Here is a 57,102-nt window from a genome sequence, read left to right as displayed (position 1 = left end):
GCGACTGGCACAGCAGGCCGCGAATACGGCAGAACACGAGGTGTTCGTCGGCGGCTCGGTCGCTCCTGCGGTCAGCGCCACCCAGCGACCGACGGTACAGCGCACACATCGGATCGAGGCAGTACAGGAGCAAGTGGCGGCACTGGTCGCCGGCGGTGTGGACCTGATCGTCCTCGAAACCTTCGGCTACCTGGATGAGCTGGTCGAGGCGGTCGAGGTCGTCGCCGAACTGACCGATCTGCCGATCCTCGCGCAAGCGACCTTCACGACGGACGGATCTACACCTGGTGGTCAGACACCGAGTGAGGTCGCCAGTGTGCTCGACGGGTTGCCCATTGCCGCGCTGGGTGCGAACTGCACCGTAGGTCCGCAACGAATGTTGCGTATTGTCGAGGACTTTCGGCGGCACACCAGGTTGCCGATCAGTGCCCAGCCGAATGCGGGATTGCCGCGGCGGGTGCTCGGCCGGCACTTCGAATACAGCCTCGATCACGAGTACTTCGCCCGGTACACCCGCCGTTGTGTGGAAGCGGGCGCGTCGATCCTCGGCGGCTGCTGTGGCACCACGCCCGCGCACGTGAATGCTGTTGCCGCAGTGGTCTCCAGCGGTATCGAGCGTCGTGTGAAACGACCGCCGCGTGCGCGGACCGCGCCCGTGGACGATCTCGCGCAGTTGTTGTCGAAAGCCGAACCGGTGGTCGGGGCGGAAATCCACGTGCCCGCCGGCGGCACGGTGGACCGACCCGGCGAGGTGGCCGCGGCGCTGCGGAGCCATGGCGCCGAACTCGTGCTGATATCCGCGGCGCCGGGCCCTCGGACGCAAGTCGGCTCCGCGGGGCTCGCTTTGCGGATTCGGCAACAGGCCGAGATCGAGACGATCGCGATCGTGACGACCTGGGACAAGACGATCATGTCGCTGCAGGCCGATCTGCTGGGCGCACACGCGTTCGGAATCCGGGCTGTGGTCTGCGAGACGGGGAGTCCGCCGCTGCGTGGAGACTATCCCAACGCGGACGGGGTGTGGGAGGTCGACTCCGTGGATTTGATCCGCCTCCTCACCGGTCTGAATGCGGGACGGGATTGCAATGGGTTGCCGCTGAACGCCACTACCTCTTTCCATATAGGCGCGCGCTGCAATCCAGGTGCCGAGGATCTGGCCGCCGAGATCTCGAGTACCAGGAAGAAGATCGAAGCGGGAGCTCAGTTTCTGATCACCCGGCCGTTGTATGAATTGGACGGGCTGCGCCGGATGCTCGATGAAATCGATACTACGAGTATCCCGGTATTGGCGACGATATCGGTGCTCGAATCCTTCGCTGAAGCGGAGTTCCTCGCATTCGAAGTACCCGATGTCACCATCCCCGCTGCAACACTGGCGGACTTGGAGGCGGCAGGCACATTGTCACGGGAGTCGGGGATACGACGGGCGTCCGAGCTCGTCAGGGAGGCTCGCGCGCTGGTGAGCGGGATCGTGGTCGTGGTGCGCGGTCACGAGACCACGGTCGCCGAACGACTATTCGCCGAACTGCGCAAATCCTGAAATAGGCAGACCCACTCTGGGGTCTGCCTGCTTGTCTGTGCAATGGAGTGTCTGTCAAGCGCGGGAGGATCACTCATTGTCAGGTTATCTGCACGATATCTGTGACGATACGAAGGTCATTTCAGTCGGCTTTTGGTCATAGTATCGGCGGCATGAGCTATTCCACGACCGGGTATGCGATTTGCACACGCGTAATCCTCGGGACGGTGAGTTTACGATGAATAATTCCTGGGATTCCGAACCGGTTGTCATCGTGGTGGCGCCGACCGGGGCCGAAGTAACCCGCGCCGAGCAACCCGCTCTGCCTCACACACCCGAAGAGATCGCGGAAGCCACCTTCGGTGCTGTCGAGGCCGGCGCGGCACTCGTGCACCTGCATGTCCGGGAGCCGGACGGCAAGCCGAGTGCACGGGTGGAACTGTGGCGGGAGACCGTGGACCGGATTCGTCAGGGCCCGCCCGTCATCACCATGGTGTCGACCGGGGGCTCGGTCGATCAGACGCTCGACGAGCGGTTGAACGGGCTCGCTGCCGCACCGGATCTGGCGGGCATAGAGACCGGCTCACTGAATTTCGGCGACGACCTGTTCCTCACCTCGCGCCCCGACAGTCTGCGGGTCGCCGCGGCCGCCGCGGCGGCGGATATCCCGCTCGAGGTCGAGGCGTTCGACCTCGGACACATCCACGCCGCGTTGCGTATGCACGCGAATGGCGAGCTACCCGGACCCCTGCGATTCAATCTCGTTTTCGGTGTTCCGGGCGGGGTCGACGCGACGCCCGCGTCGCTATACGCGATGACGAGCGCGCTGCCGGCGGGTGCCCGCTGGACGGTGACCGCGATCGGCCGTCATCAGCGTCGGATGGTCGCGCTCGGGGTGTTGCACGGCGCGACCGCGGTGCGAGTCGGATTCGAGGACAACGTGTTTCGTCGTCGCGGAGTGTTGGCGGCATCCAATGCCGAGCTCGTCGCCGACGTCGCCGATCTGATCACCACCCTTGGGCGTCGCCCCGCCACCTACCCGGAGGCCTGCGCATTGCTCGATGTGCGGCCTCGAAAGGAGATCACCACATGACCCACCTGCGCGTTGCTGTAGACATCGGCGGGACATTCACCGACATCTGCGTATTCGACGAGCGTTCGTCGGAACTACGGGTCGCCAAGACACCGTCCACCGCCAACCCGATCGAGGCTGTCCTGACCGGGATCAAGCTCGCTGACGTTGAACTCGACGATGTTTCGCTGTTCAGCCACGGCACGACGGTGGCCACCAACGCACTCATCACACGGCGGTTCAAGCCGAGCGCGATGGTGACCACCAAGGGCTTTCGCGATGTGATCGAGATCCGCCGCGGGACGAAACAGGACCTCTGGGACACCTACAAGGATGTTGCCCCGCCCTACATCCGCCGGCGTGACCGTCTCGAGGTTGTCGAGCGCATCGACCACTCGGGGCGAGTCGTCGCGGAACTGGACGAAGCGGAGGCGCGGAAGGTGGCCGCGGTTCTCGCCAAGCGCGGCGTCGAGGCCGTCGCGGTCTGTTTCATCAACAGCTACGCGAATCCGGCTCATGAGCGGCGTATGGCCGAGATTCTCCGGGAATCCCTTCCGGAGGCGCATATTTCGACCTCGAGCGACGTGCTGCCCGAGATTTTCGAGCACGAGCGGTTCTCGACCACTGTCGCGAATGCCGTAGTGGCGCCATTGGTTACGGGATATGTCAACAATCTCGCTGACGCGCTGAAGGAGCGTGGCTACCGCGGCGATCTGCTCCTGCTGCACTCGGGCGGCGGCGTGATGACTCCACGCGGTGTGCAGGAGCTGCCGGTCCGATTGGCGGCCTCCGGTCTCGCGGCCGGCGCCATCGCGTGCCGCCATCTGGCCGGGCTGGCGGGGTACCGCAATGCGATAGGTCTCGACATGGGTGGGACCAGCACGGATATCTCACTGGTCGTCGATGGTGAGTTGCGCACCTCGTCGGAATGGGCGGTGGAGTACGGGCAGCCGATCTGCCTGCCCAGCGTGGAGGTGCTCACCATCGGTGCGGGCGGCGGCTCGATCGCGAAGGTCGATGACGGCGGTAGCCTGCGGAACGGCCCTGAGTCGGCGGGGTCGTTGCCCGGTCCCGCCGCCTACGGACGCGGCGGCAAGCTCGCGACGAATACCGATGCCAACGTAGTCCTCGGCCGTCTCGGCACCACGCTCGCCGGTGGCGAAATGCGGCTCAGCGCCAAACTGTCGGCAGAGGTCATCGACACCGCCGTGAGCGAGCCGCTCGGGCTCCGCACCACCGATGCCGCCGCTGCGATCCTCACCGTCGCCAATGCCAACATGGCCGACGCCGTGCGCCTGGTCGGCATCCAACGTGGTTACGACCCACGTGATTTCGCACTCGTGGCATTCGGCGGCGCAGGTCCGTTGCACAGTGTCGACCTCGCTCGTGAATTGTCCATTCCGACCGTTGTCGTTCCACCGAATCCCGGCATCAGTTCAGCGCTCGGATGCCTTCTGATCGATATCCGTCATGACCTGTCGAAGATGGTGCTCGCGGACTTGGCGAGCACCACGGTCGAGGATCTCGAGCAGGCGTTCGTGGAGCTCGAGGCAGAGGCACGAGAACGGCTGGCGCACGAGGGCGTGGCCGAGAATCACATGACGCTGCAGCGCAGCGTGGACATGCGCTACCGCGGCCAATGGCGTTCATTGAAGGTGGACGTCACCGCGCCACTCGGCGACCTCGCCGGGCTCGCGGAGCGCTTCCACACCGAGCACGGAAATGCGCACTCGTTCCGTCGTGACGACGCACCCATCGAGGTCTACCGGGTGAGCATCACGGCGCTCGGCACCACGCCCAAACCGGAGCTTGCCTCGTCGGAGCCCCGTGCGGGCGACCCGAAGCCCGTGGACCGTCGTCCTGTCTATTTCGACGGTGCCTGGGTCAACGATTGCCCGGTCTACGACCGCGCGGAGTTCCACAGCGGAGATCGATTCGCTGGGCCCGCCATCGTCGACCAGCTCGACTCGACAACGGTAGTCCCCCCTGGCGCCACGGTCACCGTCGACCGTTGGCACAACATGATCATCGCGGTAGGAGAACAGTCGTGACACAGCCGGCGCAAAGACTCGATCCGGTCACCTTCGAGGTAATCAAGAACGGCCTGGCGAGCGCGGTCGACCAAATGGCCGAACAGATTCTGCGGACCTGCCATTCGTTCGTCATCTACTGCCACGACTTCAGCTCCGCGTTGTGTGACGCGCAGGGCAACACCGTCGCTCAAGGCAGCCAGGACATTTCGGTGCACGTCGGCACGCTGCACTTCACCGCGCGGGCCATCCTCGACGCGTTCTCCGGTGATATCAACCCGGGCGATGTCTTCGCGGTGAACGACCCCTACCTCGGCGGTACGCACTTCAGTGACGTGCGGATCCTGCGTCCGGTCTTCCACTCGAACGAGCTGCTGGCCTTCACGCAGTCCAACGGCCACTGGGCCGATATCGGCGGAAGCGTGCCCGGCTCGTTCGACATCACGGCCAAGGAGCATTTCGGGGAAGGCCTGCGCATCACGCCGCTGCGGCTCGTCGACCGCGGCGTCCTGCGCGAGGACGTGGTGCGGATGATCATCTCCAATACCCGTGCGCCCGAGGATTGCCGCGGTGATCTGGAGGCGCAGATCACCGCGACGGCGGTCGCGGAGGCGGAGGTACTGCGGCTGGTGGGCCGGTACGGCGTCGACACCGTCCGGCAAGCGTTCGGCGAGGTCCAGGACTATGTGGAGCGCCTGGCCCGCCAGCGCGTGGCGGCTTTGCCGGACGGTACATGGGAAGCCGTGGACTACATCGATTTCGACCCCAACGGCGAGGAGGGCTTGGTTCCGATCCGGGTCAAACTGACCATCGATGGAGATCAGCTGCGCTACGACCTGACCGGCTCCCATCCCGCGATCGGCACGTTCTTGAATTCCTCTGCGGGCGCGTCGTTTTCGGCAGTCGTCGCCGGTACGAAGACATTCTTCCCGGACATTCCCCTCAACTCCGGGTTCTATCGAGTGCTCGACGTGAACCTCGGTCCCGAGGGCAGCGTCGTCAATGCTGTCTGGCCGACTGCCGTCACCGGCTTCTGCGCCGGTCCGTTCGAGAAGATCATGAACGCGATCTTCCAGATCTGGTCGCAGATCATCCCCGAACGGGCGATCGCCTGTTCGTTCAACCTCGAATACCTGCTCGTCGGTGGATGGGATCATCGAGAGGACGAGCGCTCGTTCTTCATGTGGTACGACTGGATGGCCGGCGGTTGGGGCGGCCGCAATGAGCTCGACGGATCCAACGCCACCTCACCGGTTTTCGGGCCGGGTCTGGCGGTGCAGCCGCTCGAAGGACAGGAACGGCTCTGCCCGGTACTGACGACCGGTCATGAAATCCGTATCGACTCCGGTGGTCCGGGGCGTTGGCGCGGTGGTTGCGGGGTGGAGAAGGGCGGGGTGCTGACGGCAGCGCAGAACACCGTGATGTCCTACTCCTGTGACCGCGCTCGATCGGTCACCTGGGGCATCGGCGGTGGTTTGCCCTCGCTGCCGCACGGAACCTGGCTTACCCGCAAGGACGGCGAACCGGAGTTCCTCGGCGCGTCGTTCTCCAGTGTTTCGGTGGGTGAAGGCGATCTGTTCACCCGGCCCTCGGCTGGTGGCGGCGGCTTCGGAGATCCGCTGGAGCGGGATCCGCGGGATGTGTGCGAAGACGTTGCAGATGGCTATGTCTCGCTCGAACGTGCCACGCAGGACTACGGCGTGGTCGTGCGGGAGGTGGATGTGGATCTCGCGATGTACGAGGTGGATGTCGACGCGACCGCTCGTGAACGTGCCGCATTGCGCGCGATCCGTCGCAGCTGGCTGACCACCGATCCGGAAGACATCGCGGCTCGTTATCGGATCGGTGAGCTCGACGTCCTCGACGTCGTCCGGCGGTACGGCGTCATCCTCGATTGGGGCACCGGCGAACTGCTGGCTCGGACCACCGAGACCTATCGCGAAGCGGTGTCGGCCGAGGCGGCCCGGCAGTGGTCGGCATGACGATGGATGTCGACGTCCCGGTTCGCTGGCAGGACCTCGATGCGCTCGGCCACGTCGGTCACGCCGTCTATCTGACGTATTTCGAAGAGCAGCGGGATCGTTGGTTGCATCGGCGGGCCGGGTTGGGCGGGCGGGATTACGTGGTGGCGAGCGCGCAGGTCGACTACGACTCGCCGATTGCGCTCGAGGACGGCCCGGTCACCGTTTCCTCTCGTATCGAGCGGATGGGGGCCTCGAGCTTGATCTTGGTAGGCGAGCTGCGCTCGGCGCGGGGGCATGTCTGCGCCCGCAGCCGGACCGCGATCGTGATGTGGGATCCGGTTCGTCACCGCAGCCGCCCGCTGACCGCGCGAGAGCGCGCCGCGTTCGATGCGGACACCAGCATCCCCGTAGATGACATGAGTGGGAGCACGACATGACACGCACCTACACCACCCCGCGAGCAGGCGCCGCGCCGGACTTCCGACCGGCGGAGAACACCGGTCGACTGGTCGTCTCCTGTGTCGACGGTCCGGGCATCGTGTCCCGGATCAGCACCTTCCTGCATCATCGCGGCGGCAACATAATCCAGTCGGACCAGTACTCCACCGGCTCGGTCGGTGGCAGGTTCTTTCAGCGGGTCGAGTTCCATCTGCCGGATCTCGCGCGCCGGCTGCCACAACTGGAGCGGGACTTCGAGTTCGAGGTGGCGCGGAGGATCGGCGCGACCTTCCGGTTGCGCGATGCGTCGGCGACAACCCGGGTGGCGCTGTTCGTCTCTCGATACGACCATTGCCTGCTCGACCTGCTGTGGCGCACCCGGCGCGGCGAATTGCCGATCACGGTCACACAGGTGGTCTCGAATCATCCCGATCTCGCCGCTGACGTGGCCACCTTCGGCGTGCCCTTCGAGCACATTCCCGTCTCCAAGGCCACGAAACAGCAGGCCGAGCAGCAGCAGCTCGAATTGTTGCGTGGCCGTGTCGATCTGGTCGTGCTGGCGCGGTACATGCAGATCCTGTCGCGCGACTTCCTCGATCAGGTGGGCGTGCCGGTAATCAATATCCACCATTCCTTCTTGCCCGCCTTCGCCGGAGCCGGACCGTACGAGCGGGCGAAGGAACGAGGGGTGAAGCTGATCGGTGCCACCGCGCACTACGCCACCGAGGATCTCGACGAAGGTCCGATCATCGAGCAGGACGTGGTGCGGGTGACCCATCGCGCGACCGCGGCCATGCTGAGCGGGCGCGGCGCCGAGATCGAGCAGGCGGTTCTGGCCCGCGCGGTGCGCTGGCATTGCGAAGACCGGGTTCTGGTCGACGGCCGCACCGCGGTCGTGTTCTGAAAGGCGGAATTGATGACCGCGACACTTATCGACGGCAAGGCCATCGCGGCCAAGGTCCGCCGGGCTGTCGCCGAGGACGTGATGAGACTGCCCGATGCGCCGGGTTTGGCGACCGTGCTGGTCGGTGACGACCCGGCCTCGGCGATCTACGTGCGCAACAAGCGCAAGCAGTGTGTCGAAGCGGGCATGCGCGACCTGCACCGGCGTCTGCCCGGGGAGATCAGTCAGGCGGGCGCGCTCGCCGTGCTCGACGAGCTCGCGGCGAATCCGGACGTGACCGGCATCTTGCTGCAGCTGCCGCTGCCACCGCATCTCGATGCCGCCGAGCTGATCGACCGCATCCCGCCGGAAAAGGATGTGGACGGACTGACCACCGCCAGTGCGGGACTTCTCACCCTCGGCCGGCCGGGTCTGCGTCCGTGCACCCCGGCGGGTGTGCTCGAGCTCCTCGACGAGGTCGGCGCCGAACTGACCGGCGCGTCGGCGGTTGTCGTCGGCCGATCCGATCTCGTGGGCAAGCCGATGGCGCAATTGCTGTTGCAGCGCAACGCGACCGTCACGGTCTGTCACTCACGCACCCGCAATCTGGCAGCCGTATGCCGCGAGGCGGATGTGCTCGTCGCCGCGGCCGGGGTGCCCGAATTGATCGGCGCGGACGCGGTCAAACCGGGCGCGATAGTCATCGATGTCGGCATTCACCGGCGTGGAGGCGGCCTCTGCGGCGACGTCGACGCCGCTGCGGTGAGCGAAATAGCCGGCGCACTGACACCCGTGCCGGGCGGGGTCGGCCCGATGACCATCGCGATGCTGTTGCGCAATACCGTCATTGCCGCTCTGATGGCGACGGAGTGAGCATGGCCAGGATCTCGACATTGGCCGACGCGGTCGACGAGCTCGTGCACGATGGGGACACCATTGCGCTCGAAGGGTTTACCCATCTGATCCCGATGGCGGCCGGGCATGAGGTCATCCGACAGCGTCGGCGCGAGCTGACCTTGGTCCGGATGACCCCGGACATCATCTACGACCAGATCATCGGCGCGGGATGCGCACGGCGGCTGATCTTTTCGTGGGGCGGAAATCCGGGTGTCGGCTCGCTGCACCGGTTCCGTGACGCGATACAGAATTCTTGGCCGACCGGGCTGGAGATCGAGGAGCACAGTCACGCGGGCATGGCCAACCGATATGTAGCGGGTGCGTCAGGTCTGCCGTTCGCGGTTCTGCGCGGTTACGTGGGCACCGATCTGACGTCGGCGACCGAAACCATCAAGCCGATCACCTGTCCTTTCACCGGTGAGCAGCTCACAGCGGTGCCGGCGCTCAATCCGGACGTCGCGATAATCCACGCACAACGCGCGGATCGGCAAGGGAATGTCCAACTCTGGGGCCTGCTCGGCGTCCAGAAAGAAGCCGTGCTCGCCGCCCGGCGCAGCCTTGTCACCGTCGAGGAGATCGTGGACGAGCTGACCCCGGTGCCCGGCGCGATCGTCCTGCCGGGTTGGGCTGTCACCTTGGTCGCGCGGGTGACCGATGGTGCGCATCCGTCGTACGCGCAGGGGTATTCGGAGCGCGACAACGAGTACTACGCGAGTTGGGACGCGATCAGCCGTGATCGAGAGGTTTTCGAGCGGTGGCTCGTGGAGAACGTTCTCGACAGCGGCTCCACGGCAGGGAGCGAAGGATGAATGCGGTTCACATAGCCGACGTGACAGCGGATTCAGTCGAGCACTACACCAGCGATGAGATGATGACCGTCGCCGCGGCCCGTGCGCTGCGCGATGGTCAACGGTGCTTCGTCGGTATCGGATTGCCCTCGACGGCAGCCAATCTGGCGCGCGTCACCTTCGCGCCCGATCTGATCCTGATCTATGAGTCGGGGGTGCTAGGAGCGAAGCCGACACGGTTGCCCGCATCGATCGGGGACGGCATTCTCGCCGAGACGGCCGACGCCGTCATCAGTGTGCCGGAAGTCTTCAACTATTGGTTGCAGCCCGGGCGCATCGATGTCGGTTTCCTCGGTGCCGCACAGCTGGACAGGTACGCCAATATCAACACCACGGTGATCGGCGGAGACTACTCCCACCCGAAGGTCCGACTGCCGGGAGCCGGTGGCGCACCGGAGATCGCGGCATCCTGCGGTGAGGTCTTCGTGATCGTCCGACAGAGTGTGCGGTCCTTCGTGGACCGGGTCGACTTCATCACCTCGGTGGGACATGGGCGCGGTGCCGGTGAGCGCGCGCGGCTCGGCCTGCGTGGTGCGGGGCCGACCATGGTGATCACCGACCTCGGCGTCATGAGAACCGACGATCGTGGCGAATTGACCCTCACCGCACTGCATCCCGGTGTCACCGTCGATCAGGTGCGGGCGGCAACCGGCTGGGATCTGCAAGTTGCTGCGGATTTGGCGGCAACCGAAGCGCCGACGGGGACCGAACTTACGGCATTGCGCGCGCTGAAGGCAGCCAGATGACGGCCGCATTCGTCTACGACAATGTGCGAACTCCGTTCGGCCGCTATGCCGGTGGACTCAGCGGCGTGCGGCCGGACGATCTCGCCGCACATGTGTTGCGCGCCTTGGCGCATCGATCGGGACTCGATCCGGGCCGAGTCGACGAGGTCGTACTCGGTGCCGCCAACCAGGCCGGCGAGGACAACCGCAATGTCGCACGAATGGCGGCGCTACTCGCGGACTGGCCGACCTCGGTGCCCGCGAGCACCGTGAACCGTCTGTGCGGATCCGGGATGGATGCCGTCTTCCAGGCGTCGAGACTGATCGAAACCGGTGATGCGACCGTTGTTGTCGCCGGCGGTGTCGAGTCGATGAGCCGCGCGCCCTGGGTCCTGCCGAAGCCGACCAGGGCGTTCCCGGCGGGGAACGAGACGTTGTATTCGAGCACGCTCGGCTGGCGAATGATCAACCCCACCATGCCAACCCAGTGGACCATCTCGCTGGGGGAGAGCACCGAGTTGCTGGCCGCCAAGTATGGCATTACCCGCCTCGAACAGGACGAGTTCGCCGAGCGCAGCCACCAACTAGCCGCAAAGGCTTGGGACAGTGGATTTTTCGACGACCACGTCATTGCCGTTCCGGGTTCCACGGCGGCCCGTGACGAGTCGCTGCGCTCAGAGACGACTACTCGCAAGCTCGCGGCGCTGAAGCCCGCGTTCGACCCTGAAGGCACCGTCACCGCCGGTAATGCCTCACCGCTGAGCGACGGGGCCGCGGCACTGCTGATCGGGGACGAATCCGTCGCCGATCTCCTGCGGGAGCCGCCCCTCGCGCGGATCGCGGCACGGGGGAGCGCGGGTGTAGCCCCTGATCTATTCGGTGTCGGGCCCGTGCGTGCCGCGCAGATTGCCCTCGAGCGCGCAGGCATCGGCTGGGCAGACCTGGACGTGGTCGAACTCAATGAGGCCTTCGCCGCGCAATCGCTTGCCTGCCTTGCGAGTTGGCCCGAACTCGACAACGACATCGTCAACGTGAATGGCGGGGCCATCGCACTCGGCCATCCGCTCGGCGCTTCCGGAGCCCGCATCATTGGACAGCTTGCCCGCGAAATGCGTGCCTCCGGCGCCCGGTGGGGACTGGCGGCGTTGTGCATCGGGGTCGGCCAGGGCCTCGCCATTGTTCTGGAGGCGGCGTCATGACGTCTCGATATCCGACACCCGACCAGGGAAGGCTGACAATGACCGATCGAGGCGAACAGGGGATGAAAGTGCGGCGGGAAGTGCTCGGCGACGCGCACGTCGACCGAGCCGTCGCGAGAACGACCGACTTCACTCGCCCGTTTCAGGAATACATCACCGAGGCGGCTTGGGGCTCGGTATGGGCGCGAGAGGGATTGGACCGCAGGACACGCAGTTGCATCACCCTCGCGGTGCTCACCGCGCTCGGCTCCTACGAGGAAATCGCGATGCATGTGCGCGCCGCGATCACCAACGGGGTGACGCCAGCGGAAATCGCCGAGGTGCTGCTGCACACAGGCGTTTACGCCGGCGTACCCGCCGCGAACACCGCCTTCACCATCGGCCAGCACACACTTGGTCAGCTCGCGGACGAGGCCGCGGCGTCCCGCGGCTGACCGAACATGCTGTTCGCCTTGCTCGCCCGACATCGCGCGAGCAAGGCGAACACGGAGGGCACGGAATCGCTTCCTGGTGGCGGCGACCTTCGTGCCCAATCGCGGGAACACCGTCAGCCTTGGATCCCAGCGCCCTGGATCCCAGCACTGTCGCGGAGACGTCCAAAGAACTCGAGGCTGTGTGGGTCGGCGAGTGAATCGGGGCTCGCCACGGACTTCGGTGCTGCGCCCTGCAAGATCTTCTTGACCGGGATCTCGAGTTTCTTGCCGGTCAGCGTGCGGGGGATGACCGGCGCGCTGATGATCCGGTCTGGTACGTGGCGGGGGGAGAGTGCGCTGCGTACGGTGTCCCGAACGAGTTGGTGGAGATCCACCGTTGAATCGTCCGGGTCGGTGGGGACGATGAAGGTGACGAGCTCACCGTGCCCGGTGTCCGAGTCTTCCAGGTGTACCACCAGACTGTCGGCGATTTCCGGCAATTGCTCCAGGGTGGAATAGAACTCAGCGGTTCCGATGCGCACACCGCCGCGGTTCAGGGTCGCGTCGGAACGCCCGCTGATCACCGCGGAACCCCGGTCGGTGATCGTGATCCAGTCTCCCTGGCGCCAGATGCCGGGAAAGGTGTCGAACCAGGTGGCGCGGTATCGGCTGCCGTCGGTGTCGCCATAGAGGGCGACCGGCATGCCTGGAATCGGACCTGTGACCACCAGTTCGCCCTCGGCTTCGCGTACCGGTCGCCCGTCCGCGTCGAACGAATCGACCGGCACTCCCAAAGTGCGGCAGGAGATTTCGCCGGACCACACCGGACTCAACGGCGAACTGCCGACCAGCAGCGAACAGACGTCGGTGCCACCACTGACGGACCCGAGTTGAACGTGTGGGCCCAGCTGCTCGGAGACCCAGTCGTAGGCGGTCACCGGCAACGGCGACCCCGTGGACCCGATGAATCGCAGCGCGCTCAGATCCCCGGAGTCTCCTGGCTGAATGCCCGCCTTACGGCACGCCGTGAGATACGCCGCGCTTGCGCCGAAATGGGTGATTCGGTCGGATGCGACCAACCTCCAGAGGGCCGAAAGGTCAGGATGGCTCGGGTTGCCGTCGAACAATACGATTGTCGCGCCGGTCAACAGTGTGGAGACCACGGTGTTCCACATCATCCAGCCGGTCGTGGTGAACCAGAAGAATCGGTCGGTTGGTCGCACATTGAGCTGCAACGCACCGTCTTTGAGATGGGTCAGCAGCATCCCGCCGTGTCCGTGCACGATCGGCTTCGGCGATCCGGTGGTGCCAGATGAGAACAGCACATAGAGTGGGTGATCGAACGGCACACGGTCGAAGTTGAGCAGTCCGGGATGCGCGACGAATTCGGCCCACGACATCGTGTTCTCGAGGTCGGGTTCGTCGCCGAACAATGACGGCAGGCGGACCATGGTGGTGACCGACGGCAAACCGGCACGGATCGCGGCGAGTTCGTCGCGGCGATCGATCACGGCGCCGCCATAGACGTATCCGTCAACCGCGATCAGCACCTTGGGTTCGATCTGACTCAGTCGATCGAGTACAGCGCCCGTGCCGAATTCCGGTGCGCAAACCGACCACACTGCACCAAGTCCGGCGGTTGCGAGGAAGGCGATTACCGTCTCCGGCGTGTTCGAGAGATACCCGCCCACCCGATCGCCGCGGCCGACGCCCAAGCGGCGTAAGCCTTCCTGAGCGCGAGCGACCTGGTTCCGCAAGTCCCCGTAGGTGAGACGCCGGCTCGGGCCCCTCTGTCCGTGGGCGATGATCGCAAGCGTGGTATCAGGCTGGTCATGGGTCAGGGCGTGCTCGGCATAGTTGAGGCCGACATTGGGAAACCAGCGTGCGCCCGGCATCGTCGCGTCGGCCAACGCCGGTGCCGGCGTGCCGTCGGCTCGCACCCCGAAGAAGTGCCAAAGGTGGGTCCAGAATCGATTGGGGTCCGCAATCGACCATTCCCACAGTTGCTCGTAGTCGATCGAATCGGTCAACTCACCGTGTGAGCGCAGCCAGGTCATGAACCGGCCGATCTCGGTGATTCTGCTCGGATCCGGTTCCCACAGCATACGAGGAGCGTTACGGGACATATTGGTCACCGGCGCTCCTCTCGATCCTGCTGGGCGGCTTCCGGTGTCGCGGTGAAAGGCATAACTCGTACTCCAGAGGTGAAGGGGCTTCGCCACATTGAGTTCGCGGGCGTCGCGAGTGCGTGGCGGCATTCCCACTATCGGCTACCGAAGCCTCGAAGCCATCCGGCACTTTGTACGTCAGTTCCGTTCGTGAACCACACTGTGTCGGCACCGCCCCGGTTCGAGCGCTGGCGGTGCGGTCCGCGTCGATGGCCTTCGACCGAACATCTGTGGCGTGGAACGGCATAACTATCTGTCACATTGCCGCCTGCCGAGCCTGGGGGTCTGCACGTAGCGTCCGTAGGGCACCAAGTTGGACAGGGAGACTTTGCGATGAGTAAATACATTCGTCCGGTGGACTTCGGCCGTTTCGAGCACATCGGGTACGAATACCAGCATTTGTATGTCGGCGAAACTTGCCGCGTGATCGGGAGCAGTGTCGCCGCGGGTGGCGCCGCCCCGACACAACACACTCACGAGGTGGATCAGCTCTACTACGTCGTCGAGGGCGAGATTCATGTCGTGCTGGGCAGTGAAGAATTCGTTGCGGGACCCGATACGCTCGTCTACATCCCGGCCGGGACGCCCCATCACAATTGGAACGCTTCGGATGATGTGAACGAATTCCACTTCGAGGTGCTCGCTCCCGCGCCTTTCGCCGACGCACCGGCGTGGCAGCTGACGGACTCCACCGATGCGGGTGATCGGCCCTACTTCGTCAAGACATTCGGCGAACCCGACGGGGATGGCAAGGGCTGGGGCCGCACCATCCTCATCGACAAGACGGATCAGTGCGACTCGATGTTCCTCTACCGGGCCACCATTCCGCCGGGCGCGGCCGGGCCCGACCTCCACGTCCACCGGGACTACGACCAGTTCTACTTCATCCTCGAGGGGCAGCTCAACGTGCAGCTGGGCCTCGACGAGTTCGTCGCCGAGGCCGGCTCGCTCGTCGTCCTGCCCGCGGGCATGCCGCATCGGCAGTGGAACGCCAGCGACCGGCCGGAACGCCACCTGTCGCTGATCACTCCCGCGCCGGAACCCGGTGTGCCGGGCGACATTCCCGTTCACTTCGCGGAATTGGCCCGAGACCGGAACTGAGACGATGAGCCTACATGTCGCCATCATCGTCGGCAGTACGCGGCCGGGCCGCAAGTCCGAGTCGGTCGCCCGCTGGATCCATGAGAGCGCCCAGGGACGCGACGACGCGATCTTCGAAATCGTGGATCTCGACGACTGCGGACTTCCGCTGCTCGACGAGCCGCAAGCGGCCCGCAGCGGCGTCTACGCGAACGCGTACACCCGGGCATGGTCGGAGCGGATCGGAGCGTTCGATGCATTCATCTTCGTGACGCCGGAGTACAACGGATCGATCCCCGGGGTGCTCAAGAACGCCATCGATTTCCTGTACCACGAATGGTGCGGAAAAGTCGCGGCATTCGTCGGCTATGGATACCGCGGCGGTGCGCGCGCGATAGACCATCTTCGGCAGGTAATGAACGACCTGACCGTCATCGATGTGCCGACCGCGCTGGAGCTGTGCATCTTCGAGGACTTCAAGAATCACACGCTGTTCGTGCCGCGCGCCGAGCAGAGCGCGAACCTCGACGTGGTCTTGGATGAATTGATCGGACAGAGCGCGCTCGCGAAACCAGGACTGGCCGAATGATTATCGGAGTATTTGTGATATGAGCAACGGCCGGATCTTGACAACACATACCGGCAGCCTGCCCCGGCCTCCTGAACTGATCGGATTGTTCGGGAAGCAGGCCGGGGACACTGAACTACTGCCGTGTATTCGGAGCTCGGTGACCGATGTGGTCCGGCAGCAGGCGGCGAGCGGAATCGATATCGTCAACGACGGCGAGTTCGGCAAACCGGTACTCGGAGAGATCGACTACGCCGCCTTCACTCGATACCGCTACGAGCGGCTCAGCGGCTACACGATGGTCGAGATCGACGAACGAGAGCTTGCTGCCAGTGGCCGTGATCGGCGTGACTACGCGGATTTCTATGCTGCCGGCGAGGCGGCGATGAGCCCGAACGGCAAGCAGATCGTGGCACGGTGCGTCGGTCCGATCACCTACACCGGAGCCTCGAAGATCCAACGGGACATCTCGAATCTCGAGCAAGCTGTCCGGGATGCACGGGCACACGTGTCCGGCGCGTTCCTCTCGGCCATCGCGCCGCACGACCCGGATTCGCCCGGTGAGTACTACGCGACCGCCGAAGAGGAGGGCGATGCGCTCGCGGCAGCCTTACGCGAGGAGTACCGCGCGATCACCGGTGCCGGGATTTCGATCCAGATCGACGATGCCAGGCTGGCGGCCACGTTCGAAAGTAAATTCTCACTCGACTGGGATCTGAAGGGATTCCGGAAGTGGGCGGGCCGTCATATCGAGCTGATCAACTTCGCACTCGAAGGGATTCCGCCGGAACTGGTCCGGTATCACCTGTGCTGGGGCAGCTGGAAGGGGCCGCACAGCAGCGATATTCCCTTGGCCGAGGTAGTGGACCTGCTACTGCGGGTCAATGCGTCCCAGTATGTTGTCGAGGCCGCGAATCCACAGCATGAGCACGAGTGGGCGGTGTGGCGAGAGGTCACGCTTCCCGAGGGGAAGAAGCTCGTCCCCGGCGTGGTCACACACAAGACCAATGTCGTGGAGCACGTGGAGGTCGTGGCCCAACGCCTGACGCGGTACGCGGAGGCTGTCGGGCGCGACAACATCATCGCCGGTACCGATTGCGGTATGGGCGGCCGCATTCACCCGCAGTTGGCGTGGGGCAAGTTGCGGGCATTGTCCGAGGGGGCCCACCTGGCGAGTACGCGTCTCTGGTCCTGATCGGATACGCGATTCAGAGTTGGTGCCCAGCCGAGTAACAAGACCGTCGACGTCATCGAGGAATGGCTCCGGGATAGAAGGTGAGGTTGACCGTGGGTAAATCTTCAACAGGGCATGCCTGGCCCAAACCGAAAGACCCCGGAATCTCCGCGCGGTGGTCGTATCGGCTGCATTCGATATTGGTCCCGAACCGGCTGTACCGGTGGTTCGCGGAGCTGCTGGAGCGCAAGCCGCGAGCGTACCGGGCATTCACCGCGGTCGAGCGCGTCAGCAAGGAGAAGCTCTTCGGCTGCCAGATGTGCGGGCAGTGCGCGTTGCCGGTTACGGGGTATGCATGCCCGATGACCTGCCCGAAACAGCTGCGCAATGGGCCGTGCGGCGGTGTGTCCAGCGATGGCCGGTGCGAGGTGTACCCGGAGGTGCGCTGCGTCTGGGCACTCGGTTACGAACGAGCCGAGCGGGCAGGCCGCGCAACGGATTTCGATCTGCTGCAGTTGCCGGTCGACAACCGAGAGCGCGATCGCAGCTCGTGGGTGAATTACTGGCTCGGTCGCGACGACGATCTGGCAGTGACCGTCGAGCCGCGGCCGGCGCTCGTGTCGAAACCGGCACTGCGCCTGAGTATCGAGGTGATTTCTCGTTGACCGGCAAGGTCGAGAATTTCGGAGGTTTCCGGTGAGTTATGCGATCGAGGGTGGTGAGGCACCAAGTGCCCTGCGTTCTCTGCGGGAGATGATGTCGGGTCGAGATCACGCCTACGGCGGATGGTGCATGCTCCCCAGCGCGCTGGCGACCGAGATCGTCAGCGCCGCAGGGGCCGACTGGCTGTGCATCGATCTGCAGCACGGGCAGATCGACGAGGGCGAGATGCGGGCGATGGTTCAGGCCGCCGCGATACGCGGTACTCCTGCCGTCGTTCGAGTGCCATGGAATGAACCGTCCTCGATCATGCGGGCGCTCGACGCCGGTGCCGACGGGGTGATCATTCCGATGATCAACTCGGGGACCGATGCACAGGCCGCGGCGGAGGCCACGCGCTTTCCGCCGCGCGGCACGCGGAGCTGGGGGCCGTTGCGCCCAGCGATGACCTATCCCGGATACAGCCCGGAACTGGCAAACGAACTGGCAGTTTGTCTGGTGATGGTCGAAACCGTTGAGGCCGTAGCGAATATCGACGCGATTCTCGATGTCGCCGAGGTGGACGGGGTGTTCGTCGGGCCGAAGGATCTCGCCATCTCACGCACCGGCCACGTCGCGAATGCCATCGACTCGCCGGAGAGCCTGGAGATGTTCCGGAAGATCGCCGCAGCCTGCCGGGCCCGTGGGCTGGTCGCGGGCACTATTTGCGATACCGCCGAAGAGGTGCGGTTGTGCCGCGAGATGGGCTACTCGCTCATCGCATTGCGGCCGGATGCGGTGCTGCTCGGAGATTCCATGCGCCAACAACTTTCCGCCGTACGTGTAGATCGACCCGTGAAGGACGTGGTTTGACATGAGCAAGGTTGTCATCGGGATCGGCGCATCACATGCGACGATGGCCAACACCTACCTCGACAAGACCAAGGACCAGGTGCTCGCGCAGCGGTACATGTCGGGCATCCGAGAGGCGCATCGCCGGATCGGGGAGGCTCGGCCCGACGCGGTTATCGTGGTGGGGTCCAATCATTTTCAGGGCTTCTTCCTCGACCTGATGCCGGCGTTCACCATCTGTTTGGCCGAGGTCACCGGCAAAGGGGACGGCGGTACGCCGACCGGACCGTTCAATGTCGACTTCGAGCTGGGACGCAGTCTTGCGTGGGGGCTGCAGGAGCGAGACTTCGACATCGCGCTGTCGCTGCGTCAGGAAGTGGATCACGGGATCGCGCAGATGGTTCAGTTCTTCACCCCCGATCAACACGTCCCGATTGTGCCGCTGGTAGTCAATACGTTCACGCCTCCGTTGCCGGGGCTGCGCCGATGCTGGGCATTGGGTGCCGCAATCCGCGACATCGTCGAGAACGACGGTGCGGATCGGCGAATCGCGGTGATCGCCTCGGGCGGGTTGTCGCACACGTTGCCGTTCATCCCGAAGTGGTACGAGGAGCTCGGCGAGGACGAGCAGATGATCGTCGACGCACTGTATCGCGGTGCGCCACAAGAGGATTATCACAAGCAGCGCGTCGAGATCATGAAGAACGCGCAGCCGATCGTCAACGCGGAATGGGATGAGCAGTTTCTGCGCAGCATCGAGACCGGAGACTTCGAAGCGGTGCTCGCGCTGACGAATGAAGAACTGGAGGATCTCGCGGGTAATGGCGGACAGGAGATTCGCTCCTGGCTGGTCGCTGCCGCCGCGGCCGGTGGAGCGGGAAGCAAGATCTCGTATTCGCCTCTGACCGAATGGTTCACCGGCATGGGCGTGGCCGCGATGGGCGAGGCGGCGAGCCGATGAGCGGACTTAGGCTGACTCTCGCGTGCGATGCCTACGACCGCACACAGGCACTTCGCACAGGCGAGGTGAGAGCGGCTGGTATCGACCTGAACTACCTGTGCCTGCCGGTGGAGGAAACCTTTCATCGGATGATCAAGTACCGGGAGTTCGACGTCGCGGAACTCTCGCTGTCCAGCTACGTTCTCACACTCAACGACGACGAACCGCCGTTCATCGCGATTCCGGTCTTCCCGTCGCGCTCGTTCCGGCACAGCTGTGTCTACATCAATACCGCTGCGGGGATCGGTGAGCCGGAGGATCTGATCGGTCGGGTGGTGGGCGTGCCCGAGTACCAGTTGACCGCAGCGGTCTGGATCCGCGGCATTCTCGCCGACCACCATGGGGTCCCTTGGGATTCGGTGCAGTACCGGACGGGAGGGCTGCACGCCCCGGGACGGGCGGAGAAGATCGCTTTGAACCTGCCGGACTCGGTCGATATCGCGCCCATCCCCGAAGGTCGCACGCTGGCGGAGATGCTGGTGACCGGGGAGATCGACGCATTGCAGACGCCTCGTACGCCACAGCCGTTCAGGGACGGAAACCCAGAGGTGGCACGGCTTTTCGGAGACTGCCCGGCCGTGGAGGCCGACTACTTCGGCAAGACCGGAATCTTTCCCATCATGCATGTCGTGGTGATCCGACGGGAGGTATACGAGCAGAACCGATGGATCGCACGATCGTTGTACACCGCGTTCGAAGAGTCCAGGCGCCGGGTCATGGCACACCTCGACGACAACGCCGCGCTGCGCTGCATGCTGCCATGGCTCCCCGAGGAGGTCGCGCGGACGAGAGCCATTATGGGCCAGGACTATTGGTCGTACGGACTGGATCGCAGCGACCCCACACTCGCCCAGTTCCTGCGCTACTCCTACGAGCAGGGGCTGGCAGGACGACTGTGGGAGCCCGAGCAGCTCTTCGCCCCGGAAGCTGCGGAGCCGGTCATCGTCTGACCGAGCGTGCCGAGCGGTAATCGGCCTGGGCCCGGTGTGAAGTTTCCGCGGAAAGATCCGCGTGACTTTCGCACCGGGCCCTTCTTACGTAATGTCCACGCGTCATTCGGGAAGCGATGACATTGTGCGGTGGAAATTCCTGAGTCCGGCCGCTGTAATCTATTCCAGTCGCTGTAATGCATATCACAGAGCGACATCCTGAAATGAGGCGTCCGCATGACATCAATTGAAAAGTCCCGACAGTCGGTGAAGTTTGCCGTGATCGGGCTCGGTGGGCAGGGTACGGGTTTGGTTTCCCTCGCGCTCAACGAAGGGCATCAATTGCTCGGTGCTGTCGACATCGGCGATAAGGTCGGCAAGCAGATCGCCGAATTTGTCGATAATCCGCGGACGCCCGATGCGCTCGTCTATGAATCGATCGATGATCTGATCGATGACGTCGGTGCACCCGATGTCGTCCTGATCGCCGCCTCTATTCCGCTAGAGGAGGAGGTGAATATCTCGGAGCCTCTGCTGGCCGCGGGGATCAATGTCATCACCCTCGAAGCCGATCTTTTCGAGCCGCTCGGTGCGGCGGCCGAGCGGCTCGACGCCGCTGCGAAAGCCGGGGGTGCGACGATTCTGGCAACTGGCATCCAGGACATCTGGTGGTTGCATCTGCCGGCCTTGGGTGCGGCCGCCAACTCGCGTATCGAGCGAATCGAATTCCACGACATCGGTGACTTCACCGACCTGCCGCCCGAATCGGGTACCTACGAAGCCGGCATCGGTCTCGGTAAGGCGGATTTCGCGGTCTGGGCCAAGCCCCATCTGGAGAATCCGCCGGTGCAGGGCGCCCCACTGCGTGAACTGGCACGGATGCTCGGCTTCACGCCCGGTGAGACCACGCACAGGATCACTCCTATCGTGCGAGATACCCCGGTGCTGTGGCCCTCGGCCGAGCGCGAGTTGGCGCCCGGAACGGCGCTCGGCGCACTGTTCGAGGTCGAGTTCCCCACCGAGGAGGGGCCGGTGTTCTCGGGCACGCTGCGGTTCTCGATCCTCGATGAGGATGAACGGGACAACGGCAACGGATCGGTGAACTCGGTGCTCATTCGTGGTGACGTCGAGGTGAGGATGGTCTTTCCCAGCTTCGCGACTCTGCATCACGTCCAGTTCAGCCCGGTGCGGCGCATCCCCGACGTTCTCGCGGCGGCGCCGGGTCTGATCCGGGCCGCTGATCTACCGGCTCCGCGCTATTCCCACCCGGGCGACTGATGCCCGCATGTTGACGGGTGCATGCGCCTCCGAGGGGCACAAAGTGTCAGATCCTTTCGTTCTGATCACCTCGAATTCGGGCATTTCGTTGACTCGATGGAATCGCCCTGTTGCAATTGCAATGTCTGTCTGATGGCCACTGTTCGAAAAGACGACCTCTGCGGTTCGTATTCATGAAGGAGTTCTCGTGACCGTTTTGTATCTGGGATTCAAGGAAGGGCTGATGCGCGTCGATGTCGACGGCCGTCGCGCAAAAGCGAATTGGTGTTTCAGGAACGCCGAGACATTCTCTGTCGCAGTCGACCCGAAGGATTCGCGTTACGTCTACGCGACGACGATCGGTCAGGGTGTCTTCCGCAGCGATAACGGCGGTCGGACATTCGAGCAGACAATGGCCGGATTGAATTCGCCCTTGGTATTCGCCTCGTCGGTGAGCGCGTCCGAGCGGACCAACGCCGGTGGTGTGCTCTATGTCGGCACCATGCCTTCGGCCATGTACCGGTCCGAGGACGGTGGCCGGACCTTCCGTGAGCTCGAGTCGTTCCAGGACCTGCCGGGTCTGCAGGAGGCGGCCTGGCCTCCCACCCCGGCCACCCACATGATCCACATGATCGCGACGTCGTTCAATCGCGAAGCCACGGTGATGGCCGGTATCGAGCTCGGTGGCGTGGCCAGGAGCAACGACGGTGGCGAGACCTGGGAAAAGACCGAGGGCGGCGCCGACTGTCATCAGCTGCTGTTCCACCCCCTGGCACCTGATCGGGTGTACGAGTCCGACGGCGCGGGTTTCGTCGAATCGCGGGACAACGGCGACACCTGGGCACTCGACTTCACCGGTATCCCGGAAGAGTTCGCCTACTTCTACGACATGGCCGTCGATCCCGGTGACCCCGACAACGTGCTGATCACCACGGGATGGAACCAGTACCAGGCGCACGGCATCAACCCGTACGCCTACCAGAAGGGCTTCTACCAGGGAGCGTTCAACCGTAACGACACCCTCGCCGAGACCTACTCCACGATCTACCGCCGGCAGGGCGACAACGCCTGGAAGGAAGTCCGCGAAGGCTTGCTTGCGCCGCAGGGTCACGAACTGGGGCGCTTCGCGACTGCGGTCGGCGACGACAAGGGGACCCTCTACTACGTCACCATCCCCGGCGATATCTACCGCACCAAGGACGGTGGTGACACCTGGTCCAAGCTCGATGTCGAATACCCCGCCGACGCTGAGCAGCTCATGCTGCACGTCGCTCGCGCCACGAAGGAATGACCGATATGTCTGTTCGCGATGAGCTCGACAAGAAGTTCGCCGAGTTGGACAACGAGTCCAAACTCACTATCACCATGCTGGGCTTCTCTCAGTGCGCCGCTGGCTACAAGCGGTTTCTCGGCTTGAATCAGCTGCATCACAGTTACAGCTTCCTGTACACCGAGGAAGCGGTGTCCACCGCCGAGGCGACCGATCCGATCGTGGCGGAAAGCGTTGCGCAGCTGCGGGACCTGGTCAAGGAAGCCGTGGCAACGCCGCGGCCGTTCCACGACGAGGAGTTCCGTCCGGTAGGGGCTGCCTACGAACGGGACTTCCTGTGGAGTGACACGTTCGAAGAGCCGGTCTTCTACGACATTCGCCACGCGGCCCGTGACGGTCTCCGTGCGATCGAAGCCAAACTCCCGCCGCGCGCTTGATCGAACCCGATGGAAACAGCACCCGCCGCACCACATGATCGTCGGTACGGCGGGCGCTTGTTTCGTGCGCATCGGACCGCTTGCGGGAGTGGGTATCTCGTGAGACGTCGATGCTGTGTCCGGGGGAATTAGGGCGAAAGCATCCCTCGACCAATGAAATTCGCATAGGACCGCCATGCGAGCGCGCGATCGTGTGGTCAGCAATGAAGACCACGAGGAGTTTCTCGATGACATTGGCCGCGACACGGGAGTTGACCGTGACAGCGAAGGACGAAATCGCGGACGGTGTGGTGGCATTGACGCTGGCACATCCCGACGGCCTTCGACTGCCGGATTGGGCACCGGGAGCGCACCTGGACCTGATCCTGCCCAACGGGATGACCCGGCAGTACTCGTTGTGCGGAAATCGCTGGGATGCCTATCGATATCAGATCGGTGTGCTGCGGACGCCGGACGGCCGTGGTGGCTCCGCGTACGTCCACGACACGCTCACCGTGGGCGACTCGGTGGCCGTAGGCGGTCCACGAAACAACTTCGTTCTGGTCCCCGCGGCGCGGTACCTGTTTCTGGCCGGCGGCATCGGGATCACGCCGATCATGCCGATGATCGCCCAAGCCGAACTTCTCGGATCCGCATGGCGATTGTGCTACGCGGGGCGGCAGAGGCGCACTATGGCTTTCGCCGATGAGCTTGCGGCCTACGGGGACAACGTGGTCCTACAGCCGAGTGATGAGTTCGGACGACTCGACCTGCGTCGATGGCTGCAGGCGACGTCCTCCGAGACGGTCGTGTACTGCTGCGGCCCGAGCAACATGGTCGATGCGGTGCGGGAACTGTGCGTGGAGTGGCCCGCTGGTCGGCTACGGATCGAACGTTTCGTGCCGAAGGTCGGCGGGCCGGTGACAGCCAATCGTGCGTTCGACGTCGAATTGCGGCGGTCGGGATTGGGCATCACGGTGTCGCCGGGACAGTCCGTACTCGAGGCCGTCCAGCAGGCCGGGGTCGGGGTTCTGTCCTCCTGCGGACAGGGTGTCTGCGGCACCTGCGAGACGACCGTGCTCGCGGGGGAGCCCGACCACCGGGACTCGATTCTCGACGATTCCGAACGAGAGGCAGGCAACTGCATGTTCATTTGCGTCTCGCGATCGCGCTCGGACCGACTGACTTTGGATCTGTGAAGGAGTAACGATGACGACGATCAGTCCGCCGGTCAGTGATATCGATCCGTTCGCGCTCGACGTGCTCGAAAGCCCATGGGAAATGCACGCGACGCTTCGAGCCACCGGTCCGGTGGTGTACTTGAATCGCTACAACGTGTATGCGATGGCTCGGTACGAGCAGGTGCACGCCGCCCTGGTCGACTGGCAGAGTTTCGAGAGTGGCGCCGGCGTCGGGCTGACCAACTTTCGGCACGAGAAGCCATGGCGCCCACCGAGTCTGCTGCTCGAGGCGGATCCGCCCCGGCACGACGCGCCTCGAAACGTATTGGCCCGAATCATCGGCCCGCGAGCGCTGAGGTCGTTGTACGACCAATGGTGCCGTGCCGCCGAGGAACTGGTGGACGAGACGCTGGACGCCGATGAGATCGAGATCGACGCGGTGCCGCAACTGGCTGCGGCCTTTCCACTGCGGGTGTTTCCGGATGCGGTCGGGCTGCCGAAAGAAGGGCGTGAGCATCTGCTCCCCTATGGCGGCTTCGCCTTCAATGCCTTCGGCCCGCGCAACGAGTTGGTCATCGACGGTGAGCGTGACATCACCGGACACATGGCCTGGGTGAATGAACAATGTGCGCGGGACAAGTTGGACGATGTCGGTTTCGGTGCCCAGATATGGTCTGCCGCAGATCATTTCGACGTCAGCCACGAGCAGGCGCCGTTACTGGTCCGTTCGTTGCTGACAGCTGGAGTGGATACCACGGTCAATGGCATCGCGGCCGTGCTCTATGCGTTCGCGACCAATGGAGATCAGTGGCAACGGATGCGTGCGCGGCCGACGCTCGCCCGCACCGCGTTCGATGAGGCGGTGCGCTGGCAATCACCGGTGCAGACCTTCTTCCGCACGGCGACAGCCGATATCGACCTTGGGACGGCGGTGGTACCGAAGGGCGAGAAGATTCTCATGTTCCTCGGCGCGGCCAATCGTGACCCGCAACGGTGGTCCGACCCGGATCGGTTCGACCTCGACCGTGATCCGTCCGGGCATGTGGGCTTCGGCATGGGCATCCATCAATGCATCGGCCAGCATGTGGCGCGGCTGGAAGCGACCGCGTTGCTCACCGCGCTGGTGGCGCGTGTCGAGAGCTTCGAGTTGGCCGGCCCGGCCAAGGTGCGGCCGAACAACACGCTGCGTTCTTGGGACCGGTTGCCGCTGCGGATCAGACGGGTCCGCGCATGAGGAATCGCGACGATTCCGGTCGTCCGACGACGACGTCCGCGCGGGGCTCCGCCGCCGCGACGGCTCCACGGCACGATCCACTCTCCGGGAGGCAGTGGCATGGCAATTCCGAATAGGTTGCGGGTTCCGGGGTTCCGACACGACCCGGCCGGTACGCATCCCCCCTTGGACTCACCCGGCTACGGGTCGACGAAGCTTCGGCATCCACAGCACCCGCTGGTGCTTCTCCCACATCGGTTGACCGAGATCACCGGTCCGCTCCTCGGCCCCGGCCGGATCGATCCGATGGATGCCGATCTGACCGCGCAACACACCGGTGAACCCCTCGGCCAGCGGATCGTCGTCTTCGGTCGTCTGCTCGACGGCGACGGTCGACCGATTCCGAACTCGCTGATCGAGATCTGGCAGGCGAATGCGAGTGGCCGCTATCGGCACACCGGCGATCGGTGGCCCGCGCCTCTGGATCCGAACTTCGCCGGTGTCGGCCGGGCATTGACCGATGCCAACGGGCGGTACGAGTTCACCACCATCAGGCCCGGCGCCTACCCGTGGCGCAACCACGATAACGCCTGGCGTCCGGCGCACATTCATTTCTCGGTGTTCGGCACCGCGTTCGTCCAGCGCTTGGTGACCCAGATGTACTTCCCGGACGATCCGTTGTTCGGACAGGACCCGATCTTCAACGCCGTTCCGGAAGCCGCACGGCCACGGCTCATTTCGCGGTTCAGCCTGGAACGCACCACTCCGGAATGGGCGTTGGCCTTCGAGTTCGACATCATCCTGCGCGGCCGCGCCGCCACTCCGTTCGAGGATCCACACGATGAGTGACCGTTTGTTCGAGGCGACGCCGTCGCAGACTGTCGGGCCATACCTCCACATCGGGTTGAGCTGGCCCGATGGCCGTTACGTGGTGCCGGTGCGCACGCGCGAGTCGTTCTGGATTCGTGGTCACGTCTTCGACGGTGCCGGTGAGGCGGTCCCCGACGCCCTGGTGGAGACATGGCAGGCTGATCCCAGCGGGAGGTTCGAACACCCTGACGACCCGCACCCGGCGGAGGAGAAGTGGCGGGGTTTCGGCCGAAGTGACACCGTCTCCGGGAATTTCGCCATTCGCACGGTGATGCCAGGGGCCCTGCATGGGTACGGCGGTGTCCAGCAAGCACCTCATATCGATGTATCGGTTTTCGCGCGCGGCCTCCTGCACCGTTTGGTGACGCGCATCTACTTCCCGCACTTCGAAACCGCGAACGCGGCTGATCCGGTATTGACCGCGCTCGAGCCGGACCGGCGACAGACGCTCATCGCGGTGCCCGAGTATGGCGGATATACCTTCGACATCCACCTCCAGGGTGAGCGAGAGACAGTGTTCTTCGATGTCTGAGCTGTTCGATCCGATCGTGGCCACCGGACCCGTCGCCGCAGCGACCGGCGACGTCGCGTGGCTGCAGGCCATGCTCGATGCGGAAGCAGCGTTGGCTTGGGCGCAGGCCGACGTGGGGGTGATCACGGCGGCGCAAGCCGAGGCAATCGCCGCGGCTTGCCGTGCCGAGCTGTACGACGTGGGCGAAATCGGGCTGGCGGCAACAGGAGTCGGTAACCCGGCTGCCGCGCTGGTTCGCGCACTGACGGCGAGCGTCACCGATGTGGACGCCGCGGGCGAGGTGCACCGAGGCGCGACCAGTCAGGACATTCTGGACACCGCAGCCATGCTGGTCGCAGGCCGCGCCATCGATGCGTTGTTCGAGGATCTGACGGCCGCTACCGACCTGCTCGCAGCTTTGGCCGAACAGCATGCCTGTACCCCCCAAGTTGGGCGTGGCCTGCTCCAGCATGCGCTACCGGTGACCTTCGGGCTCACCGCCGCCGGATGGCTCTCGGCGCTGGATTCGGCGGCGGTCCGACTGACCGATGTTCGAAACCACGGTTTGGCAGCCCAATTGGGCGGTGCCGCAGGGACATTGGCGTCGCTGGGGGACGACGGTGCCGCGGTCCTGACGGCCTTCGCGCGGCGGCTCGGGTTGGCCGCCCCCGAAATCCCGTGGCACACCGACCGCGGCCGAATTGCCGATCTGGCCGGCGCACTGGGCTCGCTGACGGGGGCCGTCGCGAAAATCAGTCGCGACATCACGCTGTTGTCCCAGAACGAGATCGGTGAGGTCGTCGAGCAGGCCGACGGTGTCGGCGGATCTTCGACGCTGCCGCACAAACGCAATCCCATCGCTGCGGTGGCCGCTGCCGCTGCCGCCGCGCAGACCCCAGGGCTGGTCGCGAATCTACTTGCCGCCGCGGTGCACGAGCACTACCGCGCCGCCGGATCCTGGCACGCGGAATGGTTGCCTTTCGGACAGCTACTGCGGAGTGCCGGCACCGCCGTGCACTGGTTGCGAATCAGCCTGTGCCGATTGCAGATACACCCGAATCGAATGCGGAGGAATCTGGTCGACACCGGCGGTCTGCTGCTGGCCGAAAGGGTCACGACCGCGCTTCTTCCCGCAGTCGGCAGACTGGTGGCGCACGACCATGTCACCGGGTGCGCGCGCCGGGCAATCGAAACCGGAGCCGCGTTCATCGACTTGCTCGCCGGCGATCCGGTGATCGGCGCGCACCTCGACCGTGCCCGGCTCGAAGCCCTGTTGGAACCGTCCGGGTACCTCGGGAGCACCCGAATCTTCGTTCGACGTGCGATCCTGGCCTACCGGACACGGTCCATGTCGTCGGCCGCCCGACGCGATGATGGCGCGGTCCATGTCCAAGGTGACGTGCACGGCGACGAGCATGGCGCCCCGGTTCTCCTGATGAACGCGCTCGGTAGCGACCGGACTATCTGGGACGCGTATGTAGAACCATTGGCGGACAAAGGGTTCCGCGTCATTCGCCATGACATGCGCGGCCACGGCGATTCGCCGGTCCCTGCGGGCCCTTACGCGCTGTCCGACCTCGGGGGCGATGTGGTCGCTCTCATGGACCGGTTGGGCGTGGATACGGCGCATGTGGTCGGCATATCGCTGGGCGGTATGACCGGTCTCTGGCTCGCCGCCAATCATCCGGACCGCGTCCGCGGCGTTGTCGCCTGCTGCACGTCCGCAAAACCCGGTAACGCGCAGATGTGGCGCGATCGCGCGGCCCGAGCACGCGGTGAGGGTATGGCACGCATAGCGGACGAGAGCGTCACGCGGTGGTTCACACCGGAATGGCGCGCGACGAATCCTGAAATTACAAGGCACATGCGAAATCTCACAGCGGACACGCCCGCCGAGGGATATGCGGCGTGCTGCTCGGTCTTGGCGGAGCTGGACCTCACCGAGGATTTGGCCCGCATCGCCGCCCCGACGCTGGTGATCTCCACCGCGGAGGACCCGGCGTTCGCGACGGACCACGGACGCCGGATCGCCGCGGGTGTTCCGGGAGCGCGTTTCGAGCTCATCTCCGAGGCAGGGCATTTGGGGACGATCGAGCAGCCGGACCGATTCCTGCGATCGATCATCGAACAGCTGAGTCGGGACGATCGGTGAGTTGATGCCGGATTCGATCGAATCCGGCATAGACGTTCATGGTGTCGCCGCGTAGGAAGGCCACGAGGGTGAGGCCGGACTCCGCGGCCAGGTCGACCGCCAAGGAACTGGAGGCCGAGACAGCGCCCAGTATCGGGATGCCCGCCATCACGGCCTTCTGCACCAGTTCGAACGATGCCCGCCCGCTGACGATCAGTACGAGATCGTTGGCGGGCATGAGGTCCTGGAGCACGGCCCAGCCCAGGACTTTGTCGACCGCGTTGTGCCGGCCGATGTCTTCGCGAACCGCGAGTAGCGTTCCCTCGGCCGTGAAAAGCCCGGCGGCGTGCAGACCCCCCCGGTGGCTTTGAAAACCCGCTGGTGTGTACGCAATTGGTCGGGTAGTTCGGCCAAAGTGGTGCTGTCCATCGTGATGCCACCGGCGGGAACCGGGTATCGGGTGCGGGTGCGGATGTCATCCAGTGCGGTTTTGCCGCACAGGCCGCAAGCTCCGGTGGTGACGAAATTGCGGGCCGACACCGGGACCGGGGTACGCAGCTGAACATCGAGCACGTTGTAGTCGTTCTGACCGTCCCGGTCGATGCCCGCACAATAGCGGGCTCCCGCCACATCGGCGGCGGTGCCGATCATCGCCTCACTCAGGAGGAAGCCGTGCGCCAGTTCGATATCGCTGCCGGGTGTGCGCATGGTGACGGTCAGCGACTGTCCGTCGAGGCGTAGCTCGAGTGGTTCCTCGACCGCGAGGGAATCGGGGCGCTCGACAATGTGACCGGGGGAGAGCCGACGCGTCCGCTTGCGCGCGATGACTCTGCTCATGCGGGCTGCTTCGTATGGACGTGCGGTACCACTCGGATGGTTATCGCCTTGGACACCGGGGTATTGGATCGGTCCGCAACGTGGTCCAGCGGAACCAGCGGATTCGTCTCCGGATAGTATGCGGCCGCGTTGCCGCGTGGAGTGGAGTACTCGACGATGCGGAAGCCCGTCACTCTGCGTTCTGTCCCGTCGGTCCACTCGGAGACCAGATCCACCAGATCCCCACTCGCGAAACCGAATTCGACGATGTCGTGCGCCGACATCAGGACAACTTTGCGGCCGCCGCGCACGCCACGGTAGCGGTCGTCCAGGCCGTAGATGGTGGTGTTGTACTGGTCGTGGCTGCGCAGAGTCTGCAGAATCAACCGACCCTGCGGCACCGGGACCCAGCTCAACTGGTTCACCGCGAAGTTGGCTTTGCCGGTAGTGGTGGGGAATTCGCGCGCATCACGTGGTGGATGCGGAAGCTGGAAGCCGTTGCGGCGGCGGACTCTCGCGTTGTAGTCCGCGCATCCGGGCACCACCCGGGCGATCGCATCGCGGATGATGTCGTAGTCCTTTCGGAAATCACTCCATGGCACGGGATGATCCGGGCCGAACAGCTCCTGCGCGAGTTCGCAGACAATGGCGACTTCGCTGCGGAGGTGATCGCTGACCGGCGTGAGCCTTCCGGTGGACAGATGCACCATCGACATCGAATCTTCCACCGAGACCTGCTGTTTCACTCCCTCGTGGAGATCCAGATCCGTACGTCCGAGGGTGGGCAGGATGAGTGCGGTCCGGCCGTGCACAATGTGGCTGCGGTTCAGTTTCGTCGACACGTGAACGGTCAGTTCGCAATTGCGCAGGGCGGCTTCCGTGACCTCGGTGTCGGGGGTCGCCGCCGCGAAATTGCCACCCATCCCGACGAACACGGTGGCGCGGCCGTCGCGCATGGCGCGGATGGCGTCGACGGTGTCGTAGCCGTGTATGCGTGGGCTGACGATACTGAACTCGCGGTCCAGCGCGTCGAGGAAGTCGTCGGGCATCTTCTCCCACACTCCCATGGTGCGGTCGCCCTGGACGTTGGAATGGCCGCGGACCGGGCAGACGCCCGCACCCGGTTTGCCGATCATGCCGCGCAGCAACAGCAGATTGGTGGCCTCTTCGATGGTGGCGACGCCGTGTTTCTGCTGGGTCAGCCCCATTGCCCAGCAGAGAATGATTCTCTTCGATTCGGCCACAAGCGTTGCGGTGCGGCGAAGGTCGTCGTCGGTGAGTCCGGTGGCGTCCAGGATGGTGTCGAGATCGACTGCGCGCATGCTCTTCTGGTACTCGGCAAAGCCGGCGCAGTGCGTGTCGACGAATTCGCGGTCGACCACGGTGCCCGGCGCAGCGTCCTCGGCTTCGAAGAGCAGCTTGCCGATGCCCTGGAACAGGGCCATATCTCCGCCCAGGCGGATCTGTAGGAAGTCGTCGGCGATATCAACGCCTCCGGCAAGCCCCTTCACCGCCTGCGGATCGCGAAAGCCGAGCAATCCGGTCTCCGGCAGCGGATTGATCGCGACGACCTTGGCGCCGTTTGCTTTCGCACTCGCCAATGCGCTCAGCATACGGGGATGATTGGTGCCCGGATTCTGGCCCGCGACAATGATCAGATCGGCGATGCCGAAGTCGTCGATGGTGACCGAGCCCTTGCCGACCCCGATGGAACCTGTCAGCGCGGTACCAGAGGATTCGTGGCACATATTGGAACAGTCCGGCAGGTTGTTGGTGCCGAAGCTGCGCGCCAGGAGCTGATAGAGGAACGCGGTCTCGTTGGCAGTCCGGCCGGACGTGTAGAACAGCGCTTCATCCGGGGAATCAAGGTCGCGCAGATGATCCGCGATGATCCTGTAGGCGTCGGCCCACTCGATGGGCGAGTAGTGAGTCTCGCCGGGGCGCAAGGCCATCGGGTGAGTCAGACGGCCTTGCTGGCCCAGCCAGTAGCCGGATTTCCCGGCCAGCGCCTCGACCGAATGCTCGGTGAAGAACTCTGGGGTGACCGTGCGCAAGGTCGCTTCCTCGGCGACCGCCTTGGCGCCGTTCTCGCAGAATTCGGCCGGCCTCCGATGCCCCGTCGGCTCCGGCCAGGCACAGCCGGGGCAATCGAAGCCGTTTACCTGATTGACGCGGGTCAAAGTACGTGTTGTCCGGACGACGCCCATCTCGCCGATCGCGCGATTCAACGCGACTGTCACTGCTGTCACACCGGCCGCGAGTGTCTTCGGTGCGGTGATCGTTGTCGCCGTCTCGTCGATATCGTGCTGTGGTGCTGCGCGGCGCATCAGGTGAATTCCTTTCCGCCCGATTGGGTTCAGTGCCCTCTGGCAATCCACTCGGCGAGTCGTGGCGACTCCACGCCGAGTGCGGTCGTACCGCCGTGGCCGGTGTACACCAGGGTCTCCTCCGGCAGTGCGAAAAGCCGGTCGCGGATCGAGCCGATGATCGTCGGGAAGTCGGAGTACGAGCGCCCGGTAGCGCCGGGTCCACCCGCGAACAGGGTGTCGCCGGAGAACAGGACGCCGACCTCCGGCAGATGCAAACATGACGATCCAGGCGAATGTCCCGGTGTATGGATCAACTCGAGTTCGGTCCCGGCCACGGCGATTCGCTGCCGGTCTACCAGGTCGCGGTACGGGTGACCCGCGTGGGTCAGCTGCCACAACACATCGTCACCCGGATGCAGCAGAATCGGCGCGTCCAACTCGGCAGCGAGCTCCGGTGCCACCGTGACGTGATCGTTGTGACCGTGCGTACAGACGATCGCGGCGACATGCCTGTTCCCGATCACGTCGATGATCGGCTCGGCGGCATGGGCCGCGTCGATGACGATCACCTCGGAATCGTCACCGACGAGCCAGATGTTGTTCTCCACCTCCCAGGTGCCGCCATCGAGCTCGAACGTCCCTGCGGTGACAACGCATTCGATGCGAAGGTCGCTCACAGCACGACCACCGAGCGGAGCACATCGCCGGAATGCATGGTGTGGAAGGCCTTTTCGACATCGTCGAGGGCGATCCGTTCGGTGACGAAGCTGTCCAGCGGCAGTCTGCCCTGTAAGTGCAGGTCGATCAGCGTGGGGAAGTCGCGTTCGGGCAGGCAGTCCCCGTACCACGACGACTTGAGTGAACCGCCGCGCGAGAAGAAATCGATGAGCGGCATTTCGAGCGTCATATCGGGAGTCGGCACGCCGACGAGCACGACGGTGCCGGCCAGGTCGCGAGCGTAGAACGCCTGTTTCCATGTTTCAGGCCGCCCGACAGCATCGATGACGACATCGGCGCCGAAGCCGCCGGTGATCTCCTGAACCAGTGCGACAGGGTCGGCGTCGGTCGCGTTGATGACGTGTGTGGCACCCAGTTCCTGGGCCCAGAGGAGCTTCCTTTGGTCGCGGTCTATGCCGATGATCGTCTTCGCACCGGCCAAGCGGGCGCCGACGATCGCCGCGTTGCCTACCCCACCGCAGCCGATCACCGCGACCGAGTCGTCCCGGCTGACCTGACCGGTGTTCACCGCCGCGCCCAGGCCGGCCATCACACCGCAGCCGAGCAGCCCCGCGACCGCCGGATCCGCTGCCGGATCGACCTTGGTGCACTGCTTTGCATGGACGAGGGTCTTGTCAGCGAAGGCGCCGATGCCCAGGGCGGGAGTGAGCGGGGTGCCGTCTTCGAGCGTCATTTTCTGGGCTGCGTTGAACGTGTCGAAGCAGTACTGCGGACGACCGCGGCGGCACGCCCGGCAGCTGCCGCAGACAGCGCGCCAATTGAGGACCACGAAATCACCGGGGGCGACGGAATCGACACCGGCACCGACACTTTCGACCCTCCCTGCTGCTTCATGGCCGAGCAGGAATGGGAAGTCGTCATTGATACCGCCGTCGCGATAGGTGAGGTCGGTGTGGCAAACGCCGCACGCGGCAACCGCCACGACTACCTCTCCGGGACCCGGGTCAGGTACTACGATCGTGCTGGCCTCGACTGGTGCGCCCTTCGCACGGGCGATGACGCCCCGAACCCGTTGTGGCATTTGTCCTCTTCCCTGTTGCGTGCAGATCGCGATACAAGCATGTGAATGCTTCAGCGACGCTACTGCCGACAACGGGGCCCGCGCCCGATGCGAATAGCACGGACTGCTGAACCGAATTCTTGCCGCCCCGTCTATTGACGGCCGCGCCTCTTCATGCCCGGGCTGCGCCGAGACCAGTCGGAACACCGGTCAGGCTGGACGGCAACAGTCGTTGAAGCGCTTCGAGCTGTGCGCGCATGCGCGGAATCTGGCTCTGCCCAAGCACAATACGCTCGTAGGCGATTCCGTCGGCGAGTGCGGTGAGCAACTCGACCGTCCCCTGATCTGCCGACTGCCCCGCCGACACCAGGGCCGCCGCGGTGAACCGCCGAATTTCCGCGTAATACTCCTCGGCCGCTCGGTGCAGGGACGGGCGATGGCGAGCACCTACCAGCACCTCGAGCTCGAACTGTGTGTACTCCAGCTCCCCCTCGATGGTGGCGGCCAGCATGTCGATGAGGCCCTGAAATCCGCTTGCCTCCTTCAGCCGCTTGGCATGCACCTCGTAGACCACCCCCAGGGCGTTCTCGAAGACATCGTCCAACGAGGTGAAATGGTGTCGAACCAGCCCGACGGCGACCCGGGCCTCCTGCGCTAGTGAGCGGTAGGTGCACTTACTCAGGCCCTCTCGGGCAACCAGTCTGATAGCGGCGTGCAGGATCGCTTGTCGGCCTTCACCGAATGGGACTGCGCGGTCGGACTCGGTCATCGTTCCCCCTTCGAGATCCTCGTGCGGTACTGGTCACCTGTTCACAATAACTGAACGCTTGTGCGGTTTGTGCTCTTGCATACGGCACCGCCGCCGATGTCGACACTGCATCGACGACATCGGCGGCGGTGGCTCCAGCTCAGAAGGCTCCGTTGGGGTTGGCCATGGCCGCTGGAAGTGGTTGGACCACGTCCCAGTGTTCGGCGATCAGGCCGTCCTCGTCGAGCCGGTAGATATCCACTACCGCGAAGCCGGGTTCGGTGGGACCCGTCTTCCAATGGGTGTGCGCGACAACATGATCCGAATCGGCAATGATGCGATGGACCTCCAGTGTCGCGTCGGGGAATTCCGCGAGCATCTTTCCGATGTCGCTGACGAAGCCCTCGCGGCCGTTCGCGGAACCGATCGGGTTGTGCTCGATGTAGTCCTCGCGCAGGAATGTCGCGGTGGTCGCGAGATCTCGGTCGGAGAATGTGCTGCGTAGGAATTGGGCAATGCGGACCTTGCCGTCGAGGGTCATTGCTGTGCTGATCCTTCCTGTTGTGGATTGCGTTCGCCCGCACGAATTTCCACCTCGAGGTGGTTCATCGCCGGTGGGAGTGGACAGGTGGTGAAGCTGGTGAAAGCCGCGTCGGGGTTCACTGCTCGATTGAAGTCGAGTTGCACGGCGCCATCCGCGGTAGGTGCGTCGAGTGCGATCGAGCGGCCCGCCGCATGGGTGGTAACCCCATTGGTCGGGTCGGAGAACAGCACACGAGGTCCGTCGGGCTCGTCGAACACGACCAATCGCTGAGGGCGGTCCTCGAGGGTGAACTCGATCAGGCCTACGGCCGTGAGGCGATATTCGAGCCCACCTACGGCGGTCTCCGTTCTCATTGTCGCCGGCTTGGCGTACGGCACGAACTGGCCCGACACAACCCAGTTCGGGTCCGGGGCATAGGAGGGTACGCCCGCGAATTCGGCGAGCGCTGGGGCTTCCGGATCGTGAACGCGTACGAGATAGCGAGCATCCCGGCAGGTCACTTCGAACACCCGATTCCTGTGCTGGACATCGTGTCTCGGCCCTCCGTCGACAGGTCTGATGATTTGCACGCCCGCGATGCCGGTGCCGTTGTAGAAGAGTCGGTCGACGGGGCCGGCGGTGATGAAGACCTTCTTGTCGGTCACCCACCAGGTGCCGGGAATACCGTCGAGCCGTTCGGGCTGGTCGGTGAGCCAGTGCAGGTCGGTGACGCCGAGAGGGCCGAGCGGGTCCCGCAGGTGGTGATCCCGGGTGTGGCGCCACTGCGTCCAGGCGGTATCGAATGCGGTGATGATGTCGGTCGTCATGGCGATCTGGCCCCTTTGTCCGCCTCGTCGTTCAAGTCGCTGCGCCGACGCTACGGGCACTTGTGTTGGAGAGCGGATGACAATGTGCCAGATGTTTCTGTCATGATTTCGTCCTCGCCCCTATGGTGTGTAGTGGCGCACACTCGTGCAGTCGTCGCCGTCATAGTGTGCCGTCGAATTCGCTGTAGAACAGGCACTTTGTTTGTTTCACCGGACACGCCGAGCTGGCAAGCTGTGCATGCGGCTGCTCAACGGAGAGCGTGCCGACGACGTCGAGTTTCATCCGAATCGATCTGGTTATTCGGGCCGGCCCCAACGATGTGGTCGGGACGTCGGAAGATATATGTACACGAGAAAACAACAGCTATGACTATGGGCTCGCGCGGAACAGCATCGAGCGGTATCGATCGGCATGATTCGTCGGGATTCGAGCGTGAAATCGTGTCCTTCGCGCAGAACTGGGTTCCGTTCGGCGGCGTGCCGTGTGACGAGACATTTATTCGGTTCGGCATGACGGAGCGCCGTTTCATCGAGAAACTTTGGCAGATCGTCGATCAATCGGAATGTGCTGATTTGCATCAGCTTCTATCTGGGACATATTCTCGCCAATAGTGCGGAGGTGCCGGTGGTCAGTATGAGGCGCAATGACATTTCGCCGATTCCGACGGAGGTCGATGTCAAGGTCGGCGTATTGCAGAACGGTCGGCGAAAATACTACGCGGCATGTGTGACCGCGGCGTTGGTGTTCGTCCAGGAATGGCGTCGACTGTACGGCTGCGGAAATCTCGTCGAGGTCTGCGCTCAACCGGCCGAAGGTCTCCCTCGGCTACCATGCGAACGTCTGTATTTGCAGCCTTGACGTGGCATGCTGCAGCAAGAATCGTCCCGGCGCCTGACATGTTGGGGGTAGGTGGCGGGCATGATTCCTGTCACTGTGCACGCTGTCGTCGGCTGTGGATGGTCGTACCGTCCATATGTCAATTCCATCCTCGGAGAGGAAAACTGTGCCTCAGGAAATCAATAGTTCGATGATCAGCGTCGATGGGCTGACCGCCTATTTATCTCAGCCCGTGGGCGGGTCCCGTGCCGGAATGCTGTTGCTGCCGATGATCACCGGAATTGCCGAACAAGTGCGCGACTGGGCCGACGAATTGGCTGCTTCCGGTGTCACCGCGCTTTCGTGGGATCCCTGGGAAGGCCGCCCTGGCGCCGATGAGACACCGGCGAACGAGCTCTTCGGGTGGATGAGCCAACTGGACGACGCCAAGTGCCTCAGTGACCAGACGCGATTGCTCGATTACCTTCACGACGGTCTCGGCTGCGAGCGGGTGGGTGTCATCGGCTGGTGCATGGGCGGGCGATTCGCGCTGCTGCTCGCCGGACAAGACAACAGACTGGCCAATGTTGTCGCCTACCACCCGACGGTGCCGGCGGCACCCGCGCCGAACCACACACTGGATGCGGTCGAACATGCCGCCAAGATTCAGGCCCCGGTCATGATGCATTACGCAGGTGCCGACGCGATCGTTCCGGTGGAGAGCCTCCATCGGCTGCAATCGGCTCTGAACGGGCGTGACACCGGCGCGAGCATCGTCCATGTCTACCCGGGAGCGGGGCATGGGTTCAGCGCCAGGGACAAGCACGACAACCCGGTCAATGCCGCCGCATTCGCCGTGTCGTGGCCGCAGGCCCTGAGCTTCATCCACGCTACGACAGGCATCGCCGGCGAATAGGTGGGCTACACACGATGCGGGAAGGTGGCGGTGTCCAGTAGGACACCGCCACCTTCACGAAGGCATCGAAGTCACGCCAGTTCCGACTCGACCTTCACCGCTGACCTCGGCAGGGTCGCGTCGGTCCAGCGCCCGACCGGAGTGAGCAGCAGGACGCCGATGATCGTGAGCCCGATGGCGAACCACCCGACCCCGGCGACGCCGAGCACGCTCGACAGAGCGCCGGCGAGCACCGGTCCGGCGGCCGCGCCCAGCAGGGTGAAGCCGGTCAGCGTGCCCACCCAGCGGCCCGCGCCACCGAGCGTCGCCGCCAGCCCGTACAGCATCGGCGTCACATACGAATTCAATGCTCCCCACAGCGCACACGCGGCGGCGAACACAGCAGGGAACCAGTAGTGAACGTAGAAGAAGCCGTCAATGCAGTTCAGTACCGCGAACACTCCGATGCTGAACAGTCTGCCGCGGAAGTTCGCGGCCCAATGACACAGCAGCGCTGCGGGAATCCCCAGGAAGGTGGCAACGCTGAGTATGACGCCTACACCCGGCTGATCGAAGCCGGCGTCCTGCCCGATTCTCTCGGCGTAGGTCCACAATGCCTGCCAGGCCGCGAAGAGAAGAAATCCCGACGCCATAGTCGTGGCAACCAGGCGTCGGTTGACCGCGTGCAGCGCGATAGCGGGCTGTTCCTCATCCTGTGCGTCGGGATCGACCATCGAAGGCATCCGCATGACGTCTGCGCTCACGATCGCCATCAGCAGTATCGAACAACAACCGATGAGCGCCTCGACGAGAAATACCCCACGCAATCCCAAGCTCGCCGACCCGATACTGGCCACGTAGGTCAGGATCGCGCTTCCGATGGCCAAGAAGATCGCGATCTGAATGAACAACTTCTCCGGGTCGTGAGATGTGCCGCCGACCGCACCCGACGTCGCGAGGACGACGCCGGAGGCGAGTCCCGCGACGAGTTCGAACACGGTCAGCGCGGTCGACGTCATATGGATCATCATGATCAGGTACGCCGCCGCGCCGATCACCGCGGCGGTAATGGCCAGTCCTCGACGCGACACGCGGTTGACGTAGGCGGATGCGGCCATCGATCCGATTGCGAGGCCGAGAAGTCCGATGGTCACGAAGAGCCCGGCTTGCTCCTCGCTGTCGTTGTAGGTGTCGATCAACCCGCCGAAAACGAATGGCACGACCAGGATGCCGGTGATACCGAACAGCTGGGTCAGCGCGACTACGGACAAGAAGCCGCGCGGATCCCTCTTGTCCGGCTCGGCACGAAACAGAGATGATATTGTTCGTAACAGAGAGGACATTTTTCTCCTTATAATCGGCCGCCGCCACCGTGTTTCACGAGATGCCTATGGCAGGTGACGGGTTTATACGCGACGGCAATCTGTGTCAGCGGTCGCGAGCTGACGTCGCGTGGGTTATGAGAGGCCGGGCCGCCTAGTGGCGGGTTGTTCGATGTGGAGCGCGCTCCCCCCGGTCGGGGTTCGAGTGCTAGAGACCGGCTCGGTATCCGAGAAACTATCGACTAGCCTGCCTTGGTTCCGTGATCGCCGGAACGTTGAGCCATCGGTCAATGGCTAGTCAGCATACGGCGACTCAACCGACACCGATGGTTACGCACTGTCATGCTGTATCGCTTGTCGCATGACACTGAGTCACTCGAGTAATTTTTCTTGCGTGAGTGTCGGCGCCGCGCGGGTGACGGCGCTACGGTGGGATCCACATTCGACAAACCCGGTTGTGAACCATGCGATGCGTGCTGAACTCTTTTGGGTTGAAACGGTATTGAGGTGGATGATGCCGCTGACGACGAGAGAGCGCCGGTCGGTGCTCGGCCGTCACGTGACGTGGTACGGATGATCGGATTGCCGCCACCGGAAACTATCTGCCGGGCCGCAACGATGACGAGCAAAATCACGCGCACGGCAAGGTGCTCGCATCGTGAGTAAACCTGCCTGAATTGTTTTCTCGGACTTGGTCATTGACATCCGTTGCGACGGAATCGGCAGCGTGAAATAGGTAGTGATGAAAGGCGAATCAGTGTTGGAAGGTCGTCGATATCGGCAGCGGACTGCTGACCGCAATGATGGCGCTGTGCAGGTGCACTACGACATTCACGGTGCCGAGGGCGGTGTACCCGTACTGTTGGTCAATGCTCTGGGCTGTGACCTGTCGATCTGGGATGCGTTCCTGAATCCGCTGACCGACAAGGGGTTTCGGGTAATCCGCCATGACTTGCGAGGCCACGGAAGATCTCCGGTGCCGGTTGGGCCATACGAGATGCGTGATTTCGGCGTCGATATTCTCGCGCTGCTCGATCAGTTGGGGGTCGAGTCTGCGCACATCGTCGGGCTGTCGCTCGGTGCGATGGCGGCTCTCTGGGTTGCCTGCAATCACCCGGACCGTGTCCGGGGGATGGTGATGTGCTGTACTTCGGCTAATCCCGGCAATGCGCGTATGTGGCTGGACCGGGCAATGCAGGCTCGCACAGTTGGTATGCGCGCCATCGCGGATGCCACGGTTGCTCGGTGGTTCACGTCAGCATGGCGTGCGGGCAATCCCGAGCCGGCGACGCGGATGCGAGAACTGATCGCCGCCACGGCGCCCGAAGGGTACGCCGCGAGTTGCGAGGCGCTGGCCTCGTTCGACCTGTCGGATGACCTGGCCCGGGTCATCGCGCCGACACTGGTTCTCTCGATGGGATGGGACCCGGCATTTACGCCCGATCATGCGAAACGCATCGTCGACGGCATCGTGGATGCGAAATCCGAAATCATTGATGGTTTTGGGCATCTGGGCACACTCGTACAGCCTGAGCGATTCAGTCGAGCTATTGCGGCACACCTTGCTCGAGCAGCCGCCGCTCGGGATTGAGAGCAGTTCATTGGCCGCGCTCTTCGCATGTGGGGTAACCAGTTTCGAACCCCGGTATCTCCCGGGTTCAGATCTGCCGAACGTCGTGCACCCGGATTCTAGCCGTCGACAGTCGGTGGTACCGGGGGGTGGCTTGTGCGACTTCCTTCCGCTACGAGGATGTTTCGCGTGTTACGCGGATGTCTCGGACTGTTTTTCTGTCGTATATCTCGCTGATCCAGCTGACAGTATGACGGCACGCATTTGGAACATCGTGGATACCCTTCTCCCACGCTGCTGAAGAGATACTCGCCCACGATAGTGAACTCGGCTGCAGTGTCGGCAAATTCAGTGGACCTCGCGATCTTCGGCTGTCTCTGTAGAACTTTCAGCCTGAAAGGCCGCGAGGGGTCGCTGCAAGGAAGTGTGCTTCAGTGCGGGCGCACGTTCGGAGAAAGTGAAGGAATATGAAGATACGGAATCTCGCAGCAACCGCGGCGTTCGCCGCTTCAATCGTGACTGTCAGTGCCGGTACGGTTTACGCGGACCCTGCGCCTGGGGCGGCGCCGAGCGTCAGTGCGCAGCAGGACGCCCCCGCGGCCATAAACTGGGATGCGCGGGTCGTTGACAAATCCATTGTCATCAAGACGGACCTCGGTTCGCTTGCCGAGCGTGATGGCCAATTCCTGGTGCTCGATCCCAACGGTACGGTTATGGCCGGTTTGCCTCTGTCGTACTTCAGGGACGGCAAGAAGTTTCCTATTGTCGCGCAAATCGACAACAATACGGCGACCTTGACTCCGAGCGCCGATCCCGCCACCGCACAGCCGGCTGACATGCCGATCAATCCGGTCGATGCTCAGACCGACGCGGCCGTGGACGCCGCGTTGGCGAACGCGGGCGGCAAGTTCGCCCTGGCGGTCGGTGTGGGCACGCTGATCGGGTCGATCATCGGCTTGGTCGGCGGTTGCGTGCTCGGTGCGGTCACCGTTGGCGCGCTCACGGCCCCGATCTTTTTCGCGGGCGCGTTGGGCGGATGTATCTCGGGCGCTGGAGCGGGTGCGGCCTTGGGCGCGGCGATCGGCGCTATCGCGCTCGGTGTGCCTGTCGGAATCGCCGCCGCGATCCAGTTCTTCCAGGCCATCAATGCTCCCGCTCCTGCGGCGGCAACCCCGGCACCGACCAACTGAGCAAAGGGCCTGAACGTGTTGCGCCGGATCGCCGGTCGGGAAGATCCGGTGCAACAAGGCTTCTTTTTGTTCCGGTCCGAGGGAAAGTTTCTTTCCCGGCAGGCGCAGTAGCAGCCGATAGTCATCGATGGTGTCGCATATCAATTCGATTGTGCACCAATGCTTTCGCCTCCAATCGTGGATCAAGTTGCGTACTGCCGTCGCGGCGGCCCGGTAGTCGAAGACCACGCCGGCCAGCCAGATTCGCACGTGGACATCGCCTTCCGGCGGGAACCATCCTTTGGTAGTCATGGCCGGTCGCCATCCCCAGGCGCTGCCGTGTCAACTTTTCCGGATGAGGCACTCAGATCGCGGACTTGATCGGTCCATTTTTTGCCCGTCTCAGCGGGCCACTGCGACATTGTGGTGCGACCATTCGTTGCCGAGCGCAGCACGCAGCATGAAGTCGGCGACGTCGGCCCGGCTGATTCGGCTGCCGACCTTGCCCGAGGAAGGCAGATTGACGGTCCTATAGTGCCTGGTCCGCGGCCCGTCCGTGAGAATCATCGGATACACGAGGGTCCAGTCCAGATCGCTCGAGCGAAGCATGTCGTCGGCGACGGCCTTGTCGTCGAACAGCTTGCCCATCATCACCCTGATCACAAACTTGACCAGTGTCGGAGTCTGTCCAGCGGTGTCGCCGACGCCCAGAGCGGACAGCCAGACCACCCGTTGTAGGCCGACGGCGTGAGCAGCAGGAATGAAGGCGCGAGTGGCTCGTGTAGCGATGTCGGATTTGAAGTCTTTTCCAGCCCCCAGCGCCGAGATCGCGACGTCGCTACCGGTGAGGGCCTTCGTCAGGTCTTCGGTGTTGGTGGCGTCGCCAGTAACGACATCGACCCGGCCGCCCCTTGGCTGCGGTAGTTTCGCAGGGTCGCGGACAAGGGCGACGATTTCGTGACCCGCCTGTACCGCCTGCTCGAGAACCTGCAGTCCGGTAGGGCCGGTGGCGCCCAGCAAGGTAATACGCATGATGTCTCCTTCTATGGAATCGGCGTTGCAAAGTGGGCCCACAGCAATGGCAGCTATTTTTCAGCGATATTCGTCTGGAGTGCCGGATTCGGCAGGGCGCGGCGCAGCAGAAGTGATTGCCGAGCGGTGCATGGCGAAGTCCGATTGCAGTTGGGGATAGTTCGCTTTTGGTTCTTACCTCCGGGCGAGATGAAGCAGGCCAGGGTCGTGGGCGTTGACGATTGCCAAGCCGGGGTCGGCCTTTCGCCATAGCTCCTCGAGCCGACGGTGATTGGCTTGAACTCGCTTCCAGTCGTGAGCGATGACGCGTTCCATCGCGGTGAGAGCGATCGGGGCCTTGCGGGTCCCGTCTATTTGGCCGCGGTGGTAGAAGGAATCGCCGGCGTGAAGAACCCAGCGGTCACCGGCATCGATGGCGATGGCCGCGTGACCGCGGGAGTGACCGGGCAGGTTGATGAGAACGATCCCGGGAGAGATCTCGGTGAGTTCCTTGGCCCCCGGAAATCCGCGCCATGACTCGCCTTCCGCCGGGGTGTGTTCGACGATGTTCGGGCCGTGCGCGCGGTGCGATGACAGGTACCGTTCCCGTTCGACGATTCCCCGCGGGTGGGTGGCGGCGAAGTACTCTGCCGCGGTGAGGTGAATCCTGGCCTGCGGGAAGTCCGACAATCCTCCGGTGTGGTCGGCATCGAAGTGAGTCAGCACGATGTCGCGCACATCGCCCGGGTCGAACCCGAGCCGCGCCACCTGAGCGATGGCGGCCTCGGCTGTATCGAACTCGGGTCGTACGTAGAAACGCGCTGGGCCGAACCTCGCTGCTGGATCGATGGCGTCCTGCAGCCCGAGGCCCGAATCGATCAGGACGAGCCCGTTCGGCGCCTCGACCAGCAGGACGTGGCAGACCAAGCCGTCCGGGGTCGCCCGGGGGTGCATGGTGCCGCAGTTGAGGTGATGGATTTTCATCCGAGCGCCTCGAGGATGGCGGCCTTCGCGGCGGGATCACCACCGATGAGGTCGGCGTCGATCTCTTGAATCGGGTTGCTGCCATCCCAGCCTGCCGCGGCGAGCTTGATGAGATCGAAGATGAACTTCTTCGAGCCGCCGAGGTCGGAGATCTCGATGACGGTGCCGGGGTGGTGTTCGGTCTCGAAGTAAGCGAATCGGCTGTCGGCTCCGCCGAGCTGGCCTTCCTGGCCGACGGTGAATCCGGCGGCGAGTGCGCGGTCGTAGAGGTTCTGATAATCATCGGACCAGTAGGCAACGTGCTGGACACCCTCGTGGCCGGCGGCGAGGAAGTCGCGATACATCGATGGGGCATCGTTGACGGGGGTGATGAGCTCGATCTGGATGTCGCCGCTGTTGGCGACCGCGACGTCCATCGCCATGTCGGAGGGTTCGCCGCGGTAGGTGAAGTTCGCGGGCCGGACACCCTTGAGGTAGAACCAGGGCCCGATGCCGCAGGCCGTGAAGTGGCGCATCGAGGCTTCGATGTCGCGTACCACATAGCCGATCTGCGCGATTGTGCCCCACATGTTCGCGGTGGGGCTGACTGCGGGAGATGACCCGGTGTGTGCGTCGGCGAATGACAGGATGATCTTGCCGGTGGCCTCGTTCGCCCGGAGCCGATCGGCAGCGGTCTTGGCGTCCGCGACCGCGTGGACGCTGTCGACGTGTGGCGCTATCCGGCCGTCCTGAACTGCGGGCAGGACTTCGGGGATGAGGGCTTGGACGACGTCGCCGAGTTCTTTCCTGGTGCGGATGCTGAAGGTGGTGCCGATGAGCTTCTGCCGCCGGAAGGCGACGGTGTCCAAGTTCAGCGAAGTCGCCTGACCGGCGAGACGACCGATGCTGACTATCCGTCCGCCGATGCTGGTTGCCGCGGGCAGTTGGGCGAACAGGTCACCGCCGACGTGGTCGAGGGTGATGTCGGCGCCTTTGCCCTCTGTGGACGCGAGCACCGCCTCGGTGAGGTTCTGGGTCGCGGTGTTGATGGTGATGTCGGCCCCGGCGGCTACCAGGGCGGCACGCTTGTCCTCGGTGGTGGTGGTCGCGATAACCGTGCTAGCTCCGAGTGCCTTGGCGAGCTGGATTCCGACGAGCCCGACCGAGCTTGTTCCACCCACGATGAGAACCGTGTCGCCGGCCGTGAACTCGGCCTGCGTGACCAGTGCGTCATGCTCGGTGATGAGGCCGACCGGAAGAGTCGCCGCTTCCTCGAAGCTGAGGTGTTCGGGGATCGGAACCACCATCCGCGGGTGGCACAGCGCATAGTCTGCGAATGCGCCGGCGGTGATGCCCATGACCCGGGTGCCGACCGGAAGGTTCGGGGCAAGCAGGCTCGACCGTTCGACGATGCCCGCGACCTCCATTCCCGCAGTGAACGTTCCGGCGGTTTGCCCGGCGGCGGTGTAGGAGCCGCCGAGAGCGTAGAGGTCGGCGCGGTTGAGGCCGGCCGCCATCACCTGGATCCGGATCGCCCCGAGCTGTTCGGGGAGTGGGGTCTCTTCGAGCTCCCATTCCGGGCCTTTGCCACCGACAAGTGCGCGCATTGTCATTGTGATTCTCCTGGACTCGGTGTCAGTCGTTCAGATCGGGGGCGGTGGTGTCGGTCAGGCGTGGGTCCGCTTCGGTCCCGGCCATCGCCAGTGCTCCGACCACGGCTCGGCCGAGTTTGAGCAGGTCGGCGGGATTCTTCTTGTCGAGCCCGCCGACCAGTTGCTTGAGGATGGTGAGCTGGTCGAAGTAGATTCGCTCGATGATCAGATGCTCGTCGGCGTCGAAGACGAAGTAGGCGGTCATCCTGGTGCGGTGTCGGGAACCGGTGGCGGGGATCTTGCCCAGCGGGCCCAGATGTGTTCCCGTCAGCCAGAATTCGACAATGACCGCATCATGGGCATGGCGGAAGGCGATGATTTCGTGGTCCTGGTCGGGGAAAGCCACGCGAGTGTCGTGGTAGTACCCGCGCACTTCGCTGTCGCCGTCGTGGACGATCATTTGTGCGATGAGCTCGTAGTGGGGATGCGGGAAGGTGGACAGGGTGGCGTCCCAGTCCTGGCGAACTTCGTCGCGGAAATGGTCCAGGACGAGCTTCTCGCGGGCGCGCAGGACGTCTTCGGGCGGCAGGGTGAATCGGGACATGAGGTGGCTCCTGATGGGCTCTGGGTGGTTGGCCTGAGCGGTCAGCCGTGACTGATGTGACGGTGCGAGAAGGTCGGTGACGTACCGGGATTGGTCCATACGCCGGTGAGCTCGCTGGAGGGGAAGAACTGTAGGAACCGCGGGTCGGACTGACTCCGGTCGGCGAGGGTCTTCTCGAGGATGATCGAGTTGTACTGATCGACGGTGGTTTCGATGGTGTTGGCGTTGAGCACGATTTCCTGCTGCCACGATCGCGCCCATTTGGCCAGACCCGGCAGCTTCGAGTGTTCGGGGGTGAGGGCCTCGGCGGCGATCACGTTCTCACTGCTCACCCATATTCCAGTTGATGTGTTCAGAACGAGGCTCTGGTTGCCGAATACGTGCCCGGGCGTCTTGATGACCGCGATACCCGGTCCGAGTACCACTGATCCTTCGATAGGGAGGAAGGCGTCGGGCGGGACGTCGCGGTAGGTCGCGGGTTGATACCAGGGCCGCTGGATCGGATGCAGTTCGGCCATCCCCGCGAGCTCATCGCGCTGCACGATGACCTTCGCCTTCGGGAAGATCGCCTTCGGCTGCTCGTTCAGGTCATCCTGATACGCCGTGGTCCCGACCCAACGCCGAAGGTCCTGGGTGTGCAGGTGGTCGAACATCAAGTAGTCGACATCCATCGGTGAAATGCCAAGTCGTGCAAGGTGTTCGACCACAGTTCCGTGCTCGCGGACCATCTGCCGTCCGACCACGCCCGGCGTGCGTCGCGAAAGACTGTCGAAGTAGGGCGTGTACCGGCCGAGTTCGTGGTCGGAGGGTTCGAAGAGCAGTACTCTTCGCCTGCCATCGGTCTCGGTCCATCGGATCACCAGCATCCGGTTGGTGATCGACAGGAACGGTGCCAACGCCCGGGACGCCCGGAACAGCCCGAACCGGGTGGGGTAGGGGAGCGTGACGAGGTCGCAGGTCACCACGCTGTCCGGCATGCCTGTCGAGGGGAACTCGCGGCGGAATGCGAGGCCCTGGTCTCGGGCCAGGCGCAACCGTGTACCGGGCCCGCCGTCGTTTGCGGTCGGGACGGTCAATGTATCGATCGCATCGCCGATGCCCGGCAGGTCCACTACGTCGGTTGATCCCCAGGGGAAACGCATGGCCACTCCTTTATCCACGGTGTGGGTTAATGTGTTCCACGTTATACCCACGTTGTGGATTAATGCAAGACATTCCGGCAGAATGAGGGTCATGACCACCAGCACTCCGCGCCGTGGGCGCCCCCCGAAGGGCGAGCGGCAGCTCTCCCGTGAGGCCATCGTCGAGGCGACGTTGAAGGTCATCGACGCGGACGGCATCGGTGGGGTCAGCATGCGAGCGGTAGGTCGTGTACTCGGCGCGGACGCCAAGAGCCTCTATAACCACGTCGATGGCAAGGATGGCCTGCTCGATGCCGTTGCCGAGCATCTGCTGGGCTCCATCGCGCTGCCCGAAATCACCGGTGATCTGCGATTCGACCTCTATTCGATCGCCACAGGCTTCCGCGAGCGCGCACTGCTCCATCCGGAGGCGGCGTCCCTCGTACTCACGCGCCAGCTCGCTTCATTCGAAGGGCTCGCACCAATCGAGGCGGTCCTGGCGGTTCTGCGCGAAGCCGGCTGTCCTCCCGACGAATCGGTCCATCTCCTCCGGGCCCTCATTGCCACTCTCATCGGTGCGCTGCTTCGAGAAGTCAACGCTGGGCCTACCTTCGGTACCACCGACAATGCTGGGATAGCGCAACGCCAGTCGATCCTGGAGAACAGTGGCCTGCCCGCAGTTTCGGCCGCCGCGCACCAGCTGGCCCGCTTCGATGGCGCCGCGGAATACGAGTTCGCCGTGAACCTCGCCCTCGACGCCCTTGCCTCCCGCCTCTCCGGTCGGCTATGACACCGGTCGATGAAGCGCGCCGTTCGACGGCTCCCGTGCCGAGTGGAGTTCTCGGCCCGATGGCCAGGTCGGTCATCGCTCGCCTCGGAGTTGCTCGATTCCTCGGTAATACGGGGCGGACTGTGGAACACGCCCATCAGAGGTCGCCGGAGCGCCCGGGTGGATGCCACCAGCGTGGGCGGAATCTCGTTTGGTGCACCTCCTGTCAGCGCTCTTCGAAAACTGGATCCGGCACGCTTTCCGTGATTGACCCGGTTCGAACCATGCACGGGGTCTTGATGATTGACGATGGTGCCGTGCTCTGATAGGGAACTGAAGACCGTTCTGTTGCCGCATCCGGCCGCGTCGCGGATCGACGCCGTGCACGCCGTCGGCCCCGGCGTACGCATCGAAGCACGCACCGGCACCGACCCGGTCGAATGCCCCGGTTGCGGAATCGCGTCGCATCGCGTCCACAGCCGCTACGATCGCTGGCTGGCCGACACCGCCCTGGCCGGGCGCGAGGTCCTGATCCGGCTACGGGTGCGCCGACTGTTCTGCGACAACCGTGACTGCACCAGAAAGACCTTCGCAGAACAGGTTTCGGGCCTCACGGTCAGACATGCCCGGCACACCACGATCTTGCAGCGGGTGCGCCGAGCGGTCGGGCTGGCGCTGGGTGGTCGCGCGGGCGCGCGTCTGACCGGGCAGTTGGCTGCGTCGGTCAGTCGGATGACTCTGTTGCGGCAGATTCGGGCGCTGCCCGACCCGGACCGGCCAACCCCGCGGGTGCTCGGGGTCGACGATTTCGCGCTGCGCCGCGGGCACGACTACGGCACGATCCTCATCGACATCGAATCCCGGCGCCCCGTCGACGTTCTCGACGATCGCCGCGCCGAATCGCTGACCGCGTGGCTGCGAACGCATCCCGGTGTCGAGATCGTCTGCCGCGACCGCGCCGGCGCCTACGCCGAAGGCGCTTCAGCGGGCGCACCGGACGCCCTGCAGGTCGCCGACGGCTGGCACCTGTGGCACAACCTCGCCGGAGCCGTCGAACGCACCGTCGCCTGGCACCGGGCCGCCCTGCCCGCCGCGCACGGCATCGACGCCAACCATGATGACGACGAACAGCAACATCGCGACGATCAGCGGCCGGTCGGTCCAATTGCGCCACCCTTACCGCAACAGCGCACCGACCGAACGGCAGTGCGAACACGCAAGCGCTACAACGATATTCACGCTCTACTCGCGGAGGGCGAAAGCCTGCGCGGCATCGGCAAGCGACTCGGGCTCGCGCGCGGAACGGTGCGCCGCTTCGCCCACGCCGACACCGTCGAGGAGCTTCTGGTCAACAATGGCACGGGATACCGACCGGGCCTGCTGGATGAATTCAAGCCCTACCTGCACCAACGGTTCAGCGAGGGCTGCACCAACGCGACGGTGCTATTCGGCGAGATCACTGCCCGCGGCTACCGTGGCAGCGACAAGATTCTGCGCAAATATCTGCATCCCTTCCGCACCGCCGCCCCGGTTCGTCAGCCTCCGCGCCACCCTCCCTCACCTCGGCGCGTGGTCGCGTGGATCATGAGAAACCCCACCACCATCGACGCCAACGATCAGCGGCGGCTTGACGCGATCCTGGCCGCGAGCCCGCCGCTGGCCGCGCTCGTCGGCCATGTCCGCGCCTTCGCGACGATCATGTGTGAGCTGCGCGGACGAGAACTCGAACGTTGGATGGCCGCGGTCGAGGCTGACGACCAACCGGCCCTGCACTCCTTCGTTCGTGGCTTGCGCCGCGACCAGGACGCGGTCACCACGGACGCCGTCTCGCCCAGAACGGCGTCCGCGCCGACCTCGACCGGGCCGCCGCAGCGGCCGGGCTCTACCACGTCACCCCGCACCAACTGCCCGCCGGCGTTCCGGGTCTAGAAGTTCCCTTGGCGATCTCCTTCAACGCTGCCTTCTCCAGCTCGGCCTCGGCGAGAAGCCGTTTCGGGGTGGAGTTTTCGCGTTCGAGGTCCTTCAACCGTTTGGCCTCGTCGGCCTCGAGCCCGCCGAACTGGTTGCGCCAGCGGTAGTAGGTCGCCTCGGTGATCTGCAGGGTCCGGCACACATCGGAGACGTCCTTGCCCTCGCCCAGCAGCCGACCGGCCTCGCCCAGCTTGCGCACGACCTGCTCGGGGGTGTGCCTGTTGCGTGTTGCCATGGTTTTCGAGCCTTCCTGCCCACTTCGTGGGCCGCAAGGGCTCTCACACTCCCCGGACCGAGATCATGGGTCAGGTCAGGGGAGATCGTCGGTGTCGCGTTGGCAGGTGAGGTCGGCATCGGGGAGGATGCCGTCACGGAAGTAGGTATTGACGACCTCGTTCGCGCAATGGCTCACGTTGGAGCCGAGGACGCCGTGAACGCGGCTGTCTGCCAGTGTGACCATTCGTGACGCTGTCAGGTCCTGGTGCAATGCAAGGCCCTCCTGGTAGGGGGTGCGGGTGTCGCGGGTGGCCTGCAGGATCAGGGCTGGTGTCGGGTTGTGCACGGCGGTGGGTGGCTCGACCGGGTCCGGCCAGAACGCGCATGCGGTGATGTTGTTGGCGAACGCGCCGAACACCGGTTGGGTTGCCCGGACGCTTTCGATATTGCGGCTATACCAGGCCAGATCCCGGGGTGCGGCCTTGTCGCCGCAGAGGACCGCGGCCATGCCCGAGGCATCCAGCGGAACGGGACCGCTGACCTTCCCTTTCAGCTGCTCCATGTCGATGGGCAGCCCGGACACTGCGTCGGCCAGGGTCCGCACGAGCTCGGCGAGGCTGGTGTTCTTCTTCGGATTCGACAACAGCGACAGCAGCATCATCGGAACGGTGTGTTCATCGATGAGATAGCCGTTGCCGATGACCGGATGCGTGGCGGCACGTCGGATCAAGTCCTCGACGAAGGCTCGGACCTGCGGTCCGCTGCTGCCGAAGTGGTAGGCGGCGTCGTGGCGGGCCGCCCAGATCGCCCAGTCGTCGAGCCCGGCCTCGTTGACGGCGCCCATGTCCTGGTACGTGCCGATCCAGTAGCGGTCCGGGTCGATGGCGCTGTCCAGCACGATCCGGTCACTGTGCTGAGGGAACATCTGCGTGTACACCGCGCCCAGGTAGGTGCCGTAGGAGTCGCCGTAATAGTTGAGCTCGCGTTCGCCGAATGCGCTGCGGATGACATCCATGTCGCGGGCGGTATTGCGGGTGGTTATGGACCGAGCCTTCTCGGGATCGGGTATTACGCAGGAAGCCGCGAACGCGGCGGCCAGGGTGGCGTCGCGCGCGTAGCCGAAGGCGTCGAAGCCGGCCGAGAACAACATGCTGGGCAGCGGCAGCGCACAACTCATTCGGTCCGATCGGCCGATACCACGCGGGTCCATGCCGATCAGGTCGTACCGGGCGCGGACATCCGGTGTGAGCCGATCCCGGAGGTCGGTGATCATGCTCAGGCCCGGACCGCCGGGACCGCCGGGGTTGGACAGCATGATCCCGCGTCTGCGGGCTGGGTCGGTGGCCGGGATACGCGAGATCGCTACGGTCAGCGTGCGCGAGTCCGGTCGGTTGTAGTCGAGCGGTACGACAACGCCCGCGCACTGAGCCCCCGCATCGTCGAGCACCGCATCGTTACACGGTGTCCAGTCCAGCGGCTGGTGATAGAACGACTCCAGCCCACCCGGGATGTCGTCGACCGGATCGGCGCTTGCCGGTCCCATGGGCAACGTGGCGAATGCAGCTGCCGATATGACTCCCAGAACGAGCCATCGTAACAATGTTTTCGGCATCGCATCTCCTGCCCGCGACCTCCGTGTACGCATCCCTGATTCCGCCGCACAGCTATTTCCGGGGTCTCGGACCAGCACCCTACTTGCGTTTGCTGAAACTTGCTCGGCGAGGCAGAGATTCTCAGGAACGTCACACGTGCTTGCCCGGTCACATCATGGTTGTGCCTCCGACATCTGGTTTTGCCGGGCGCGCGACGTGCACGGCTCACAGGCCGGCGCGATAGCGGCGTATGCCGAGCAATAGCCCGCTGCGTCGAGACCGGGCACCCGCGCTCGTATCCGCTCGGTCCGGCGAGCCTTCTCCGTGGTGCTGGGCGGCCTCGACCGTCGTTGGAAAATAACAGCTGCGGATGCGGGATTGTTATGCTACCGTGACCTAGATCTCGAATTGGTACGGCTGGTTGTGCGGGCCCCGAGTGCCTGCGCGTCGGATGGTTGGACGCGGGAGGCGTGATGGAATCCCGGCACATGTTGTCGACATATCGGAAAAATGCTTGCCGCACAGCGTATTCGGCAACCGATACGCCCGGCCTGCTGGTTGCCGGCACGCCCGGGCAACCAGTGAGGTGGTGGCGGATCGGCCTGCAATGGCTTGCGGCCCTCACGCTCGCCATGATCGTGCTGCCGTCAGCATTGTCGATGCCGGTCGCGCGAGCCGCTTCGCTGTCCCCTGGTGACGATCCCTTCTATGCCGCACCCCCCGATCTCGCGTCACATCCGAACGGCGCGGTACTCGGAGCGCGGACGATCCCGCTGCTCGGTCTGCCGATACCGGTGACTGCATGGCAATTGCGTTATCGCACAACCGATTCCGAAGAGCATCCGCAGCTGGACGTGACCACGGTGCTGGTGCCACCGGTGCCCTATAACGGGCCGCGGCCGGTGTTGTCGTACCAGGTACCCGAGAACAGTCTCGACACCCGGTGCGCGCCGTCGGTCACGCTGCGCGGCGGAAGCGACAACGACATGGCGAGCGCCATGCAGGATGCGCCGTTCATCGCGGACGCACTGCTGCGGGGATGGGCCGTCGTGGTCAGCGATTACGAAGGGCCGCAGTCCCGGCTCTTCGACGGCGTGACATCCGGGCGTGGAGTTCTGGACGGAATCCGGGCCGCACGGTCGTTCTCGCCGGTCGGCATCGATGCCTCGAGCCCAATCGGCGCCTGGGGATACTCTGCCGGAGCCTTCGCTACCCTGTGGGCCACACAGTTGCGTCGGGAATACGCACCAGACGTGCAATTGGTCGGCACCAGTGCCGGCGGAATCCCCACCGATCTCCCTGCCGTAGCACAACGCGCCGACAGCGCCGCGGGGGCGATACTGATGCTGCTCGGGCTGGCCCGCAATGAACCCGCCTCCCGATTGGCCGACTTGTTGAACGACCGGGGCCGCCGCGCGCTGCTCGGCGCGGACACCTCCGGCTGTGGTGCGGATCTGTCTCAGGAATACTCCGACATCCACGTCGACGATTTCGCCACAGTCCCGAACCTGTTGGCGCAGCCCGCTTTCCGCAACGCCGCCCTGCCCAATGAACTCGGCCGCACCGTCCCCGACACCCCGCTGTACCTGTACCACAGCGTCGCCGACGAGAAGATCCCCGTTGCCGGCTACACCGCCCTCGTCGATACCTACTGCGCTCGGGGCGCCACCCTCACCGCGATCCACTCGCTGTTCCCGACGCACATCGGAGCCGCCGCGGGCGAAGCGCTCGGCGGCATGAACTTCCTCGCCGACCGCTTCGCAGGCACACCACAAGCCGCGGGGTGTGTGTTGGAGTAAGCGCCGGCTCACCCGGTACCCTCGCCGGGCCGTTGGCCGGACTCACCTTCACGACGTTCAACCTCGGAGTCGCCGCCGGTGCCGTCGCGGTAGTGTGCGCGATCTTCACGGTCGCGCAACTGTTCGCAAGCCGAGCCACCACGCCGAGCGGACATCGGTGCTGCAGGACCGGCGCACCATCGTGGGCAAGCAGCGGTTTGTGGCGTTCGCGGTGGCGACAATCTACCCGTCCAGGCTGGCCGCGATCTGCTCGAGGGCGGTGTCGACGGATCAGTCGGAGCACATCCTCGCGTTGGGGCGCGCTCAGGGAAGCCAGCGCGAGGACGCGACCGGCACGTCATCGTCGGCCACCAGCCCTGCATCGTCACCGGCCGCAGTGGCCACATGACCTGGCGATGCACCACCTGCGGCGAGATCGCCTACTGGCCGCCCTGCCTGCCCACCTGCGACCACCCCCGCGCCGACACGAACCGGTAGGTATGCGTACCGACGCCGCCACCACGCGTACCGTGACCCGCCATGGCGATCACGGCACTCATCATCTCGATCATCGCGGCCACCACCGCAATCGGCAGCCTCGGCGTCTCCATCTGGCAAACCCGCCTCGCCCGCCGCGCCATGACCGCCGCCGACCAATCCGCCACCGCCGCCACCCGATCGGCAGCCGTCGCCGAACAACAACTCACCCTCGAATACCAGCAATGGGCCGCACAACGCGCACCCCGCTGGACCGCGCGAATCGACAAAGCCCCCAGCTCCGACACCCACCAGCTACGACTGACACTCGAAACCGGCACCATCGACCACACCGAAGTCGAAATCCGCTCCCCCGGAATCGGATTCACCGCCAGCCAGAACGGCGTCGCCCCCGAAGCCACATGGCCGATCAAACACGCCCGCCACAACGGCCTGCGCGCCGGCCAAACCGCCACCTGGCGAGTCCAACTCGACGACACCACCATCCCACCCGAAATCGAACTCCACGTCACCTCCGCACACGGCGACGACACATGGACAACCACCGTCCACGCCACCAGACCCAGCACCGCACGCGTGTACTGACCACACCCCACACGCACGCGCAAGGCATTCACCAGGGAACGCAGTCGGGAGTCGGGCCCGGACTCAGCGGACAAGAAAGGACCACGACCATGGAATCCTCGCTCGACTCGATGCAGCCCAGCGGCTCGGCCGAGACCACCGCGCACATGACGACCTCGCCGGACGGTCGTCGCGTCCCGGTTCCGCAGTATGTTCAACGCCCGATACCGGCGGCGGAGCAGCTGTGGGAAGTGGCGGTGTGGATGCAGGGCATGTGGTCGACGGTGGCGTGGACGCTGGATCGCGGTGGCGCCGGGGCCGCCGCCGAGGCGTACCTGCCGCAGTGGCCGCTCGCGCAGATCTGGCATCACAACACGCTCTACTACGAGTACACCGTCGACGCCGACGGCGCGATCACGCTCATGCAGGCGAACTGGGCGGGCAACGGTTGGGAGAAGGGCCGGACCCAGGCCCAGTACTTCGGCGGCCAGAGCTGAGCCCATCAGCCATCACGACAGTCATGACCGACGCCGCGATGCCCGCGTTTTTCCGCGAACATCTGTGGCGACCGGGTTGGGCCGCATGCAACCTCGGCATGATCAATCACATCCTCACAGCTGCAGGAACTTTGAGTTCGGTCGGCGGTCTGGCGTGCTGGCTGCGCCATGATGGCCCAGTCCGGCTCTACACCGGCATCACCGCGGTCCGTCACCCGAGCCGGGCGCACCGTCGCGATGCCCGCGTAGCGCTGGACTACACCAGGACCGATTGATCAACTGCTACTGGGATGTGTGGTGTTCCAGGTCGTTTCGCCGCCTTGGGTAGGCGCGCTGACGGCAGGCGTTGCTGTAGTAGCGCCGGCAAGCTCATCGAGGTTGTCTCCCGACCTCCAGGAGGAGCCCCGTACGTTGTTCCTTCGGTGAGATTTCTCAGGCGGCGGAGGGGTTTTCGAGGACGATTGCGACTCCTTGACCGGATCCGATGCAGACTCCGATCGCGCCGTAGCGCGCATTGCGTTCCCGCAGTTCGGTGGCCAGGGTCAGGACGTAGCGGGCGCCGGTGGCGCCGAACGGATGACCGATTGCCACCGCGCCGCCGTTCGGTGTCAGCTTCTCGTCGGGGATGATGAAACCGTCCAGCTGGTTGGGCAGTTCACGCAGCACGCCCAGGGCTTGGGCGCTGAATGCCTCGTGTACTTCCCACACGTCGATCTGCTCGGGTGTCAGGCCCGCACGTTGGATCGCCAGCGGCAGCGCCCACGCCGGAGCCAGACCCATGTAGAGCGGATCGATCCCGTACACCGCGGACGACACCACCCGCGCCAGCGGTTCGACGCCGAGTTCGCCTGCTCGTTCACCCGAGGCCAGCACCAGTGCGCTGGCTCCGTCGGTCAGGGGCGTCGAGTTCCCTGCGGTCATCTGCGTCGTCCCCGGCTGCGGGGGCAGCGCCGCGAGCCTTTCGGCGGTGGTGTCGTCGCGGATGAATTCGTCGTGCTCGAACAGGTGGGCGGGGGTCTTCCTCGTCGCGGCGATCTCTATCGGCATAATCTCCTTGGCCAGCCGCCCGGAATCCCTGGCCGCCTTGGCATTTCGCTGCGTCCGGAGCGCGAACGCGTCGATTTCCTCTCTGGTCAGCCCGTAGCGGTCGGCGACGTTCTGTGCTGTCTCGATCATTCCGATGTAAGCATTGCGCGCCAGCAGCGCCGGATTGGCGGGACCGCCCGCACCCGCCCACATGGTGTCGAGCAGGATGACCGGGCCACGGGGGCCGAACGGGGTGTCGCCCTTCATGTACGCCCATCCCGACCGCGACATCGACTCGACGCCGCAGGCGATCCCGACGCCCAGGTCCCCCGCTTTGATCGCGTGCGCGACATTGATGGTTGCACTCAGCGACGACCCGCAGAACCGGTTGATCGTCGCCCCGGCCACCGTGTCGGGGAATCCCGCCGCCAGCGCCGCCCACCGCGCGACATCACCCATACCTTCGTGGGCCGGATTGACGCAGCCCGCGACAATGTCCTCGATCTGATCGAGACCCACGCCGACGCGCTCGCACGCACCCTTCATGGTCATCCCCAGCAGGTCGTCGGCCCGAATGTGCGACAGCGAACCACCGTACCGGGCGAAGGGGGTCCGAACACCACCGAGCACAAACGCTTCCGCCATCACGATCTCCTTCGACAGTGTCCTCAGGGTGTCAACGAGCGAGCCGTCGTTGCCGCTTCCGATCTTGCCTCGATTCCGAGGAAATCCGCCACACCAGCGCACACTCGATGGCATCCGACTGCCGCGAAACGTCCGCAACCGCCGATGATCGGATTCGCGGGGGGTCGAGCTGGGTCTGTCCAGATAACGGTGTAACTCGGGTTGATTGGGCTATTTCCGTCCGGCGGTGAGTCGCCCGTCGAAGGTGATGTCGAAGGCGTTCAACGCTGCTTTC

Annotated in this window: 53 protein-coding genes and 2 pseudogenes (1 of these 55 only partly in view); 37 read left to right on the top strand and 18 right to left on the bottom strand. The window is 64.4% G+C overall.

Features of this window, described 5'->3' with window-relative positions:
- The 11 genes from ACFXN1_RS26890 to pcaC all read left to right on the top strand — a co-directional run.
- Positions 1 to 1,540: the 3' portion of a bifunctional homocysteine S-methyltransferase/methylenetetrahydrofolate reductase gene (locus ACFXN1_RS26890; protein WP_379441602.1), read on the top strand. The gene continues 266 nt to the left of window position 1, outside the view; only the last 1,540 of its 1,806 coding nucleotides appear in the window; the start codon falls outside the window, past its left edge; its stop codon occupies positions 1,538 to 1,540.
- Between the two features lie 217 nt (positions 1,541 to 1,757).
- Entirely contained in the window at positions 1,758 to 2,612 is an 855-nt protein-coding gene (locus ACFXN1_RS26885) for a 3-keto-5-aminohexanoate cleavage protein (RefSeq protein WP_379441600.1), read from the top strand.
- Complete coding sequence (locus ACFXN1_RS26880; protein WP_379441599.1) at positions 2,609 to 4,642, top strand: hydantoinase/oxoprolinase family protein; 2,034 nt, start codon at positions 2,609 to 2,611, stop codon at positions 4,640 to 4,642. Before ACFXN1_RS26885 ends, ACFXN1_RS26880 begins: the two co-directional genes overlap by 4 nt.
- The gene (locus ACFXN1_RS26875; RefSeq protein WP_379441598.1) at positions 4,639 to 6,603 is read left to right on the top strand and encodes a hydantoinase B/oxoprolinase family protein; all 1,965 of its coding nucleotides are present in this window, start codon (positions 4,639 to 4,641) and stop codon (positions 6,601 to 6,603) included. The genes ACFXN1_RS26880 and ACFXN1_RS26875 overlap by 4 nt, the downstream gene beginning before the upstream one ends.
- Positions 6,600 to 7,022 (top strand): acyl-CoA thioesterase, encoded by a 423-nt coding sequence (locus ACFXN1_RS26870; protein WP_379441596.1) that lies wholly within the window; start codon positions 6,600 to 6,602, stop codon positions 7,020 to 7,022. The genes ACFXN1_RS26875 and ACFXN1_RS26870 overlap by 4 nt, the downstream gene beginning before the upstream one ends.
- Positions 7,019 to 7,927, top strand: a complete 909-nt coding sequence (gene purU, locus ACFXN1_RS26865; protein ID WP_379441595.1) for a formyltetrahydrofolate deformylase — start codon at positions 7,019 to 7,021, stop codon at positions 7,925 to 7,927. Before ACFXN1_RS26870 ends, purU begins: the two co-directional genes overlap by 4 nt.
- Positions 7,928 to 7,939: 12 nt before the next feature.
- On the top strand, positions 7,940 to 8,779 hold the full coding sequence (gene folD, locus ACFXN1_RS26860; RefSeq protein ID WP_379441593.1) for a bifunctional methylenetetrahydrofolate dehydrogenase/methenyltetrahydrofolate cyclohydrolase FolD: 840 nt from the start codon (positions 7,940 to 7,942) through the stop codon (positions 8,777 to 8,779).
- 2 nt (positions 8,780 to 8,781) lie between these two features.
- Positions 8,782 to 9,612: a CoA transferase subunit A gene (locus ACFXN1_RS26855; RefSeq protein ID WP_379441592.1), complete on the top strand. Its 831-nt coding sequence runs from the start codon at positions 8,782 to 8,784 to the stop codon at positions 9,610 to 9,612.
- Positions 9,613 to 9,671: 59 nt separating this feature from the next.
- Positions 9,672 to 10,397: a CoA-transferase subunit beta gene (locus ACFXN1_RS26850; RefSeq protein ID WP_379441633.1), complete on the top strand. Its 726-nt coding sequence runs from the start codon at positions 9,672 to 9,674 to the stop codon at positions 10,395 to 10,397.
- Positions 10,394 to 11,575, top strand: coding sequence for a thiolase family protein (locus ACFXN1_RS26845; protein WP_379441590.1), 1,182 nt, complete (start codon positions 10,394 to 10,396; stop codon positions 11,573 to 11,575). Before ACFXN1_RS26850 ends, ACFXN1_RS26845 begins: the two co-directional genes overlap by 4 nt.
- 38 nt (positions 11,576 to 11,613) lie before the next feature.
- On the top strand, positions 11,614 to 12,009 hold the full coding sequence (pcaC, locus tag ACFXN1_RS26840) for a 4-carboxymuconolactone decarboxylase (protein WP_379441589.1): 396 nt from the start codon (positions 11,614 to 11,616) through the stop codon (positions 12,007 to 12,009).
- 113 nt (positions 12,010 to 12,122) lie between these two features.
- Here the strand turns inward: pcaC and ACFXN1_RS26835 are convergent, their stop codons facing one another.
- Entirely contained in the window at positions 12,123 to 14,114 is a 1,992-nt protein-coding gene (locus ACFXN1_RS26835) for an acetoacetate--CoA ligase (protein ID WP_379441631.1), read from the bottom strand.
- A gap of 375 nt (positions 14,115 to 14,489) precedes the next feature.
- Between ACFXN1_RS26835 and ACFXN1_RS26830 the strand changes: the two genes are divergently transcribed.
- From ACFXN1_RS26830 to pcaD, 15 genes are all read left to right on the top strand, one after another.
- Positions 14,490 to 15,257, top strand: a complete 768-nt coding sequence (locus ACFXN1_RS26830) for a cupin domain-containing protein (protein WP_379441588.1) — start codon at positions 14,490 to 14,492, stop codon at positions 15,255 to 15,257.
- Positions 15,258 to 15,261: 4 nt separating this feature from the next.
- Positions 15,262 to 15,825: an NADPH-dependent FMN reductase gene (locus ACFXN1_RS26825; protein WP_379441586.1), complete on the top strand. Its 564-nt coding sequence runs from the start codon at positions 15,262 to 15,264 to the stop codon at positions 15,823 to 15,825.
- Positions 15,826 to 15,964: 139 nt separating this feature from the next.
- A complete protein-coding gene (locus ACFXN1_RS26820; RefSeq protein ID WP_379441585.1) occupies positions 15,965 to 16,999 on the top strand; it encodes an epoxyalkane--coenzyme M transferase in 1,035 nt (344 codons plus the stop codon).
- A 92-nt stretch (positions 17,000 to 17,091) separates the two neighbouring features.
- Positions 17,092 to 17,643, top strand: coding sequence for a methylenetetrahydrofolate reductase C-terminal domain-containing protein (locus ACFXN1_RS26815; RefSeq protein ID WP_379441584.1), 552 nt, complete (start codon positions 17,092 to 17,094; stop codon positions 17,641 to 17,643).
- Positions 17,644 to 17,770: 127 nt separating this feature from the next.
- A complete protein-coding gene (locus ACFXN1_RS26810) occupies positions 17,771 to 18,490 on the top strand; it encodes an HpcH/HpaI aldolase/citrate lyase family protein (protein ID WP_379441582.1) in 720 nt (239 codons plus the stop codon).
- A gap of 1 nt (position 18,491) precedes the next feature.
- Positions 18,492 to 19,430, top strand: a complete 939-nt coding sequence (locus ACFXN1_RS26805) for a catechol 1,2-dioxygenase (protein WP_379441581.1) — start codon at positions 18,492 to 18,494, stop codon at positions 19,428 to 19,430.
- Complete coding sequence (locus ACFXN1_RS26800) at positions 19,427 to 20,419, top strand: ABC transporter substrate-binding protein (RefSeq protein ID WP_379441580.1); 993 nt, start codon at positions 19,427 to 19,429, stop codon at positions 20,417 to 20,419. The genes ACFXN1_RS26805 and ACFXN1_RS26800 overlap by 4 nt, the downstream gene beginning before the upstream one ends.
- 216 nt (positions 20,420 to 20,635) lie before the next feature.
- Positions 20,636 to 21,676: a hypothetical protein gene (locus ACFXN1_RS26795; RefSeq protein ID WP_379441578.1), complete on the top strand. Its 1,041-nt coding sequence runs from the start codon at positions 20,636 to 20,638 to the stop codon at positions 21,674 to 21,676.
- Between the two features lie 187 nt (positions 21,677 to 21,863).
- Complete coding sequence (locus ACFXN1_RS26790; protein ID WP_379441577.1) at positions 21,864 to 22,946, top strand: hypothetical protein; 1,083 nt, start codon at positions 21,864 to 21,866, stop codon at positions 22,944 to 22,946.
- Between the two features lie 5 nt (positions 22,947 to 22,951).
- Positions 22,952 to 23,362: a hypothetical protein gene (locus tag ACFXN1_RS26785; protein WP_379441576.1), complete on the top strand. Its 411-nt coding sequence runs from the start codon at positions 22,952 to 22,954 to the stop codon at positions 23,360 to 23,362.
- Between the two features lie 227 nt (positions 23,363 to 23,589).
- The gene (locus ACFXN1_RS26780; RefSeq protein WP_379441574.1) at positions 23,590 to 24,540 is read left to right on the top strand and encodes a PDR/VanB family oxidoreductase; all 951 of its coding nucleotides are present in this window, start codon (positions 23,590 to 23,592) and stop codon (positions 24,538 to 24,540) included.
- Between the two features lie 10 nt (positions 24,541 to 24,550).
- Complete coding sequence (locus ACFXN1_RS26775; RefSeq protein ID WP_379441573.1) at positions 24,551 to 25,756, top strand: cytochrome P450; 1,206 nt, start codon at positions 24,551 to 24,553, stop codon at positions 25,754 to 25,756.
- A gap of 99 nt (positions 25,757 to 25,855) precedes the next feature.
- Complete coding sequence (gene pcaH / locus ACFXN1_RS26770; RefSeq protein ID WP_379463692.1) at positions 25,856 to 26,584, top strand: protocatechuate 3,4-dioxygenase subunit beta; 729 nt, start codon at positions 25,856 to 25,858, stop codon at positions 26,582 to 26,584.
- Positions 26,577 to 27,137: a protocatechuate 3,4-dioxygenase subunit alpha gene (gene pcaG, locus ACFXN1_RS26765; protein ID WP_379443897.1), complete on the top strand. Its 561-nt coding sequence runs from the start codon at positions 26,577 to 26,579 to the stop codon at positions 27,135 to 27,137. Before pcaH ends, pcaG begins: the two co-directional genes overlap by 8 nt.
- Positions 27,130 to 29,268 (top strand): 3-oxoadipate enol-lactonase, encoded by a 2,139-nt coding sequence (gene pcaD, locus ACFXN1_RS26760; protein ID WP_379443899.1) that lies wholly within the window; start codon positions 27,130 to 27,132, stop codon positions 29,266 to 29,268. The genes pcaG and pcaD overlap by 8 nt, the downstream gene beginning before the upstream one ends.
- On the opposite strand, the pseudogene fdhD reads toward pcaD, so the two are convergent.
- The 8 genes and pseudogenes from fdhD to ACFXN1_RS26720 all read right to left on the bottom strand — a co-directional run bounded on the left by fdhD (position 29,237) and on the right by ACFXN1_RS26720 (position 36,491).
- A pseudogene (fdhD, locus tag ACFXN1_RS26755) lies at positions 29,237 to 30,084 on the bottom strand (formate dehydrogenase accessory sulfurtransferase FdhD). The gene pcaD and the pseudogene fdhD overlap by 32 nt on opposite strands.
- Positions 30,081 to 32,390, bottom strand: coding sequence for an FdhF/YdeP family oxidoreductase (locus ACFXN1_RS26750; RefSeq protein ID WP_379443901.1), 2,310 nt, complete (start codon positions 32,388 to 32,390; stop codon positions 30,081 to 30,083). The pseudogene fdhD and the gene ACFXN1_RS26750 overlap by 4 nt, the downstream one beginning before the upstream one ends.
- A 29-nt stretch (positions 32,391 to 32,419) precedes the next feature.
- Positions 32,420 to 33,049 carry an MBL fold metallo-hydrolase gene (locus ACFXN1_RS26745; protein WP_379443902.1) on the bottom strand — a complete coding sequence of 210 codons (630 nt, stop codon included), beginning with the start codon at positions 33,047 to 33,049 and terminating at the stop codon, positions 32,420 to 32,422.
- Positions 33,046 to 34,131 (bottom strand): S-(hydroxymethyl)mycothiol dehydrogenase, encoded by a 1,086-nt coding sequence (locus ACFXN1_RS26740; protein ID WP_379443942.1) that lies wholly within the window; start codon positions 34,129 to 34,131, stop codon positions 33,046 to 33,048. Before ACFXN1_RS26740 ends, ACFXN1_RS26745 begins: the two co-directional genes overlap by 4 nt.
- 151 nt (positions 34,132 to 34,282) lie before the next feature.
- Positions 34,283 to 34,879, bottom strand: coding sequence for a TetR/AcrR family transcriptional regulator (locus ACFXN1_RS26735; RefSeq protein WP_379443904.1), 597 nt, complete (start codon positions 34,877 to 34,879; stop codon positions 34,283 to 34,285).
- A gap of 139 nt (positions 34,880 to 35,018) precedes the next feature.
- On the bottom strand, positions 35,019 to 35,399 hold the full coding sequence (locus ACFXN1_RS26730; protein WP_379443905.1) for a nuclear transport factor 2 family protein: 381 nt from the start codon (positions 35,397 to 35,399) through the stop codon (positions 35,019 to 35,021).
- Positions 35,396 to 36,046: a DUF1684 domain-containing protein gene (locus ACFXN1_RS26725; protein ID WP_379443907.1), complete on the bottom strand. Its 651-nt coding sequence runs from the start codon at positions 36,044 to 36,046 to the stop codon at positions 35,396 to 35,398. The genes ACFXN1_RS26730 and ACFXN1_RS26725 overlap by 4 nt, the downstream gene beginning before the upstream one ends.
- Before the next feature lie 322 nt (positions 36,047 to 36,368).
- Positions 36,369 to 36,491, bottom strand: coding sequence for a hypothetical protein (locus ACFXN1_RS26720; RefSeq protein WP_379443908.1), 123 nt, complete (start codon positions 36,489 to 36,491; stop codon positions 36,369 to 36,371).
- A gap of 83 nt (positions 36,492 to 36,574) precedes the next feature.
- On the opposite strand from ACFXN1_RS26720, the gene ACFXN1_RS26715 reads away from it, so the two are divergent.
- Together ACFXN1_RS26715 and ACFXN1_RS26710 are read left to right on the top strand one after the other, a co-directional pair.
- Positions 36,575 to 36,820, top strand: a complete 246-nt coding sequence (locus ACFXN1_RS26715; protein ID WP_379443910.1) for a hypothetical protein — start codon at positions 36,575 to 36,577, stop codon at positions 36,818 to 36,820.
- Between the two features lie 416 nt (positions 36,821 to 37,236).
- On the top strand, positions 37,237 to 37,941 hold the full coding sequence (locus tag ACFXN1_RS26710) for a dienelactone hydrolase family protein (protein ID WP_379443912.1): 705 nt from the start codon (positions 37,237 to 37,239) through the stop codon (positions 37,939 to 37,941).
- Between the two features lie 71 nt (positions 37,942 to 38,012).
- On the opposite strand, the gene ACFXN1_RS26705 is transcribed toward ACFXN1_RS26710, so the two are convergent.
- On the bottom strand, positions 38,013 to 39,191 hold the full coding sequence (locus ACFXN1_RS26705; RefSeq protein WP_379443914.1) for an MFS transporter: 1,179 nt from the start codon (positions 39,189 to 39,191) through the stop codon (positions 38,013 to 38,015).
- Positions 39,192 to 40,053: 862 nt separating this feature from the next.
- Here ACFXN1_RS26705 and ACFXN1_RS26700 point away from each other — a divergent pair.
- Complete coding sequence (locus tag ACFXN1_RS26700; RefSeq protein ID WP_379443915.1) at positions 40,054 to 40,833, top strand: alpha/beta fold hydrolase; 780 nt, start codon at positions 40,054 to 40,056, stop codon at positions 40,831 to 40,833.
- Between the two features lie 446 nt (positions 40,834 to 41,279).
- Positions 41,280 to 42,002 carry a hypothetical protein gene (locus ACFXN1_RS26695; protein WP_379443916.1) on the top strand — a complete coding sequence of 241 codons (723 nt, stop codon included), beginning with the start codon at positions 41,280 to 41,282 and terminating at the stop codon, positions 42,000 to 42,002.
- A 381-nt stretch (positions 42,003 to 42,383) separates the two neighbouring features.
- On the opposite strand, the gene ACFXN1_RS26690 is transcribed toward ACFXN1_RS26695, so the two are convergent.
- From ACFXN1_RS26690 to ACFXN1_RS26670, 5 genes are all read right to left on the bottom strand, one after another.
- Complete coding sequence (locus tag ACFXN1_RS26690) at positions 42,384 to 43,013, bottom strand: NAD(P)-dependent oxidoreductase (protein ID WP_379443920.1); 630 nt, start codon at positions 43,011 to 43,013, stop codon at positions 42,384 to 42,386.
- A gap of 174 nt (positions 43,014 to 43,187) precedes the next feature.
- Positions 43,188 to 43,976 (bottom strand): MBL fold metallo-hydrolase, encoded by a 789-nt coding sequence (locus ACFXN1_RS26685; protein WP_379443921.1) that lies wholly within the window; start codon positions 43,974 to 43,976, stop codon positions 43,188 to 43,190.
- Positions 43,973 to 45,568, bottom strand: coding sequence for a zinc-binding dehydrogenase (locus tag ACFXN1_RS26680; protein WP_379443923.1), 1,596 nt, complete (start codon positions 45,566 to 45,568; stop codon positions 43,973 to 43,975). Before ACFXN1_RS26680 ends, ACFXN1_RS26685 begins: the two co-directional genes overlap by 4 nt.
- Positions 45,569 to 45,590: 22 nt before the next feature.
- On the bottom strand, positions 45,591 to 46,151 hold the full coding sequence (locus ACFXN1_RS26675; protein WP_379443925.1) for an ester cyclase: 561 nt from the start codon (positions 46,149 to 46,151) through the stop codon (positions 45,591 to 45,593).
- A gap of 41 nt (positions 46,152 to 46,192) precedes the next feature.
- Positions 46,193 to 47,476 carry a hypothetical protein gene (locus ACFXN1_RS26670; RefSeq protein WP_379443927.1) on the bottom strand — a complete coding sequence of 428 codons (1,284 nt, stop codon included), beginning with the start codon at positions 47,474 to 47,476 and terminating at the stop codon, positions 46,193 to 46,195.
- Between ACFXN1_RS26670 and ACFXN1_RS26665 the strand changes: the two genes are divergently transcribed.
- Both ACFXN1_RS26665 and ACFXN1_RS26660 read left to right on the top strand, forming a co-directional pair.
- On the top strand, positions 47,466 to 48,062 hold the full coding sequence (locus ACFXN1_RS26665) for a TetR/AcrR family transcriptional regulator (RefSeq protein WP_379443928.1): 597 nt from the start codon (positions 47,466 to 47,468) through the stop codon (positions 48,060 to 48,062). The two genes, ACFXN1_RS26670 and ACFXN1_RS26665, sit on opposite strands and share 11 nt — an antisense overlap.
- A 288-nt stretch (positions 48,063 to 48,350) precedes the next feature.
- Positions 48,351 to 49,970, top strand: coding sequence for an ISL3 family transposase (locus ACFXN1_RS26660; protein WP_379443930.1), 1,620 nt, complete (start codon positions 48,351 to 48,353; stop codon positions 49,968 to 49,970).
- Here ACFXN1_RS26660 and ACFXN1_RS26655 read toward each other — a convergent pair.
- Both ACFXN1_RS26655 and ACFXN1_RS26650 read right to left on the bottom strand, forming a co-directional pair.
- Positions 49,947 to 50,247 (bottom strand): annotated as a pseudogene (locus ACFXN1_RS26655) (transposase); the annotation flags it as partial. The gene ACFXN1_RS26660 and the pseudogene ACFXN1_RS26655 sit on opposite strands and share 24 nt — an antisense overlap.
- A 75-nt stretch (positions 50,248 to 50,322) precedes the next feature.
- Entirely contained in the window at positions 50,323 to 51,771 is a 1,449-nt protein-coding gene (locus tag ACFXN1_RS26650; RefSeq protein WP_379443931.1) for an alpha/beta fold hydrolase, read from the bottom strand.
- Between the two features lie 630 nt (positions 51,772 to 52,401).
- Here ACFXN1_RS26650 and ACFXN1_RS26645 point away from each other — a divergent pair.
- From ACFXN1_RS26645 to ACFXN1_RS26625, 5 genes are all read left to right on the top strand, one after another.
- Positions 52,402 to 53,619 carry a lipase family protein gene (locus ACFXN1_RS26645; RefSeq protein WP_379443932.1) on the top strand — a complete coding sequence of 406 codons (1,218 nt, stop codon included), beginning with the start codon at positions 52,402 to 52,404 and terminating at the stop codon, positions 53,617 to 53,619.
- A gap of 94 nt (positions 53,620 to 53,713) precedes the next feature.
- Positions 53,714 to 54,007 carry a hypothetical protein gene (locus ACFXN1_RS26640; protein WP_379443934.1) on the top strand — a complete coding sequence of 98 codons (294 nt, stop codon included), beginning with the start codon at positions 53,714 to 53,716 and terminating at the stop codon, positions 54,005 to 54,007.
- 131 nt (positions 54,008 to 54,138) lie between these two features.
- Positions 54,139 to 54,681 carry a hypothetical protein gene (locus tag ACFXN1_RS26635; protein ID WP_379443935.1) on the top strand — a complete coding sequence of 181 codons (543 nt, stop codon included), beginning with the start codon at positions 54,139 to 54,141 and terminating at the stop codon, positions 54,679 to 54,681.
- 89 nt (positions 54,682 to 54,770) lie between these two features.
- Positions 54,771 to 55,157, top strand: coding sequence for a hypothetical protein (locus tag ACFXN1_RS26630; RefSeq protein WP_379443936.1), 387 nt, complete (start codon positions 54,771 to 54,773; stop codon positions 55,155 to 55,157).
- Between the two features lie 23 nt (positions 55,158 to 55,180).
- Positions 55,181 to 55,432: a hypothetical protein gene (locus ACFXN1_RS26625; protein WP_379443938.1), complete on the top strand. Its 252-nt coding sequence runs from the start codon at positions 55,181 to 55,183 to the stop codon at positions 55,430 to 55,432.
- A 157-nt stretch (positions 55,433 to 55,589) separates the two neighbouring features.
- On the opposite strand, the gene ACFXN1_RS26620 is transcribed toward ACFXN1_RS26625, so the two are convergent.
- Positions 55,590 to 56,828: a thiolase family protein gene (locus ACFXN1_RS26620; RefSeq protein ID WP_379443939.1), complete on the bottom strand. Its 1,239-nt coding sequence runs from the start codon at positions 56,826 to 56,828 to the stop codon at positions 55,590 to 55,592.
- Between the last annotated feature and the right edge of the window lie 274 nt (positions 56,829 to 57,102).

The sequence above is a fragment of the Nocardia sp. NPDC059154 genome, from assembly GCF_042755705.1.
Lineage (GTDB): Bacteria > Actinomycetota > Actinomycetes > Mycobacteriales > Mycobacteriaceae > Nocardia.
The sequence above is the reverse complement of the archived record's forward strand: the minus strand, read 5'-3'. Positions and strand labels throughout refer to the sequence as shown.

Excerpts from the sequence above, each read along its gene's own strand:
- ACFXN1_RS26670 (WP_379443927.1), bottom strand. The coding sequence starts at position 47,476 with ATGACCTTCAACGTCGCCTCGACGATGGCCTCACGGGAGAGCTGCCGC.
- ACFXN1_RS26810 (WP_379441582.1), top strand. The coding sequence starts at position 17,771 with ATGCTCCCCAGCGCGCTGGCGACCGAGATCGTCAGCGCCGCAGGGGCC.
- ACFXN1_RS26850 (WP_379441633.1), top strand. The coding sequence starts at position 9,672 with ATGATGACCGTCGCCGCGGCCCGTGCGCTGCGCGATGGTCAACGGTGC.
- ACFXN1_RS26660 (WP_379443930.1), top strand. The coding sequence starts at position 48,351 with ATGGTGCCGTGCTCTGATAGGGAACTGAAGACCGTTCTGTTGCCGCAT.
- ACFXN1_RS26730 (WP_379443905.1), bottom strand. The coding sequence starts at position 35,399 with ATGACCCTCGACGGCAAGGTCCGCATTGCCCAATTCCTACGCAGCACA.
- pcaC (WP_379441589.1), top strand. The coding sequence starts at position 11,614 with ATGACCGATCGAGGCGAACAGGGGATGAAAGTGCGGCGGGAAGTGCTC.
- pcaD (WP_379443899.1), top strand. The coding sequence starts at position 27,130 with ATGTCTGAGCTGTTCGATCCGATCGTGGCCACCGGACCCGTCGCCGCA.
- ACFXN1_RS26675 (WP_379443925.1), bottom strand. The coding sequence starts at position 46,151 with ATGTCCCGATTCACCCTGCCGCCCGAAGACGTCCTGCGCGCCCGCGAG.
- ACFXN1_RS26795 (WP_379441578.1), top strand. The coding sequence starts at position 20,636 with ATGACATCAATTGAAAAGTCCCGACAGTCGGTGAAGTTTGCCGTGATC.
- ACFXN1_RS26800 (WP_379441580.1), top strand. The coding sequence starts at position 19,427 with ATGAGCGGACTTAGGCTGACTCTCGCGTGCGATGCCTACGACCGCACA.
- ACFXN1_RS26830 (WP_379441588.1), top strand. The coding sequence starts at position 14,490 with ATGAGTAAATACATTCGTCCGGTGGACTTCGGCCGTTTCGAGCACATC.
- ACFXN1_RS26720 (WP_379443908.1), bottom strand. The coding sequence starts at position 36,491 with ATGAAACTCGACGTCGTCGGCACGCTCTCCGTTGAGCAGCCGCATGCA.
- ACFXN1_RS26635 (WP_379443935.1), top strand. The coding sequence starts at position 54,139 with ATGGCGATCACGGCACTCATCATCTCGATCATCGCGGCCACCACCGCA.
- ACFXN1_RS26735 (WP_379443904.1), bottom strand. The coding sequence starts at position 34,879 with ATGACCGAGTCCGACCGCGCAGTCCCATTCGGTGAAGGCCGACAAGCG.
- ACFXN1_RS26870 (WP_379441596.1), top strand. The coding sequence starts at position 6,600 with ATGACGATGGATGTCGACGTCCCGGTTCGCTGGCAGGACCTCGATGCG.
- ACFXN1_RS26650 (WP_379443931.1), bottom strand. The coding sequence starts at position 51,771 with ATGGGACCGGCAAGCGCCGATCCGGTCGACGACATCCCGGGTGGGCTG.
- ACFXN1_RS26710 (WP_379443912.1), top strand. The coding sequence starts at position 37,237 with ATGATCAGCGTCGATGGGCTGACCGCCTATTTATCTCAGCCCGTGGGC.
- ACFXN1_RS26625 (WP_379443938.1), top strand. The coding sequence starts at position 55,181 with ATGACCGACGCCGCGATGCCCGCGTTTTTCCGCGAACATCTGTGGCGA.
- pcaH (WP_379463692.1), top strand. The coding sequence starts at position 25,856 with ATGGCAATTCCGAATAGGTTGCGGGTTCCGGGGTTCCGACACGACCCG.
- ACFXN1_RS26845 (WP_379441590.1), top strand. The coding sequence starts at position 10,394 with ATGACGGCCGCATTCGTCTACGACAATGTGCGAACTCCGTTCGGCCGC.
- ACFXN1_RS26880 (WP_379441599.1), top strand. The coding sequence starts at position 2,609 with ATGACCCACCTGCGCGTTGCTGTAGACATCGGCGGGACATTCACCGAC.
- ACFXN1_RS26835 (WP_379441631.1), bottom strand. The coding sequence starts at position 14,114 with ATGTCCCGTAACGCTCCTCGTATGCTGTGGGAACCGGATCCGAGCAGA.
- ACFXN1_RS26785 (WP_379441576.1), top strand. The coding sequence starts at position 22,952 with ATGTCTGTTCGCGATGAGCTCGACAAGAAGTTCGCCGAGTTGGACAAC.
- ACFXN1_RS26805 (WP_379441581.1), top strand. The coding sequence starts at position 18,492 with ATGAGCAAGGTTGTCATCGGGATCGGCGCATCACATGCGACGATGGCC.
- ACFXN1_RS26780 (WP_379441574.1), top strand. The coding sequence starts at position 23,590 with ATGACATTGGCCGCGACACGGGAGTTGACCGTGACAGCGAAGGACGAA.
- ACFXN1_RS26885 (WP_379441600.1), top strand. The coding sequence starts at position 1,758 with ATGAATAATTCCTGGGATTCCGAACCGGTTGTCATCGTGGTGGCGCCG.
- ACFXN1_RS26620 (WP_379443939.1), bottom strand. The coding sequence starts at position 56,828 with ATGGCGGAAGCGTTTGTGCTCGGTGGTGTTCGGACCCCCTTCGCCCGG.
- ACFXN1_RS26855 (WP_379441592.1), top strand. The coding sequence starts at position 8,782 with ATGGCCAGGATCTCGACATTGGCCGACGCGGTCGACGAGCTCGTGCAC.
- ACFXN1_RS26740 (WP_379443942.1), bottom strand. The coding sequence starts at position 34,131 with ATGCCACAACGGGTTCGGGGCGTCATCGCCCGTGCGAAGGGCGCACCA.
- ACFXN1_RS26630 (WP_379443936.1), top strand. The coding sequence starts at position 54,771 with ATGGAATCCTCGCTCGACTCGATGCAGCCCAGCGGCTCGGCCGAGACC.
- ACFXN1_RS26685 (WP_379443921.1), bottom strand. The coding sequence starts at position 43,976 with ATGAAAATCCATCACCTCAACTGCGGCACCATGCACCCCCGGGCGACC.
- ACFXN1_RS26775 (WP_379441573.1), top strand. The coding sequence starts at position 24,551 with ATGACGACGATCAGTCCGCCGGTCAGTGATATCGATCCGTTCGCGCTC.
- ACFXN1_RS26715 (WP_379443910.1), top strand. The coding sequence starts at position 36,575 with ATGACTATGGGCTCGCGCGGAACAGCATCGAGCGGTATCGATCGGCAT.
- pcaG (WP_379443897.1), top strand. The coding sequence starts at position 26,577 with ATGAGTGACCGTTTGTTCGAGGCGACGCCGTCGCAGACTGTCGGGCCA.
- folD (WP_379441593.1), top strand. The coding sequence starts at position 7,940 with ATGACCGCGACACTTATCGACGGCAAGGCCATCGCGGCCAAGGTCCGC.
- ACFXN1_RS26690 (WP_379443920.1), bottom strand. The coding sequence starts at position 43,013 with ATGCGTATTACCTTGCTGGGCGCCACCGGCCCTACCGGACTGCAGGTT.
- ACFXN1_RS26750 (WP_379443901.1), bottom strand. The coding sequence starts at position 32,390 with ATGCGCCGCGCAGCACCACAGCACGATATCGACGAGACGGCGACAACG.
- ACFXN1_RS26695 (WP_379443916.1), top strand. The coding sequence starts at position 41,280 with ATGAAGATACGGAATCTCGCAGCAACCGCGGCGTTCGCCGCTTCAATC.
- purU (WP_379441595.1), top strand. The coding sequence starts at position 7,019 with ATGACACGCACCTACACCACCCCGCGAGCAGGCGCCGCGCCGGACTTC.
- ACFXN1_RS26825 (WP_379441586.1), top strand. The coding sequence starts at position 15,262 with ATGAGCCTACATGTCGCCATCATCGTCGGCAGTACGCGGCCGGGCCGC.
- ACFXN1_RS26680 (WP_379443923.1), bottom strand. The coding sequence starts at position 45,568 with ATGACAATGCGCGCACTTGTCGGTGGCAAAGGCCCGGAATGGGAGCTC.